Raw genomic sequence first — 57,406 nt, 5'->3', positions numbered from 1 at the left:
AAGGCAGCCGCTGACCATTTAGAATCTTTTCAAGTGATAGAAGTGGATCCAGAAGATCGAACTGTGGAACTAGGAGAACCTTTTACCATCAATGGCTGGACTGGTTTTACCTTTGACGGACGACAAAATACCTACAATGACTTCCACTGGCACTGGTACCACTTTACTGGAACTGACTATGATGCCAAGCGTCGTAAGTCTGGCATCTATTTGATTCAAGGTGATAATAAAGGCTGGGCTAACGAGGAATTAGTTGATAACGAAAATGGCAACTATGACTATCTCATGTATGCAGACCTAGATTTCAAGCATCCAGAAGTCATACAAAATATCTACGACTGGGCAGATTGGTTTATGGAAACGACTGGTGTAGCTGGTTTCCGTTTGGATGCAATCAAACACATAGACTCTTTCTTTATGCGCAACTTCATTCGCGATATCAAAGAAAAATATGGCCAAGATTTCTATGTCTTTGGAGAATTCTGGAATCCAGACAAGGAAGCAAATCTGGATTACCTTGAAAAGATTGAAGAACGCTTTGATCTTGTCGATGTTCGCCTTCACCAAAATCTCTTTGAAGCAAGCAAGGCTGGAGAAGACTATGATTTAACAACCATCTTTGAGGATAGTCTAGTTCAACTCAATCCAGACCGAGCTGTAACCTTTGTCGATAATCATGATACTCAACGTGGCCAGGCTCTTGAATCCACTGTTGAAGAATGGTTTAAACCAGCAGCCTACGCTCTTATTCTCCTACGTCAAGAAGGGCTTCCATGTGTATTTTACGGAGACTACTACGGTATTTCTGGTCAATATGCTCAGCAAGATTTCAAAGATGTTCTTGACCGTTTGCTAGCTATTCGAAAAGAGTTGGCTTATGGAGAGCAAACGGACTACTTTGATGACCCTAATTGTATCGGTTGGGTCCGTTCAGGAGCTGAAAATCAATCACCACTTGCCATCGTGATTTCTAATGCCCAAGCAAACTCTAAAACCATGTTCGTCGGTCAAGAATGGGCTGACCAAACCTTTGTTGATTTACTAGCAAATCATCCTGAGCAAGTAACGATTAATGCTGAAGGTTATGGAGATTTCCCAGTTACAGAACGCTCTCTTAGTGTATGGGGACTGGCTAACTAATCAATTAATACTCTTCGAAAATCTCTTCAAACCACGTCAGCTTCCATCTGCAACCTCAAAACATTGTTTTGAGCAACCTGCGGCTCGCTTCCTAGTTTGCTCTTTGATTTTCATTGAGTATAAAACACACAAAAAATGCCCACAAGCTAGATTTTTTCTTTCTAGCCTGTAGGCATTTTTTCTATTATCAATACTTAACATTAGTCTTTCCAAAGGTCCATGGCATTTTTAAAATCAGATGAAACTTGAACATTTTGAGGATTAGTCGCTTCTCTCTCCTGACGCTTCGCCTCTACCTGAACTACACTCTTAACGCCTTCATGACGCCAGTTTCGTAGGATAGCCTGGATGTACTTCCAGTTTGGTTTTCCATTCAAAACAGCCTCACGTAGGGCTTCTTTGATCAAATCAGCACTAGTCCCGTCTTCTTTCAAACTCTTTTCTAAATCTTCGATTTCAAAAGGACTTAAGAGACGACCTAGCTCTTGTTGGAAGGTTTCAACCAAGTCTTTCAAATCATTTTTAGCGGGTAGCGCTTGGCTAGGTTCTTGCTTTTCAAAAAGTTGGTCTAAGCGCTCTAAAGCTAAAGTCGCATCAAAAATCACTTCTATCTCACCATTGAGTTCAATGGTTCGGTATTGAAGTAAGCCTTTTTCTGTCAAGCGCGAAATAGCTTGATTGACTTCAAAGACTTGCTTGCCAATTTTCTCAGCAATCTGGCTTGGGGACAATTCCCCTAAAGCTGTTGTATTTTGTAGGTAAAAGAATTGCCAAACTAAGAAATCATCGCTTGATGAAAACAGTTGATTGTAGTTTAAGAGCAGAGCACTTGGTAATACCAAGTTCCCTGATTTAAAAGCATCTAAATATGTCATAATTCCTCTTATAAATATCCAAAATGAGACACATCTTCTTCTGCACTCTTCCACTCAAAAGGCGTTTCTTGGTAAACTGCATAATTTACCCAGTTACTGAAAAAGAGAGCTGCTGAGGAACTCCAACGCATACAAGGAAGTTCATGGATGTCATCATTTTTGAAATAATTTTCTGGTATATGGGGATCTAAACCAGCATCTAGATCTCTAAAATATTCTTTCGCTAGGGTATCACGATCATACTCTAAATGCCCAAAGCTATAAACTTCTCTTAAATCTCGGCTTGCAAGGATAGAGATTCCCACCTCTTTTCCAGATGCTAAAATCTCTAGATTGGTTTTATTTACAATGTCTTCTTTGAGAATTTCTGTGTGACGAGAATGAGGAGACACATACAAGTCATCAAAACCTCTCAGCAAAAGATGACCTTCTTTTAAAACATCCTGAGGATAAATTCCCGAAAGCTTTTGAGCCATCTGGTGTTTATCTACGCCGTAACGATAGTAGAGGCCAGCCTGTGCTCCCCAGCAAATATGCAGGGTTGAAAAAACATGAGTCTTTGACCAATCGATGACCTGAGTAAATTCTTCCCAATAGTCCACTTCTTCAAAAGGAAGATGCTCAACCGGCGCTCCTGTGATAATCAAGCCATCAAAATACTGGTCTTGAACTTCCGAGAAGGTCTTATAAAAAGTCTCCATATGCTCAGAACGAGTTGTTTTCGACTGATGACTTTCCATATATAAGAAATCAATATCTAACTGCAAAGGAGTATTAGCTAAATGTCGTAAAAGCTGAGTCTCTGTAACCATCTTCTGTGGCATCAAGTTTAAAATCAGAATTTTCAGTGGTCGAATATCCTGATGAGCCGCCCGCTGGTCATCCATGACGAAAATATTTTCCGTTCGTAAAATCTCAACTGCTGGTAATTTTTTATCAATTCGAATCGGCATGGAAATCTCCTTACTGTATCAATTCTAGGCTCAAACGAACATACAGTCGTCAAATGAAAAATCAGCTGACGAAAGTCCTTTCCTTTATTATACTGTAAGAAGATATAGTTTTCAATTATAGTTTTTCTCTAACTAGATATAGCCTTTTTTTATATCAGATGAAGAGAAAACAGCCCTAGGGACTGTTTTTCACTAATAATGCATAAGCACTTTATAATCGTAATCTCCGATAGCTTCGCGACCTTTAAGCTCATCAAGCTCAATCAAGAAGGCACAACCAGCTACGATACCACCAAGTTTTTCAATCATTTCGATGGTTGCTTTCACAGTACCACCTGTTGCCAAAAGGTCATCTACGATCAGAACACGTTGACCTGGTTTGATAGCATCTGCGTGCATAGTCAAAGTATCAACACCATATTCTTTTTCATAGTCAGCTGAAACAACTTCACGTGGTAGTTTTCCAGGTTTACGAACAGGCGCAAAACCGATTCCCAATTCAAAAGCGACTGGACATCCAACGATAAATCCACGCGCTTCTGGTCCAACAATCATATCGATTTTTTTGTCAGTAGCGTATTGGACGATTTCACGAACAGCATAGCTATAGGCATTACCATCAGCCATCAAGGGACTGATATCACGGAAGACAATTCCTTCCTTAGGGTAGTTTTCAATGGTTGCAATGTAATCTTTTAAGTTCATAGCATTTCTTTCTTTTAAAATTTTTACTCTCTATTATAACACATTTCTTAGAAAAGAGAAATAGAAAGAAGCCTTGACACTTGGTACAAGACTTCTCATTTTTTTCTTCAATTGTTGCTATCATTGACTGAATGAAGTTCTTACTTCTTTTTGCTTTTAGATTTGTGATTGAGTTGACGATTTTGTTCGATACGCCACTCTCGCTCAAAGTATGTCATCGTTTCAAATACTCTGCCTGGTAAACCGACATCCAGCAAGTAGATTGGGATTTTCAAAACGTTAGAATGTTTAGCAGTCGTAAATCCACTTCGTAGACGATTCCATAGAGATTTTGTTTTTACAAGGTCTTTGTCAAAAAAATAAACTTCAATCTGGTAAAAATCCCTCGAACTTCTACCACCCTTAATTCTCACAAGTGAAAATGTTTCTACTTGTCCCCAGGAATAAAACTACCAGTCTTTCTTCGGAAATGGTTTATAGGAAAATCCTTGAGCCGTACATTTCAAATACTCTTTATCTGAAAAAAGAAGTCTCAAACGTTCATACAAAATCCATCCAACAATGATGATTAAGAATAAGACAAAGAGTCTTAATGCCACTAATCCCACAGGTGCTTCCTTGGGATAGGTCATCATAAAAGATAGGATCCAAAGAAGAAAAGCTAACTCAACTAAGCAGAGAACGATAGTCCAAATGATTTTCTTACTGCTCCATTTGATAATTTTTTCTTCCATTAAGCTAACTCACTTAAATATTCATAGCGTTCATATTTTTCAAGCAAGGCTTCATTCTTTTCATCTAACTCTTTTTGAAGAGTAGCTAGCTTCCCAAAGTCCGAGCCATTGGCCAGCATTTCCTCTTCAATGACAGAGATACGATTTTCCAAGGCTTCGATGTCTCCTTCAATACTTGCCCACTCTTGCTTTTCTTGGTAAGTCATGCGTTTCTTTTCTTCACGGACTTTGACGACTTTTTCCTTCTCAGCCTTTTGAACTTGACTTGTCGCTTCTGCTTCGAAGGCTTTTTCATCTAGGTAGTCGGTGTAATGCCCAAAGAAAGGACGAATGCTACCATTCTCAAAAGCAAGAATCTTAGTCGCAACTTTATCAAGGAAATAGCGGTCGTGACTAACTGTTAAGACTGGACCTACAAAACCTTGTAAGAAATTTTCTAGAACAGTTAAGGTCGCAATGTCTAGGTCATTAGTTGGCTCATCCAAGAGGAGCACATTTGGTTTTTCGAGGAGCAATTTAAGAAGGTAAAGTCGTTTTTTCTCACCACCAGACAACTTCTCAATCAATGTTCCATGCGTCGAACGTGGGAAAAGGAACTGCTCCAGCAACTCTGCAATCGAAGTACTAGAACCACCGCTGATCTTGACCTCTTCTGCCACTTCCTGCAGATAATTGATAACCCGCTTACTCTCATCCAAGCCTTCGATTTGTTGAGAGAAATAAGCGATGCGAACAGTTTCACCGATAATAACCTCTCCTTCAGTCGGTTTCAAACTTCCTGCAATTAGGTTAAGAAGGGTTGACTTCCCAACACCATTGTCACCAACGATTCCGATACGGTCTTTGGCTTGAACCAAAAGGTTAAAATGTTGCAAAATCGGTTTGTCATCATAGGCAAAGGAAACATCCTTAAACTCGATCACCTTCTTACCGATACGGCTAGTTTCAAAATTCATGCTCAGGTCTGTTTCAACACTAGTATCAGAAACCTCCTTTTTCAAGTCATGGAATCGATTGATGCGTGCCTGTTGCTTGGTTGCACGAGCCTGCGGTTGGCGTCTCATCCATGCCAATTCTTGCTTATAGAGTTGTTCCTTTTTGTGAAGAAGAGCTGCATCGCGCTCATCCTGTTCAGCCTTGAGACGAATATAATCTTGGTAATTTCCTTGATATTCTGTCAAACCTGCTCGGTCCAACTCGAAAATACGTGTTGACAGCGCATCTAGGAAATAACGGTCGTGGGTGATAAAGAGGACGGTCTTCTTGGAATTTTTCAAAAAGAGGGTCAGCCACTCAATGGTAGCAATATCCAAGTGGTTGGTTGGTTCATCCAAAAGCAAAAGATCGTGATTTCCTAGCAGCACTTGGGCCAACTGAACCCGTCTTCGCAAACCACCTGACAAGGCTCCAACTGGAGTTGATAAATCCTGAATTCCCAGCTTGCTGAGAACGGTCTTGACCTGACTCTCAATTTCCCAAGCTTGGAGAGAGTCCATTTCTGCCATGACCCGTTCCAAACGCGCCTGCTTATCCTCACTGTAGTTGAGCATAAGAAGTTCATACTCACGAATGAGCTGGATTTCCTTGAGGTCGCTGGATAGGACTGTATCCAAGACCGTCTTGCTATCATCAAAATCAGGATCTTGGGTCAAGTAACCAATCTTGTAGTCGTTTTTTGCCGAAAAAGGGCTTACGTCACCATCAAAACCAGAGATTCCCGAAAGGACATCCAAAAGAGTTGTCTTCCCTGTCCCATTGACACCGATAAGACCGATGCGATCCAAGTCATGGATAATAAAGGAAATATCCTTAAAGACAGTCTTGTCTCCAACGGATTTACTTAGTTTTTCAACAATAAAATCACTCATTTTTTCTCCCTCAAGTAGGCATGAATAGCTTCCAAGTTATTTTCCAAATCTCCATCTACAATAGCATACTCAATCTCTGCTAAAATTTCTCCCATTTCTGGTCCTGGTTGATAGCCATATTCTTTGATCAAAATCCCACCATTGATTTGAATTTCTTTTTTATCATGGATGGTTAAGCTGTGGTAAGTCTCTTCGATGGCCTGTGGATCAAAGTCTTTTCCTTGCGCCTGACGAAGGTTTTCAGCCTGCAAGAGTAAATCTAAGTCAAAACGGTAACAATCGCGCTTGCTTAGTTCCCCTTCTTCACGAAGTTCTAAGATCGTAAGTAAATCTTGGACTTGCTTAGCGAATTGACGCGAAGTTTTCCAATGTTTCAAAAATTGTTGAGCATCTTCCACTTCTAAAACCCATAAAAGTGCAGCCCAGGCTTGTTCAGAAGATTCAAAGGTGAAATTATCTCCTAAATCAAATAAAGACTGAAGTTTTTCCTGACTACCTGCCATATCTGGAAGATAATCATAAGCTTTACTTGCAATCATAGAAGATAAGCCTACTCGCCAATGAGGAGCTAGTAGAAGTTTATCAAATTCTACAAAAGTACGTTCCACAGAAATTTTCTCTAAGAGTGGCGTTAAGGTCTTCATCGCTTCAAACGTTTCTTGTTCAAGTTCAAAACCAAGACTGGCTTGAAAACGAAAGCCACGCATGATGCGTAGCGCGTCTTCATTGAAACGTTCACTAGCTATACCAACTGCTCGCAGGACTTGGTTTTCTAAATCTTGTAAACCATTAAACAAATCGACAATTTTCCCTGTCTCATCTAAGGCAAAGGCATTAACTGTAAAATCACGACGCTTAAGGTCCTCTTCTAGCGAACGCACAAACGAAACTGAACTTGGTCTACGGTAGTCTACATAGACATCCTCAGTTCTAAAAGTGGTCACTTCGTACTCTTCATCTCCGTCTAAAACCAAAACTGTTCCGTGCTCAATGCCAATGTCAGCTGTACGAGGGAAAATCTGCTTGGTCTCTTCTGGATAAGATGACGTCGCAATATCCACATCATGGATGGGACGATTAAGTAGAGCATCCCTAACAGAGCCCCCAACAAAATAGGCTTCAAAGCCAGCTTCTTTAATTTTTTCTAATACTGGTAAAGCCTTCTGAAATTCAGAAGGCATTTGTGTTAATCTCATAATAAGTGTTCTAATCCATAGACAAGCTCATGACGCTTGACAACTTCCTTGATTCCCAAATTCACCCCTGTCATGAAGGAGCTACGATCATAGGAGTCATGACGCAGAGTCAAACCTTCTCCTTGATTTCCAAAAATGACTTCCTGATGGGCTACCAAACCAGGTAAACGGACCGAATGAATTCGCATGCCATCAAAATTAGCTCCACGTGCACCTGCAATGAGTTCTTCCTCATCGCTAGCACCTTGTTGAATAGGCTCACGAACTTCAGCCATCAATTCAGCTGTTTTAATAGCTGTTCCGCTAGGGGCATCTTTTTTCTTGTCATGGTGAAGCTCAATAATCTCTACATTTGGGAAGTATTTTGCAGCTTGTGCCGCAAATTGCATGAGTAAGACAGCACCCAAGGCAAAGTTAGGAGCAATTAATCCACCCAAGCCTTTGGAACGAGAAAAATCTTTTAGTTCTTCTATTTCTTGACTAGTGAAGCCTGTTGTTCCAACGACAGGTGCAAAGCCATTTTCAAGCGCAAAACGGGTATTCTCATAGGCAACAGCTGGTATTGTAAAGTCCACCCAAACATCTGCCTCAAAACCTGCCAAGTCATTCTTATCATTGAATACTGGAATCCCCTGCCATTCAGATGCAGACTCAAAAGGATCTAAAACCGCTACTAGTTCAAGTTCAGGATCAGACAAAACCATCTGACAAGCAGATTGGCCCATTCTCCCCTTAAAACCAGCAATAATTACTCGAATACTCATCTCAATCTCTACTCCTATTTAAGATACAAAGTCTGTAAGAACACAAAGTGAAAATAGGAGGTCTGAGCAAGGAGTATCTACTCCTTGGAAGAACTATCTTTTTCACACAGGGTTCTAGGCGTGTTCAATTTTAAGATACAAAGGACCTTAGCTGCCCATGAAAAATAGGGAATGGCGCTGACTATACACGAAAGGCTAGACAGGCATCTTTTTTCAAGAGGTAGGTAGTCCGTGTTCAATTTCTAAGATACAAAGGACCTTAACTGTCCATGAAAAATAGTCTAGATTATGGGTGTATAGCCCAGAGCAATACTTCCTTCTCCCAGGTGAGTCCCAATAACACTACCGAAGGTTGCAATTGAAACATCTGTAGCCACTCCGCCATCTATCAAAAGCTGGCGCAAATCTGCTGCTTTTTGAGGAGCATTCCCGTGAATGACAGTAATCTGGTAATTCCCAATAGCTGTTGCTTCTTTAACAATTTCAACCAAGCGTTTGGTAGCCTTTTTCTCTGTACGAACCTTTTCATATACTTCTATCACACCTTGGTCATTGAAGTATAAGATTGGCTTGATACTAAGGAGATTCCCTAAAATGGCCGCACCATTTGAAAGACGTCCCCCCTTAACCAGATGGTCAAGATCATCCACCATAATAAAGGCTGAGGTATTTTCAATCTGTTCTGTTAACTTATCTAGTATAGACTGGAAATCATCTCCCTGCTCAGACCATTGAAACACACTTTCCACCATGAAACCTAGTGGTGCACTTGTAATTCGAGTATCAGGAAAAGCAATGGTTAGACCTTCGAACTCATCCGTCATATACTGGATGTTTTGGTGAAATCCTGAAATTCCAGAAGATAGGAAAAGCCCCAAAGCATGTGTATAGCCTTTATCTTTTAATAATGATAAAATTTCATACAACTTGGCAATACTTGGTTGACTCGTTTTTGGCAATTCGCTTGCTGAAGCCATTTTTTCATAAAATTCTTGAGCGGTTAGATTTACACCTTCAACATACTCCTGTCCATCGATATTCACAGGAATGTCTAGCACAAATAAATCTTCTTTCCGCAAGGTTTCCGCTTGTAGAAAAGCAGATGAGTCTGTTATGACCGCTAATTTCATTTCTTAAAACTCCAAATTAATTCCCGGTATATCAAGGGCAATTTCTGTTACTTCATAAGTCAAACGATTAAGCATATCCAAACATGGACGAGCTAGTGTCTCAACCTCTTCTTGGCTGAAATCACTTGGTTGGTCGATAATACGACCTTCAACATGATTGACTTGAGAAATCGTTCCACTAATGACAAATCTATCAAAGACAATCATAAAGCTCAAAACAACTACTAAAGAGGTAACTTGATTTTCTTGATCATGCTGAAGCAACTGAAAGTTTACATCTACCTTAGTTTCGGGTGCTCCATTTTCATTTTCCCATTCAAAGTTACGCGCATCGAAGTGATACTGACTAACAAATTCTTGTTCACGTTTTAAATTCATTTTCATCTCCATTGGTACAATATAGTTGCCATTGTACCATATTTTTTTATTTTCTGCTAGATTTACTAAATACCAATCTCAGTTTTAACAACTTCAGCAATAGTGTCTACATAGTAGTCTACTTCCTCAGTGGTTGGGGCTTCAGCCATGACACGCAAGAGTGGCTCCGTTCCACTTGGGCGAACGAGGATGCGACCATTGCCTGCCATTTCTGCTTCCATCTTCTCGATAATGGCCTTGATAGCTGGCACTTCCATAGCTTTTTCTTTCATGGCATTTTCAACTCGGATATTGACTAATTTTTGTGGGTAAATGGTCACTTCTGAGGCCAATTGAGACAAGCTCTTACCTGTTTCTTGCATGATCTTCGCCAATTGAACCGCTGAAAGTTGACCATCACCAGTAGTATTATAGTCCATCAAGATAACGTGACCTGACTGCTCACCACCGAGATTGTAGCCAGATTTTCTCATTTCTTCAACGACATAACGGTCTCCAACAGCAGTGACTGCTTTATTGATCCCTTCACGATCCAAGGCCTTATGGAAACCAAGGTTAGACATAACTGTTGTTACAATGGTATTTTGAGCCAATTGACCTTTTTCAGAAAGGTATTTACCAATAATGTACATAATCTTGTCACCATCGACAATTTCGCCATTTTCATCAACAGCAATCAAACGGTCACTGTCCCCATCAAAGGCTAAACCAATGGCAGATTGACTTTCTTTTACAAGTTCTTGCAAGGCTTCTGGATGAGTTGAACCAACGTTCAAGTTGATGTTAAGACCATCTGGTGTTTCACCAATAACTGTTAATTGAGCACCTAGGTCTGCAAAAATTTGACGAGCACTTGTTGCAGCTGCTCCGTTAGCAGTGTCCAAGGCAACCTTCATCCCTTCAAGAGGAGTTCCAGTTGAAACAAGGTAGGCTTCATACTTACGCAAACCTTCTGGGTAGTCAACAACAGTACCCAAACCTTCTGCACTTGGACGTGGAAGACTATCTTCACTTGCATCAAGCAAGGCTTCGATTTCTGCTTCTTTGTCATCGTCTAGTTTAAAGCCGTCACCACCAAAGAATTTAATTCCGTTATCAAGGGCTGGGTTATGACTTGCTGAAATCATAACACCTGCGCTTGCACCTTCAGTTTTAACAAGATAAGCTACTGCTGGTGTTGCAAGAACGCCTAGTTTATAAACGTGAATTCCGACTGAAAGGAGACCAGCAATCAAAGCCGCTTCTAGCATTTGACCTGAGATACGAGTGTCACGTCCTACAAACACTTTCGGTGCTTCAGTCGTATGTTGACTGAGAACATAACCTCCAAAACGTCCCAACTTAAAAGCTAATTCTGGCGTAAGTTCTACGTTTGCTTCTCCACGGACTCCGTCCGTTCCAAAATATTTACCCATTTTTTTATCCTTTTCTATTGTTTTATTAATCTTTTTTTGAAGAGTCTGGCTTGGTTTCAGAACCAGTTGAAGACGAACTGCCCGAAGATGAGCTTGTCGTTGATGAGCTAGAACTACTTGCTGATCGAACTTGTTTCGTTGTTATCTTCATGGTTGTTTCATACGGTTTAATCACCGTTGGTAAAACTGTTCCATTCTTATCAATAGCTTGTAGAGGAACTGAACCCGTATAATTTCCTGTAATTTTTTCACTAGTTGGTAAAACAGCCACAATCTTATCAATCTTGGATAAGGTATCAGCATCACTAGTAACCGAAACGCGTTCATCTGAAACAGTCACACTATCGATGAGAATTCGTTCATCAACCTTACCAGAGTCAATCTGTGGAGTGACTGGTAAATTATCCCGTGTTGCTTTCTTCCCAATTTTAACGGTGATTTTCTGCGGTGTTGCTAGGGCTGTTAAACCGCTCGGAAGATTTTCAATGGTCAAGGGTACTTCAACCGTTCCTTCTGTCGCCTGTGTTAAATCTGCAGTAACCTTAAATTTACGAGTGCTTTCTTGCATCTCACTAGCCAAGGTCACTCGATTGGATCCAGTTAAAAATACCGTTACTTCTGAACTAAAACCACTAATAAAATACTGCTCACTATCGTACTGAATATCAATTGGTACATTTACGACCGTATTGGTATAAGTTTCTGTTCGAGCCGGTCTTGCATTATTATTATTTTGATAATTAATAGAGGTAGCGTAAATAAATAAAACGCAAGCAAAGAGGAGTGAGGAGATGATATATAAACTATTTTTTTTCATTCTTCCAGCCTCCTAATATACGCTCTGATAAACTTGGCTCTTGTGAATTTTCCGGAATCAGTATACGACGTAGTTCTTCCTCAAATTCTTCCATCGTTAAATCATGCTTAAAGACACCATTATAGGTAATGGAAATACCTCCAGTTTCCTCTGATACCACAAAAGTGAGAGCATCAGAAACCTCAGATAAACCAATGGCTGCACGGTGTCGCGTTCCAAACTCCTTAGAAATACCAGTGTCTTCAGTAAGTGGAAGATAAGCAGATGTTACAGCTATTCGATCACCTTTTATAATGACTGCACCATCATGTAAAGGTGTGTTTGGAATGAAGATATTGATTAAGAGTTCTGCAGAAATCTTAGCATCTAAAGGAATCCCAGTAGATATATATTCCTGCAAGGTTCTGACACGCTGAACTGATACCAGTGCTCCAATTTTTCGTGGGCTCATATATTCAACTGCTTTAACAAAGGCCTGAATCATCTGTTCTTCTGAACTCATTGGTGTACTTGAAAAGAAATCAGTCGCACGGCCCAAGCGCTCTAAACCTGTCCGAATTTCTGGAGAAAAAATAACAACCGCTGCGATAACACCGTAAGTAATCAATTGATTGATCAACCAGGAAATAGTTGTTAAGCCTAGGGTATTTGCTGCTATCTGAGCTAAGATAAACACTAAAACACCTCGAACCAGAATCATAATCTTGGTTCCTGCAATTGATTTTGTAAATTGGTATAAGATATAGGCAACGATAAGAATATCAATCACATTTATCAGAATACTCCAAGGACTGGAAAACAAACTAGACCAGTATTGAAGATTAGATAATTGCTGAAAATTCATTCTGGGCCTCCTCTCCATAAAAAAGCTACTCTTCATTATATCATTTTATATGAAAATTTTCTTCCCCCTACTTCATTTTAAATTGGTAGAAAATATGATAGAATAAAATGATAGAAATGAATTAAGGAGAAACCATGTCTGAACTATATGATATCACCATTGTAGGAGGTGGACCTGTCGGTCTTTTCGCAGCCTTTTATGCTCACCTTCGTCAAGCCAAAGTACAAATCATCGATTCTCTTCCTCAACTAGGTGGTCAACCTGCTATCCTATATCCTGAAAAACAAATTCTCGATGTTCCTGGTTTTCCAAACCTCACAGGGGAAGAATTGACTAACCGCCTTTTGGAACAACTTGAAGGGTTTGAGACGCCTGTACACCTCAATGAAACTGTTCTTGAGATTGAAAAAGAGGATGATGTTTTTAAGATTACAACTAATAAGGGAAACCATACTTCTAAAACCGTTATTATTGCTATGGGTGGTGGTGCCTTTAAACCACGTCCACTCGAATTAGAAGGTGTTGAAGGCTACGACAATATCCACTACCATGTTTCTAATATGCAACAATACGCTGGTCAGAAGGTAACCATTCTGGGTGGTGGTGACTCAGCCGTTGACTGGGCACTAGCTTTTGAAAAGATTGCTCCAACTACACTTGTGCATCGTCGCGATAACTTCCGTGCTCTTGAGCATAGCGTCCAAGCATTGCAAGAGTCTTCTGTGACTATCAAAACACCATTTGTGCCAAGTCAGCTTCTTGGAGATGGAAAAACTTTAGACAAGCTTGAAATATCAAAAGTTAAATCCGATGAGACCGAAAACCTTGAACTAGATCATCTCTTTGTCAACTATGGCTTTAAATCTTCTGTCGGTAATCTTAAAAAGTGGGGATTAGACCTTAACCGCCACAAGATTATCGTCAATAGCAAGCAGGAGTCAAGCCAAGCTGGAATTTATGCTATCGGTGACTGCTGCTACTATGAAGGTAAGATTGACTTGATTGCAACCGGTCTAGGTGAAGCACCAACTGCCGTTAATAATGCTATCAACTACATTGACCCCGAACAAAAAGTACAACCAAAACACTCTACAAGTCTATAATGTCAAAATTACAATTTTATTAAAAAATCAAGTGAAATTTCATGATAAAACGCATAATAACAAGTATCTAAAGAACTTGCTATTATGCGTTTTTATGATTTTAAAAACTTTTCCACTAACCACCTTTATTTGCTTTTTATATAAAGTTTAATACTTATTGATTAGTTTTTTAATATTTCCCCTCATTCCGACATATTCAGACTAACAAACTCTGTGTACCGTATGAGTAATACTAGATAATATTCTATCTTAGTGTAATTTGTAGTGAAAGTTCGAAGTTAACATTTACAAATTGACGTTAAATACAGTTATGAACATGTTATAAAGTTTGATGTTAGTGGCTGTTAGATTAATTATTACATAAGTTAAGTGTTAATCTGGCTCATTTATCATTCTGTATCGGTAATATAAATTTAACTTCAGCACCACGACAAGCTTCTCTATTTTTCAAGATTACTGATCCACCATGTAATTTAATTATTTGTTCAGTAATAAATAATCCAATACCATAATTGGTTGCAGAATGCCTGCTATAATCTCCACGATAGAACTGTTCTTTTGCGTGAATTAAATCGATATCAGAAAAACCTTTCCCGTTATCTAATACTGATATTTCTAAAAATTCATCTACAGTTTTTAAATTCAATTCCAATGTACCTATTCCATTATTATTTTCAATTGAATTCGCTAAGACATTTTGCAATGCTCTCTCTAAGAGTTTCAAGTCTACACTCATTATACCATCTTCAACTACTACATTAGTTTTTAGATTGTTAGAATTAATTGACATTAGTTCTTTAGAAACTGTTACCAATTGTTCTGATACAGTTTTTACTGCCAACGATTGTGGCTGGTATTCAGTGGCATTAGAATTCTTATTCATGATTAGAAGTGTTTTTATATATTCAGATATTCTATTGCTATTCCTCAGTATATAATCTATATAAATACTCTGGTCCTCTGTCACAGATGTCTTTTTAAGCAACTCAGCATTTCCTTGAACAATAGATACTGGGGTTTTCAAGTCATGTATCAAAGCAGAAATCTGTTTTTGCTTGTTTTCTTCCTGTATCCACTCTTTGATTAATGACTCTTGCAAAGCATTTCTCATTTTCTCTAAACTAAATAGAACTTCATTAAATTCTTTGACTCTTGAATAATGCAGGTCAAAATCTAAAGTTTGTTCTGATATTTTTTCGGAAGCAGCAAATATAGGTGAGAGTTGTTTCACAAGATATTTAGCCCATACTATTGTAACAACCAATGTATTTAGTAAACTAACTAAAATAAGAATACTGACATACACTACATTGACATTAGGAAAATATTTTGCCATGAATTTATTTGTAAAATAGGGTTTTACTGAATATTGAATAATACAATAACCGTCATTTCGTAAAATTTCTATATAGCTATAAGATGGGGTATTATATACTCTCTCATTATTATAGTATCGAATTGCTCTATCTTCTTCATCTTTACTCATTGAACTAGTAATGATATTCCCATCCTTTGAAATTAATAGATATGAAGCATTATCTGGTATAAGATTTTTATCAAAAGTCTCTGTATTGGCTATCGCATTCTTCCTCTCATAAATCTGATTTTCTGTGTAATCGGCAGGTAAAATAAATCCTAATGAATACATGGTGGTGAACATCAGAATTACTAAACCAACTGAAAGAAACAGTACAATTCCTACACTTATTAGATATTCTAAAAATATTATTCTTAGCGATTGCCCTTTTAATTTTATTCCCATTTATATCCAATCCCCCATACAGTTACAACTGGAGATACACCTTCCTTCTGTAGTTTTGCGCGAATATTCTTAATATGTTCTGAAATAGCTGAAGAATTACCTATCCCATCATATCCAAATATCATCTCATAAATCTGTTCTCTTGAAAATACTTGCCCGCGCCTACGTGCCAGAAGTTCACAAATTCGATACTCAGATTTTGTAAAAGGAATTTTCTTATCATTTACATAAATTATATTCGCTGATAAATCAAATCTAATTTCTCCAAGATTTAAACTTAAATGTCTCTCTCGGTTTTCTCGACGTAAATGGGCATCAACTCTCGCAATTAATTCATTTACTCCAAAAGGTTTTAGAATGTAATCATCAGCTCCTGTTGATAAACCCGAAACAATGTCACTTTCCAAAGATTTTGCAGTTAAAAATAAGATGGGACAGTCTACTCTATCTCTAATAGATTTACAATAAGATATACCATCGATTTTTGGCATCATTATATCTAACAAGATTAAATCATACTCTGTTAATTTAGAAATAGGTACTTCTGTTGGATTTTGAAAAATATCTACATGGTATAATTTTTGCGTTAAAATATTTTTGATTAAGATCAAAAGATCCATTTCATCATCTATAGCCAATATTTTCACCATCTTATTACCACCTTCATTTCTATTCCATATTAGTTCTGCCGTTCCATTTATTAAACCAAATCAAACTTACAAATAAAATTACAACTATCATTGGTGTTGCAACTAAAGACCATTTAAAAAATTCATAATAAAATAAGTTTTCACCAGATATTTTATCTACAAAGTAAAGACCACAAAGTCTTGAAGACCAAGAACTTGGTATGTAATACCAAATCTTATCCCCCATACTTGTAACAGCAAGCAGAGCTATCAATGTTTCAAAGAAACCAAGACCAATAGAGGCACCACTCCCAAATCTGAGGCTAATAACCAGATGTATTAAATATAACGGAACAACTCCGATAATCATTAAGACTAATTCCAATATCAAATCATAAAATTCTTGATAATTAAAAAACATCAAAAAACTACTTTGGAGTAAAACAAGTGATAGAGATGCACACAACAATAAGGATAATAACTTACCAATATACATACTAGTTCTTGATTGCGAACCAGTTAACATTATCTGAAAACAACCTGCTTCTGCTTCCATTTCTATTACCTTTGCAGTAATAAAACCAATAATAATCGGGAACAATGCACCTAACGTAATCAAATAATTTAATGTGACATCCTCAATTGAATACCTACTTAGGCTCGTAAATTTAAAACCAGCATATATCATAATCACAAATAGTATTGGGAGAAACAGATATAACCAGGGTAACCAAGTATGTTTTATCTTATATAGTTCAGACTTTAAAATATTTATCACTATCCCACCTCCTGTTTTGCAAACCAAATAGATGATAAGTAAGATAATAGAAGAAATAACAGAATTGAGAAGATACATGGAGGCAAAATGGATGTGTTTAACATCATATTTCCTGCATCTGCTGGTAGTCCATTTGGCATAATTTTCAGCATTGGAACCATAGCTCTTATACTCCAACTATATGGGGAAAACAACCAATAATCTCCAGCAGAAAACATAATTCCAAGTACAACACCTAGTAAACCATTTATCATAAGACTAATAGAAAAACCAAACTTTTTAGCTAATAGTAGGCAAAATGGAATTTGCCATATGCTTGATACCACTAATGCTATACTCGAAACTAATAAAGTACTAAAGCTATAGCTTAAAAATATTTGTTCTCCAAAAATAAATTGCACAATTAAAACTGCTATCAAATGAACCAAACTTGTCATCAGAATCAAACAGCTTGCTACAATAATTTTTGATATCCAAATCTTTCTTAAATCAATACTTAGAGGATAAACTGCCCTATATTTTATTTTTTTATCTTCGTATCGATTCATTAAAGCAAGAATCAGTGCATAAGTAATTGGCATAATTATAGTATACCACCAATTATATGAATCTACTGTAAAATATGGTGGTGCCAGTATATAAGAAAGAATTATCAAAGATATAGGTATTATATAGATTATTTTTTTTAAAAAAGTTCTTTTATATTTTAAATAATCACTAAGGATATAATTTATCATTTTTAATTCCCCTTCTTTACTACTTCCAAAAATAAATTTTCTAAACTTTCTTGAGAGTTTTTTATATCTTGGTATTTTAATTCACCTTCACATATTATTCCGATATAATCTGCAACTTGCTCAACTTCGGAAATATTATGGCTGGATAGAATTACTGTAATGCCTTGTTTTGGAAAACCAAGAATCATCTCCCTTAATTCTTGAATTCCCAATGGATCTAAGCCGTTGGTTGGCTCATCTAAAATTAATAATTTAGGATTATTTAACAGTGCTATTGCAATTCCTAATCGTTGTTTCATTCCCAAAGAAAATTTTCCACTTCTTTTTTTACCTGTATTTGATAGACCAACGATTTTTAGAACTTCATCAATTCTTGATTCGGGTAATCCAAGTAACATTGTTCTTACTTTTAAATTTTCTCTTGCACTTAAGTTCTCATACAACGGAGGTAACTCTATCAAGGCACCAATTTGTTCGAGATCCTTTCTACTCCATATATGATTATCAAATATAATATCTCCGGACGATTTATGGAGCATTCCTGTTATCATCTTTAGTGTAGTTGATTTCCCAGCACCATTTGGACCAAGTAATCCGTAGATACTATTCTCTTTCACTTGTAATGAAATATTATTCACTACAAGTTGATTCCCAAATTTCTTTGACAAATTCCGTGTCTCTAAAATATTTTTTTCCATTTTGATCCTCCTTAAATTTACACTTCAATAATAAAATATAAATTTAAAGATTTTATAAAGAAAATACATAACTTTTATTGATCTAAAAAATAAACTATAAATACGCAATTTAATGAAGATTAAAAATAAAAATTTGAAATTTTTAGTATTCTATCTAGAACCTTAATCTATTAAAACAACGAATCCTCTGAAAATGAAAATTCTACTGAATGAAACTTCAGTAGAATTTTTTAAATTTATGTGACTATTAGTCCGTCTCGCTCCGTGAGGTGCGAGACAAATAAACCACCCGCTATGCGGGTGCGCGTCGAAGGTTATACCAAAAAAACTCCAAACGCGATACAATAAAGGTGTTCAAGCCAATTGTAAAGCGAAAGGAGAAAACCATGGTACAAAAGTCTCATAGTTTATCACACACAAAGTGGCACTGTAAGTATCACATTGTGTTCACCCCTAAGTATAGACGAAAAGTCATCTATAATCAATATCGGAGTAGTTTAGGTAAAATATTTCATCGTTTGTGTAGCTATAAAGGAGTTGAAATTATCGAGGGTCACTTAATGCCAGACCATGTACATATGTTAGTAAGTATTCCACCAAGGATAAGTGTTTCGAGTTTTATGGGTTATTTAAAAGGTAAAAGTGCACTCATGATGTTTGACAAACACGCCAACCTCAAGTACAAGTTTGGGAATCGGCATTTCTGGGCAGAAGGTTATTATGTGAGTACAGTAGGGCTTAATGAAGCCACGATAAGGAAATACATACAAGATCAGGAAAAGCATGATATAGCACTTGATAAATTAAGTGTGAAAGAATATGAGAATCCCTTTAGGGATAGTGGTAAGTAATACTCACGCCTCTTTAAGAGGCAAGTGACGAGTCAAGAGCAATGAGGCTTGAACAACGTGAAAGCCAGCGTCTTTAGGCGCTGGCTGGTAATTTGGGCTTATAGCCCTGGTGCAAACCACCCGTTAGACGGGTGGTTATGATTTTGTGGCGAGGGGCAAAACTTTTTTTCCTATTTGATGATATTGAATCTAAAAGATCTAAAACTGCATTCTCCATGTTTTTAGTGATGTGAGTGGAGCTTTCATTGGTCACTTTAGTATCTTAATGGCTAATCTTAGCAAGGATTGTTTTTAAAGAAAAGTTGTTACAATAAAAAGCCTATAAGCATATAACTGAGTGAAGTTATAGATGTTTATTGTCGGAAGGAAAAGACAAAAGATGCGACCTAGTAGGACTCAGCAAAATAAAAAAAACTCTCTGGAAAACCAGAAAGCCTGAGAGGCATCTCCATGTGAGAAACCGGTTCACACAATTTCTCAAGGTCCGCTCCTGCGTTATGACCTCCTTTGCTCAATAGTAGCTCTCGCTACATATCGACTCATCGCAAGTTTTATTTTACTATAAGGACAATAAAATGTCAATAAAAAAAGTTCCTATACCAAGGAACTGATGAACAATGCTAATTGCCGGGATCGAACCGGCGACCTCATCCTTACCATGGATGCGCTCTGCCTACTGAGCTAAATCAGCTTACTTAAAAAGTATACTATAGAATCAAATCTTTGTCAATAAAATGTTTTATTTAAAAGTAATCGGCTGTCAGTCAAATTAAAATAGCTTTAGGGAATGTCCTAAAGCCATTTTCTTCTAACCTAATTGATTTTGTTTTTTTCAGGATTCCAGATAAAACTTGCAATAAAGCTAAAGATGATGGTAACAATCGCAACTAAGACAGCAAGAATCAGTGCTGGTATGCGAATAAACCACCACAAAGGATTTGGTTTTTTGTTATTGTGCCATTGTTTTGTTTCCTCATCCAGACGTTGGAATTCTGATTGGATACGTTCAGCAACCATCTCAATTCCTTCATCATTCATCTTCTTAATGTCCGAGATATCGATAGGATTTCCGAAGTTCATATCGACACGTTCACAACTGATGAGTCCTTTTAAGGTCATTGGGCCAGTGTAAGTAACTGGCATGATGCGAACCTTGGCCATTTTAGCAATCAGAGCAACACCACCTTTAACATCGTTGGAATGACGACTGCCACTTGGGAACATGATGAGAGAGCGGTCGCTCTTTTTAAGAACATTGATAGGGTATTTGATAGCCGAAGCGCTAGGATTTTCACGATCGATTGGAAAGGCACCGCACATGCGAATCCACCAGCCAAAGATACGGTTGGTAAAGAGTTCCTTTTTAGCCATAAATACAAATTGCTTCGGTTTGGTCGCAAAGGCCATATAAACTGGATCCCACCAGGTACGATGGGGCGCAACTAGAATATAGTTTTCATCTTGACTCGGAATTTTATCCGTATTATGATAATGAGCATTACCGTTGATAGACCAAAGAATCAACATAACCAGCCCACGAAGATAAGTATAAAACATGGTATCTCCTTCAATTTTCTTTCTTTTATTATACCTTATCATACTAGGACAAGCAAATGTTTTTTTGTTTAGGCGGAATTGCTCTTCATATGAAATTAGAATTATTTTTAAAAAAATGATATGATAGAACTTATGGATAAAAATAAAATTATAGGCTTAAGCCAATCAGAAGTTAAAGAACGTCAGAAACAGGGACAGGTCAATGATTTCAAAGCATCAGCTAGTACCAGTACTTGGCAGATTGTAAAACGAAATGTCTTTACTCTCTTCAATGCTTTAAACTTTGCTATTGCATTAGCGCTCGCTTTTGTTCAAGCCTGGAGCAACCTGGTTTTCTTTGCGGTTATCTGTTTTAATGCTTTTTCAGGAATTGTAACCGAGCTACGTGCCAAGCATATGGTTGATAAACTCAATCTCCTGAATAAAGAAAAGATTACCACTATCCGTGATGGACAAGAAATTGCTTTAGACCCTGAAGAGCTTGTTTTGGATGATGTGATTCGCTTGTCTGCAGGGGATCAAATTCCAAGTGATGCGATTGTATTAGAAGGTTTTGCAGAAGTCAATGAAGCCATGTTAACGGGCGAGAGCGACTTGGTGCAAAAAGAAGTAGAAGACTTAATGCTGTCCGGTAGTTTTCTTGCCAGTGGTTCTGTCCTCGCTCAGGTTCATCATGTAGGAGCAGATAACTATGCAGCTAAACTCATGCTTGAAGCTAAGACCGTTAAACCAATCAATTCTCGTATCATGAAATCGCTAGACCAGCTAGCAGGCTTTACTGGAAAAATCATCATTCCATTTGGAATTGCCCTCTTGCTTGAAGCCTTGGTCTTGAAAGGTTTACCACTGAAGTCTTCTGTAGTGAATTCCTCTACAGCTCTTTTGGGAATGTTGCCTAAGGGGATTGCCCTCTTGACCATTACCTCTCTTTTAACCGCTGTTATCAAGCTTGGTTTGAAAAAGGTCTTGGTGCAGGAGATGTACTCTGTTGAAACCCTAGCGCGCGTGGATATGCTCTGCTTGGATAAGACAGGTACCATCACCCAAGGTAAGATGCAGGTTGAGACTGTTCTTCCTCTGACCCAGGCTTATGACAAGGATGCTATTGCCGACATACTAACCAGCTATATGGCAAACAGCGAGGATAAAAATCCTACAGCTCAAGCTATCCGTCAACGTTTTCAAGGTCAAGTAGCTTATCCGATGATTTCTAGTCTTCCATTTTCAAGCGATCGTAAATGGGGAGCAATGGAGTTGGAAGGTCTCGGAACTGTTTTCCTAGGTGCACCTGAGATGTTGTTGAATGCTGAAGTTCCTGAGGCTAGAGAAGCTCTTGAACGAGGATCTCGTGTCTTAGTTCTGGCCCTCAGTCAAGAAAAACTTGATCATCACAAGCCACAGAAACCATCGGATATGCAAGCCTTGGCTTTGCTTGAAATTCTAGATCCAATCCGAGAAGGGGCAGCTGAAACTCTAGACTATCTTCGTTCTCAGGAAGTGGGGCTGAAAATTATCTCTGGTGATAATCCAGTTACGGTTTCAAGTATTGCTCAAAAAGCTGGTTTTGCAGATTACCACAGCTACGTAGATTGCTCGAAAATTACTGATGAAGAGTTGGTTGCCATGGCTGAGGAGACAGCGATTTTCGGACGTGTCTCTCCTCATCAAAAGAAACTGATCATCCAAACGTTGAAAAAAGCAGGTCATACGACTGCAATGACAGGAGATGGTGTCAATGATATCCTTGCCCTCCGTGAGGCAGATTGTTCCATCGTGATGGCTGAAGGAGATCCAGCGACTCGTCAGATTGCAAATCTGGTCCTCTTGAACTCAGACTTTAATGATGTTCCTGAGATTCTCTTTGAAGGTCGTCGTGTGGTTAATAATATTGCTCACATTGCTCCAATTTTCTTGATTAAGACAATCTATTCATTTTTATTGGCAATCATCTGTATTGCGAGTGCATTGTTGGGACGTAGTGAATGGATTCTGATTTTCCCATTTATTCCGATTCAGATTACCATGATTGACCAGTTTGTGGAAGGATTCCCGCCGTTCGTATTGACCTTTGAACGAAATATCAAACCAGTCGAACAAAACTTCCTCAGAAAATCCATGCTCCGTGCACTACCAAGTGCCTTGATGGTAGTTTTTAGTGTTCTCTTTGTTAAAATTTTTGGGACAAGTCAAGGCTGGACAGCTATTGAAATTTCAACACTTCTGTATTATCTATTGGCATCAATTGGTTTCATGTCTGTAGTTAGAGCTTGCTTGCCATTTAGTCTGTGGCGTGTTCTCTTGATTATTTGGTCAGTTGGTGGCTTCCTTGGAACAGCTCTATTTCCAAGAATTCAAAAATTGCTTGAAATTTCAACACTTACAGGACAAACATTACCTGTCTATGGCATTATGATGGTCATATTTGCTGTCATTTTCATCCTGACAAGTCGTTATCAAGCAAAAAAATAAAGAAAGGCTGCAATCCTTGATTGCGGTCTTTTTTAGGTACAGAATTGCTAGACAAAATATGGTATAATAAAGGGAAATAGACTTTTGGAAAGTGAGAGAAAATGATTTCGAAGAGATTAGAAACGGTAGCTTCTTTTGTACCTCAAGGAGCCGTTTTACTGGACGTCGGGAGTGATCATGCTTATCTGCCGATTGAATTAGTTGAAAAAGGGCATATTGAGCGTGCCATTGCAGGAGAGGTAGTAGTTGGTCCCTACCAATCTGCAGTTACAAATGTTGAGAGGCATGGTTTGACTGAGAAAATTCAGGTCCGTTTAGCCAATGGTTTGGCTGCTTTTGAAGAGGCTGACCAAGTTTCTGTTATCACTATTGCCGGAATGGGTGGTCGTTTGATTGCTACGATATTAGAAGAAGGATTAGACAAACTTGCCAATGTTGAGCGTTTGATTCTTCAACCCAATAATCGTGAAGATGAGTTGCGTTCTTGGTTACAAGAGCATGGTTTTCAAATCACAGCAGAAAGTATTCTAGAAGAAGCTGGGAAATTCTACGAGATCATAGTTGCAGAAGTTGGTAAAATGAATCTATCAGCAACTGATGTCCGCTTTGGCCCATTCTTGTCCAAAGAAGTTAGTCCAATCTTCATCCAAAAATGGCAAAAAGAAGTCAGCAAGCTTGAGTTTGCCCTTAGTCAAATTCCAGAAAAAAATCAAGAAGAACGTCAAGTTCTAGCAGATAAAATTCAAGCCATCAAGGAGGTGCTCCATGAAAGCAAGTGAAGTGATTAAGCGTTATGAAGCCTATTGCCCACAAGAATTTTCTATGGAAGGTGATAGTCGTGGTCTGCAAATTGGCACCCTAGACAAGGAAATTCAAAAGGTCATGGTTGCTCTTGATATCCGTGAAGAGACAGTCGCTGAAGCTATTGACAAGGGTGTTGATCTGATTATCGTTAAGCACGCGCCTATCTTTCGTCCGATTAAGGACTTGGTAGCTAGTCGTCCTCAAAATCAGATTTACATCGACCTAATCAAGCATGACATCGCAGTTTATGTTAGCCATACCAATATTGATATCGTTGAAAATGGTCTCAATGACTGGTTCTGCCAGATGCTAGGTATCGAGGAGACGATTTATCTGCAGGAGACAGGCCCTGAACGTGGGATTGGACGTATTGGAAATATTCAGCCTCAGACATTTGGGAAATTGGCCCAATGTGTCAAGCAAGTCTTTGGTCTAGATAGTCTTCGAATGGTACATTATCATGAGAGTGATTTGCAAAAGACCATTTCAAGAGTGGCCATTTGTGGCGGCAGTGGGCAGTCTTTCTACTCTGATGCTTTAGCAAAAGGAGCAGATCTTTACATTACTGGTGACATCTATTACCACACTGCCCAAGATATGTTGTCAGACGGCTTGTTGGCTCTGGACCCAGGCCACTATATTGAGGTTCTCTTTGTTGAAAGAATTGCAACGTTTCTGAATGAATGGAAGGAAGAGAATGCTTGGTCGCTAGAAGTTGTCGCAAGTCAGGCTTCTACCAATCCATTCCATCATATCTAGTTAGAAGGTAAAGACAATGAAAAAAGTTGCCATTGTAGGAGCAGGAATTGTAGGGGCAACAGCTGCCTACTATCTCTCTAAAGAAGCAGATATCGAAGTAACTGTCTTTGATCATGGATACGGACAAGCGACCAAGGCAGCTGCAGGAATCATCAGTCCTTGGTTCTCTAAACGACGTAACAAAGCTTGGTACAAGATGGCTCGCCTAGGAGCAGACTTTTATGTAGATTTATTAGCTGATTTAGAAAAAACTGGTCAAAAGGTTGATTTCTACCAGCGCTCAGGAGTCTTCCTTCTCAAAAAAGATGATTCCAAGCTCGAGGAACTTTATGATTTAGCCTTGCAACGTAGAGATGAATCTCCCTTAATTGGCGAATTAGCCATTTTGGACCAAGCTGCTGCAAGCAGCCTATTCCCTGGTCTAAAGGGATTTGAGAGATTGCTCTATGCTTCTGGAGGAGCTCGAGTAGATGGGCAACTCCTAGTGGGTCGTTTACTGGAGGCCAGTCAGGTTAAGGTCGTAAAGAAAGAGGTTAGTCTAACTCCTTTATTATCAGGCTATCAGATAGACAATCAAATGTTTGATCAAGTAATTTTATCTACGGGAGCTTGGCTTGGACACATTTTGGAGCCTTTAGGCTATGAGGTGGATGTTCGTCCTCAAAAAGGTCAACTTAGAGATTATCAGGTTGATTTAGACATGGCAAGCTATTCTGTTGTCATGCCGGAAGGTGAGTGGGATTTGATACCATTTCCTGGAGGTAAGTTATCTCTAGGAGCTACCCATGAGAATGACATGGGATTTGACTTGACAGTGGATGAAACCTTGCTCGATCAAATGGTTGTGGCGGCGAGTCCATTTTATCCAGCCCTGGCTGAGGCAATTTCATCTGGTGAACGTGTGGGGATTCGTGCTTATACAAGTGATTTCTCTCCATTTTTCGGACAGGTTCCAAACTTATCAGGAGTCTATACAGCAAGTGGTCTAGGATCTTCAGGGTTAACGACTGGTCCTATTATCGGTTATCACCTAGCTCAAATGCTTCAAGGAAGAAGTGGAGTATTGGATCCAGCAGATTATCCAACTGAAAGATACATTAAAAAGAAACAATAGTAAATCTTTTACTTAGATTTTACGATAGTGTTAGGAAAGTAAATGACTTTCCCTATCAAAAATGGTAAAATGAAAAAAATAATCCAAGAATTGAGGAAATAAAATGCAAGAAAAAATTCTGGTAACGGGTGGAGCTGGTTTTATCGGAACTCACACCGTCATCGAACTGGTCCAAGCAGGACACCAAGTTGTTGTTGTCGATAATTTGGTAAACAGTAGTCGTAAAAGTCTTGAAGTAGTCGAAAGAATCACTGGGGTAGAAATTCCTTTCTACGAAGCAGATATTCGTGACACAGATACACTTCGTGATATTTTCAAACATGAAGAACCAACAGGTGTGATTCATTTTGCTGGTTTGAAAGCTGTAGGGGAATCTACACGTATCCCACTTGCCTACTATGATAACAATATTGCTGGAACTGTCAGTCTCTTGAAAGTTATGGAAGAGACAAACTGTAAGAATATCATCTTCAGCTCTTCAGCAACAGTTTATGGAGATCCGCATACTGTTCCAATCCTCGAAGATTTCCCTCTTTCTGCTACTAACCCTTATGGTCGTACTAAGTTGATGCTTGAAGAAATCTTGACGGATATCTATAAAGCCGATTCAGAATGGAACGTTGTTTTACTTCGCTACTTCAACCCAATCGGAGCGCATAAGAGCGGTGATTTGGGTGAAAATCCAAACGGTATTCCAAATAACCTTCTTCCATATGTTACACAAGTCGCAGTTGGTAAGTTGGAACAAGTTCAGGTCTTTGGAGATGACTACGATACAGAAGATGGAACAGGTGTTCGTGACTATATCCACGTCGTTGACTTAGCAAAAGGGCACGTTGCGGCCCTTAAGAAGCTTCAAAAAGGTTCAGGACTAAACATTTACAACCTTGGTACAGGGAAAGGCTATTCTGTCCTTGAAATTATCCAAAATATGGAAAAAGCAGTCGGACGCCCGATTCCTTATCGTATTGTGGAGCGCCGTCCTGGTGATATTGCAGAATGTTACTCAGACCCAGCCAAAGCTAAGGAAGAACTTGGATGGGAAGCAGGACTTGGTATTACAGAAATGTGTGAAGATGCGTGGCGTTGGCAGAGCAAACATCCAAATGGATTTGAAGACTAAAATGATGATTTCAATCATAGTCCCATGTTTAAACGAAGAGGAAGTACTTCCTCTTTTTTATCAAACTCTTGAAGCTCTGATTCCAGATTTGGGAACAGAAATCGAATATATTTTTGTAGATGATGGGTCAACTGATAGGACTTTGGAAGTTTTAAAGGCATATAGGGAGCAAAATTCTGCAGTACATTATATCTCTTTCTCGCGAAACTTTGGGAAGGAAGCGGCCTTATATGCAGGATTACAGCAAGCAAGTGGAGATTTGGTTGTGGTTATGGATGCAGACCTTCAGGATCCGCCAAACCTCCTGCTTGAGATGAAAGAACTACTAGATCAGAATCCGGATTTGGACTGTGTGGGAACTCGTAGAACTAGTCGAGAGGGAGAGCCATTTCTACGTAGTTTCTGTGCCAATCTTTTTTATCGTTTCATGCAAAAAATTAGCCCAGTAGCTCTTCCCCTAGGGGTTCGTGATTTTCGGATGATGAGAAAATCAGTAGTAGATGCAGTGTTAGAATTGACAGAATACAATCGCTTTTCTAAAGGCCTCTTTGCCTGGGTTGGTTTTCATACTCACTATCTAGAATACCCTAATGTTGAAAGGCAGGCAGGTAAGACTAGTTGGAGCTTTAGGCAACTCTTTTTCTACTCTATCGAAGGGATTGTAAATTTTTCAGATTTTCCTTTGATATTAGCCTTTGTTGCTGGTCTTACGTCTTGTTTTATGGCTTTGGTGATGACCCTTTTTGTAGTTATTCGTACTCTTATGCTTGGGAATCCAACCTCTGGCTGGACATCTCTGATGGCTGTCATTCTATTTCTTGGTGGTGTCCAATTATTGACCATTGGTATTCTGGGAAAATATGTCAGTAAAATTTATCTAGAAACAAAAAAAAGGCCCCTCTATCTGATAAAAGAACAGAGTGAGCCGAGATAGGCTTTGATAAAAATTAGTCCTTCAAAAGACTATAATTTTCTGGAAAAATATGCTAAACTAGAAGAAGTGGGATTTGGAAATCGAATCACCACTGCTGACAAATTAATCTTTGATAAGCGCGCGAGTGGGGCACTGTTTCACAGCTTCCACTAGCTCTTCACTAGCTGGGACGTCTCTCTCTAGTAGATTAGGATCATCATAGAAACGCACAATACCATTATCATGGTAATCAAATAAATCAGAATAGGTTTGGCATAGCCCACAGGCAATGCATCGTTCAGGTATAAGTGTGATTTTCATATTTATATTGTAATAAGAAATTAGAAAAAAAACAAGGAGTAAGGTATGGAAAAGGAACCATGGCAAGAAGATATTTACGACATCGAGGAAAGTCGTTCGGAACGAAGAAGTAGAGGAAATAAGGGAACAGGAGTGGTAGCCAACCGTATTCTAACCATTTTGGCCTGTATTTTCTTTGTTATCGTTGTCGGTATGATTGCTATTCTAATCTACCTGTCATCTGGTGGAAGTGATCGTACAGCAGCCTTGAAAGATTTTCATGATTCTTCTGCGCCTAAGGTAGAGGAAGTTTCTTCAACGTCATCAAGTAGTTCAGTTGAAGCATCAAGTTCTGAAGCAGGATCAACTTCTTCAAGTAGTTCAGAGGAACATACAAATGCTGAGGGAACCATTACTGTCCTTGCAGGTGAAGGTGAAGCAGCTATTGCAGCTAGAGCAGGTATTTCTATTGCCCAGCTTGAAGCCTTGAACCCTGGTCATATGTCTTCAGGAACTTGGTTTGCAAATCCTGGTGATGTCCTTAAGACAAGATAGGAGTTAGAATGAAAACAATTCAGATCGCTATTGATGGACCAGCATCCAGTGGTAAAAGTACAGTAGCTAAGATTATCGCTAAGGACTTTGGCTATACTTATCTGGATACAGGTGCCATGTATCGTGCTGCGACTTACATCGCTTTGAACAATCAAGTAAGTCCAGAAGAGTCTTCTCGACTTCTTGAATTATTGGAACAATATCCGATTCGCTTTGGTCGTGCTGAAACAGGGGAACAGCTTGTTTTTGTTGGAGACGTTGATGTTACCAATCCAATCCGTGAAAATGAAGTAACCAATGCTGTATCTGCTTTTGCAGCCATTCCAGCTATTCGTGAAAAATTGGTAGCCCTTCAACAAGAAATTGCTCAACAAGGCGGAATCGTCATGGATGGTCGAGATATTGGTACAGTTGTATTACCTCAAGCTGAATTGAAGATTTTTCTTGTTGCTTCAGTGGATGAACGTGCGGAAAGACGTTATAAGGAAAATCTTTCAAAAGGGATCGAAACAGATTTGGAAACTTTGAAAGAAGAGATTGCTGCGCGTGATTATAAGGATAGTCATCGTGAAACTTCTCCTCTTAAACAGGCTGATGATGCAATCTATTTGGACACAACAGGGCTAAGTATTTTAGAAGTTGTTGAAAAAATTAAATCAGAAGCAGTCAAACATTTTTAATTGAAATTTTAACCGATTGACCACGATAGTGGTGAGTCGGTTTTTTAGCAATTTGTCAAATTTTTAATTTTAAGGTATAATAGTCTTTGTTAACGAAAATTTGACAATCAAACCATCATGAAAATAGAAGGAGATAAGATGAACAATCTACCAAATTGCCCAAAATGTAATTCAGAATATGTCTATGAAGACGGAGCCTTGCTAGTCTGCCCAGAGTGTGCTTATGAATGGAATCCTGCTGAGCAAGCAGAGGTTGAAGACGGCCTTGTTGCCATCGATGCTAATGGAAATAAATTGGCTGACGGTGATACAGTAACCTTGATCAAAGACCTTAAGGTAAAAGGCGCTCCAAAAGACCTTAAGCAAGGGACACGTGTTAAAAACATCCGTATTGTTGAAGGTGACCACAACATCGATTGTAAGATTGATGGTTTTGGTGCTATGAAATTGAAATCAGAATTTGTTAAAAAGATCTAATCATGACTGCTTGGAATAAAATAATTTTTTTCAGTCGGGCTTTTATGTTTTTGGCAGCATTTACAGGTATTTATCTGGAAATTACCAAGCACGGTGGTTTCGGAATGTTGCTCTACTATACAGTACTTTCCAACCTCTTGGTGATGATTTTTACAGGTTATCTTTTATGGAAGATGCGACGTGAGGGTGATTATTGGCAAAGTTCAAGTCTTTTGCGACTCAAGGGTGGTATCACCATGAGTATCATGATTACCTGTGTCATCTATCATTTCATGTTGGCTCCCTTGACAAAAGATTTTTACCGTTTGGAAAACTTCCTTTGCCATTATATCGTACCCCTCTGGTTTCTAGTTGATACCATCATTTTTGATAAGAGTCGTCAATATAAGTGGTTTGATCCTATTGTATGGACAGTTTTACCACTGCTCTATATGGGATTTGCAATCTTAAACGGCTTTGTTCTAAAGATGGACGTTCCTAACGCTAAGGATAGTCCCTTCCCTTATTTCTTTTTAAATGCCAATAAACATGGTTGGGGATTTGTCTTTAGATGGGCAGCCATTATCTTTGTTGCCTACATGGTTTCAGGATATCTGTTTTATCTTGTTAAAAACATTAAAAAATCTAAGAAATAAGGAGGTTGGGACAAAAGATCCCGACCTCACTTTTTATTAGCAATTAAACTTTGACGCGGTAGCTGATTGAACTTTTTGTTCGTCTTTTAGACTCCCAAAAGCTCCTAATCATCCTCGCGGGGCTGGGACTACGAAATCGAGACTTTGTCTATCGATTTCTGTCCCACCGCCTTTTTTGATGATTGATATAATTGTACCCGGACAAATCGATTTATTTTATCTTGTTATGCAGTCTTTTATACCTTACAATAAAACTGTAGCTACCAATACAACTATTGAGGATGAAAAAAATGACTGAAAATCGTTATGAATTAAATAAAAATTTGGCACAGATGCTTAAAGGTGGCGTCATTATGGATGTTCAAAATCCTGAACAAGCAAGAATTGCTGAGGCTGCAGGTGCGGCAGCTGTTATGGCCTTGGAGAGAATCCCAGCTGATATTCGTGCAGCTGGTGGTGTCTCTCGCATGAGCGATCCAAAGATGATCAAGGAAATCCAAGAAGCAGTCAGTATTCCAGTTATGGCCAAGGTTCGAATTGGGCATTTTGTTGAAGCACAGATTTTGGAAGCCATCGAGATTGACTATATCGATGAGAGTGAGGTGTTATCTCCAGCTGACGATCGTTTCCATGTGGATAAGAAAGAATTCCAAGTTCCTTTTGTTTGCGGTGCAAAAGATCTAGGAGAAGCCTTGCGTCGTATCGCTGAAGGAGCTTCAATGATTCGAACAAAAGGGGAACCTGGAACAGGAGATATCGTTCAGGCAGTCCGCCATATGCGCATGATGAATCAAGAAATTCGTCGCATTCAAAATCTCCGTGAGGACGAGTTATATGTTGCTGCAAAAGAACTCCAAGTACCTGTAGAATTAGTTCAATACGTTCACGAACATGGAAAACTACCAGTTGTTAACTTTGCGGCTGGAGGGGTTGCAACACCTGCAGATGCTGCTCTTATGATGCAGCTAGGTGCAGAAGGTGTCTTTGTTGGCTCAGGAATTTTCAAGTCAGGTGATCCTGTTAAACGTGCGGCAGCAATTGTCAAGGCTGTTACCAATTATCAGAATCCTCAAATTTTAGCTCAAATCTCTGAAGACTTGGGAGAAGCTATGGTTGGTATCAATGAGAATGAAATCCAAATTCTCATGGCGGAGCGAGGAAAATAGATGAAAATTGGAATATCGGCCTTGCAAGGCGCCTTTGTAGAGCATGAGAAAGTCCTTGCAAAACTAGGAGTTGAAAGTGTTGAACTGCGAAATCTAGAAGACTTTCAGCAACATCGAAGTGAGCTATCAGGTTTGATTTTGCCAGGAGGTGAGTCTACAACTATGGGAAAACTATTGCGAGATCAGCAAATGTTGATTCCTATAAGAGAGGCTATTCTCAATGGTTTACCAGTCTTTGGAACTTGTGCAGGCTTGATTTTGCTAGCGAGACAAATCACTTCTCAAGAGGAAAGCCATCTAGCGACTATGGACATAGTAGTGGAGCGTAATGCCTATGGACGTCAGCTAGGAAGCTTTTATACAGAAGCAGACTGCAAGGGTGTTGGCAAGATTCCCATGACCTTTATCCGTGGACCTATTATTAGTGAAGTTGGTAAGGGTGTCGATGTTCTGTCAGTAGTGAACAATCAAATCGTTGCCGCTCAAGAAAAGAATATGCTAGTGACCTCCTTTCATCCGGAATTGACAAATGATCTTCGCTTGCATCAATACTTTATCAACATGTGCAAATAAAAATAGGTCGGGATTTTCCCGGCCTATTTTTACATGTAATAAACAATGGCAATGTATTGGAGAGCTGAAGCTGCTAGGATGAAGAGATGCCAGATCATGTGGAAGTAAGGTTTCTTCTTAGCGTAAAATCCAGCACCAACTGTATAGCAAAGACCACCTGATACCATAAGAGTCCAAAAGATTGGATTTGTTTGACTGATGATTGCTGGTAGGATAGCCACAACTAACCAACCCATGATTAAGTAGAGAATTAGACTAAATTTTTCATTGACTTTTTTGGCAAAAATTTTATAAAGAATACCAAAAATAGTTGTTCCCCATTGGATAGCAATAATCAGGTAACCAAACCAGTTATTCATCAAGGTCAAAACGACAGGAGTATAAGAGCCAGCAATCGCAACATAAATCATGGAATGGTCGATAATGCGCAAGACATACTTATGAGTTGAACCATAAGCCATAGAATGATAAATAGTAGATGAAAGGAACATGAGAAAGAGGCTAATGACAAAAATGGAGACACCTACAGAAGATAAAAGACCATGAGCCTCATAGCTGTAAGTGGATGAGATAGGAAGTAAGATGAGCATGATGACAGCACCTACAGCATGGGTGACACTGTTTGCTATTTCTTCTCCAAAACTAAGGCGTTTACTGAGTTTAAAACTAGTATTCATTTGTTTCCTCCTCTTCATTTTCTGTATAGACTAGTACTAGTGTTTGATGATAGAGTTTGACCGTTTGGCAACTTGCTTGGATAATAGGATTGGCTGGGTCTAGGTCCTCATTCATATAGTCTACAAAAGCATTGTAAAGCTCTTCTGAGTTAGTCTCTGTGTGTAGGGTATTAAGGGTTTGAGCAATTTCCTGGATTGAAAAAACAGACTTGAGCGTTGTGATAGCAATCAATCGGGCGATTTGTTTGCGTTGGTATTTTTTCTTTTCAGGTTTGCTGATATAGCCGTGTTTGACATAGTTGTTCACCATTGATGCAGTTAAACCTTTTTCTTTAGCAAGAGAAATAGGGGAACAAACTTTATTCACATAAAGTAGGACCTGGTCCAAATAGAGATCAATGTTTGGAATTTCGTCCCATTCTGGGTAGGAAAAAGTAAATTTCATTTCCAACTCCTGTTTATCTAGTTTTGATAACTAGATTATAAAATAATAGAAATCAAAAGTCAAGTTTTAACTGCTTGTAGAAAGCCTTAAATTATGCTATGATGAGAGAAACTAGTCAGAAAAGAGGAGATAAGATGGAAATTCGTTTAGCCTTTCCAAACGAAGTAGATGCAATTATGCAAGTGATTGAGGAAGCTAAAAAATGCTTGGCGGAAGCTGGTAGCACTCAGTGGCAAAATGGTTATCCAAATACTGATACGATTATCGAAGATATTATCTCAGGTCAGGCTTATGTAGCCCTGGAAGAAGGAGAGCTCTTAGCTTATGCAGCAGTAACCAAGAGTCCAGAAAAAGCCTATGAAGCCATTTATGATGGAAGCTGGGAAGGAAGAGAGTCAGAGTATCTAGTTTTTCACCGTATTGCTGTCGCTAGTGATGTGCAAGGACAAGGTGTTGCCCAGACCTTCTTGGAAGGCTTGATTGAAGGCTTTGATTACCTAGATTTTCGTTCAGATACACACGCTAAAAACAAGGCCATGCAACATATCTTTGAAAAGCTTGGTTTTAAGCAGGTCGGTAAAGTTCCAGTAGATGGGGAACGTTTGGCCTATCAAAAATTAAAATCAAATGCCTAAGAAGTATGCAAAGATGCTGTACAAGTCTCCGATTGGAATCTTATCTTTGATAGCAGATGATCACTATCTGTTTGGGATATGGGTTGAAGCACAGAGCCATTTTGAGCGAGGTTTGTCGGTGTGTAATCTAGTTGAGGTGAAAAGTCATCCCATCTTAAATCAGATTGCTAGCTATTTAGATGCTTATTTTAAAGGACAAAATCAAGATTTGTCTCAGTTACCTTTGGCTCCTGTTGGTAGTGACTTTGAAAAAAGAGTCTGGAACTACTTGCGTGGAATTCCTTTTGGTCAGACTGTTACTTATGGACAAATAGCTAAGGACTTGCAAGTAGCTTCTGCACAAGCAATCGGAGGAGCAGTAGGGCGCAATCCCTGGTCTATTCTTGTCCCCTGTCACCGCGTATTAGGTGCTGGTAATCGTCTAACAGGCTATGCTTCAGGAATTGACAAGAAGGCTTGGCTCTTAAAGCATGAAGGTGCAGCATTTCAAGAAAATAAGAAATAGAAAGGAAAGAAAATGTTAGAATTTATCGAATATCCAAAATGTACAACTTGTAAGAAAGCCAAAAAAGAGTTAGATCAACTCGGGCTAGAGTATAAAGATGTTCATATTGTAGAAGAAACTCCGAGTGAAAAGGTCATTTTAAACTGGATCGAAACTTCAGGATTTGAGTTGAAGCAATTTTTCAATACCAGTGGAATTAAATACCGTGAACTGGGCTTAAAAGATAAAGTTGGGACTTTATCCAATAAAGAAGCAGCCAAACTCTTGGCCGGTGATGGTATGTTATTAAAACGTCCAATATTAGTGGAGAATGGTGTTGTTAAACAAATTGGCTATCGTAAAACCTACGACAACTTGGATTTGAAATAGTTTTTTTCTATCTCCTTGATAGGTAAAATATATAACCTCACACTTTTAAAGTATGATAAACTAGTAGGTAGACAAAGTCTCTTCTGCACGTAGCAAATATTTTAAATCTAGGCAGAAGTATGATAGAATGATTCATTATCAGGAGAGGATGTTTCTATGAATGTTACAACACTTTTAGCATCAGATTGGTACCAAAACTTGATGCAGTATATTCCAGACGGTAAACTGTTCAGTTTTCGTTCTGTCTTTGATGGGATTCCAAGAATTGTACAACAATTGCCAACAACATTGATGTTGACAGTATTTGGTGCTTTTTTTGGTATCATCTTGGCTTTGGTTTTTGCTATTGTAAAAATTAATCGCGTTAGAATTCTTTATCCATTACAAGCATTCTTTGTTAGTTTCTTAAAAGGGACACCAATCCTAGTGCAGCTGATGTTGACTTACTATGGAATTCCTCTAGCATTAAAAGCGTTGAATCAACAATGGGGAACTGCTTTTAATATCAATGCGATTCCGGCTGCAGCTTTTGCAATTGTAGCTTTTGCTTTTAACGAAGCAGCTTACGCTAGTGAAACTATCCGTGCCGCTATTCTTTCTGTTAATCCTGGAGAGATTGAAGCCGCTCGTAGTCTTGGAATGACACGTGCACAAGTTTATCGTCGAGTCATTATTCCAAATGCAGCGGTAGTAGCGACTCCAACCTTGATTAACTCCCTAATCGGTTTGACTAAGGGTACTTCCCTAGCCTTTAGTGCGGGTGTTGTAGAAGTCTTTGCCCAAGCTCAGATTTTGGGTGGTGCAGACTACCGTTACTTCGAACGTTTCATCTCAGTTGCCCTTGTATACTGGGTGGTAAATATCGCTATTGAAAATCTTGGTCGCTTTATTGAGAGAAAAATGGCAATCGAAGCACCAGATAATGTGAAAACAGATGTGAAAGGAGACCTTCGCTAATGATTAAGATTTCAAATTTAAGCAAATCCTTTTCAGGTCAAACCGTCTTGGATCATCTGAATTTAGATATTCAAAAAGGGGAAGTAGTTGCTTTGATTGGTTCATCTGGAGCAGGAAAATCTACCTTTCTTCGTAGCCTAAATTATCTGGAAACACCTGATAGTGGAAGCATTCAGATTGATGACTTTAAAGTTGACTTTTCTCAAATTACTCAAGATGAGATCTTGACTCTTCGTCGCAAGTTGTCCATGGTGTTCCAACAGTTCAACTTATTTGAACGTAGAACAGCCCTAGACAATGTCAAGGAAGGTTTGGTAGTTGTTAAAAAACTTTCCGACGAAGAAGCAACTAAGATTGCCAAAGAAGAGCTGGCTAAGGTTGGTCTTTCAGATCGTCAACAGCACTATCCTCGCCACTTATCAGGTGGACAAAAACAACGGGTAGCTTTGGCGCGTGCTTTAGCCATGAAGCCAGCAATCTTGCTCTTGGATGAACCTACTTCAGCCCTTGATCCAGAATTGGTTGGTGAGGTAGAACGATCTATTGCTAATGCTGCCAAATCAGGTCAAACTATGATTTTGGTCAGTCACGATATGTCCTTTGTTTCTCAAGTAGCTGATAAGGTTTTGTTCTTGGATAAAGGAAAGATTATTGAGTCTGGAACACCAGATGAGATTATCAATCATCCTAAAGAAGAACGAACAAAAGAATTCTTTGCTAGTTACAAACGGACCTATATTTGATATAATAGAAGATAAGAAAGACTCAGTTGGCTAGGCTAACTGGGTTTGCTCTTTAAAATTAATAGAAATGAGAGAGAGCATGCTAGTTCAGCTATTTGCTTTGTATTTAGAGAGTTTAGTGTTGACAATTCTACTGGTCTTGATTATTTTGGGACTCTGGATTGGACTTAGAGCTCTGTCGGGGGTTGATAAAACTGCTAAAGCACGTCAAGCCCATCTCTACGATATGATTATGATTGGAGTTTTGACCATTCCAGTATTGTCTTTTGCAACCATGAGCATCTTGTTGGTTCTCAAGGCTTAATAGTTGTAAAATGGGATTTAATCCGTTAGAATAAAAATAGTTACAACAAGAAAGAAGGAAAGAGAATGTACGATACGATTATTATCGGTGCAGGTCCTGCTGGGATGACTGCAGCCTTGTATGCAGCACGCAGTAATCTGAAAGTGGCTTTGATTGAAGGGGGCCTTCCAGGAGGTCAGATGAATAATACTTCTGACATTGAAAACTATCCAGGCTATGCCAATATCAGTGGCCCAGAATTAGCAGAAAAGATGTTTGAACCTCTTGAAAATCTGGGTGTTGAGCATCTCTATGGCTTTGTTGAAAATGTTGAGGACCATGGCGAATTCAAAAAAGTCGTAACTGACGACCAAGTTTATGAAACGCGCACAGTTATCGTAGCGACTGGTTCTAAACATCGTCTCTTGGGTGTTCCAGGTGAAGAGGAACTTAATAGCCGTGGTGTTTCTTACTGTGCGGTTTGTGATGGAGCCTTTTTCCGTGACCAAGATTTGTTGGTCGTAGGTGGAGGTGACTCAGCAGTTGAAGAGGCTATCTTTTTAACACGGTTTGCAAAATCTGTAACCATTGTTCACCGTCGGGATGAGCTTCGTGCTCAAAAAGTCTTGCAAGATAGAGCTTTTGCCAATGAAAAAATCAACTTCATTTGGGATTCGGTTGTCAAAGAAATCAAGGGTGAAAACCGTGTTGAGTCGGTTGCCATTGAAAATGTTAAAACAGGACAAGTGACAGAACAAGCCTTTGGCGGTGTCTTCATCTATGTTGGATTGGACCCTGTTAGTGATTTCGTCCAAGAGTTGCAGATTCGAGACCAAGCGGGTTGGATTGTGACAGATGATCACATGAAGACAAGTGTTGCAGGTATTTTTGCTGTTGGTGATGTTCGTCAAAAAGACCTTCGACAAGTTACAACAGCTGTTGGAGATGGCGCTATTGCAGGTCAAGAAGCTTATAAATATATTACTGAACATAGTTAAAAAGGCGGTGGGACAGAAATCGATAGACAAAGTCTCGATTTCGTAGTCCCAGCCCCGCGAGGATGATTAGGAGCTTATTGGAGTCTAAAAGACGAACAAAAAGTTCAATCAGCTGCCGTGTCAAAGTTTGATTGCTAATAAAAAGTGAGGTTGGAATCTTTTGTCCCAACCTCACTTTTTATTAGAGTCGATTTCTAAAGACTTCGTACATGAGAATGGCAGCAGCAACGCTGGCATTGAGGCTCTGTACGTGACCATTCATAGGAATGGTGATCATCTCGTCTACTTGTTTCTTGATGTTGCTTGAAATACCTTTGCCTTCATTTCCGATGATGAGAGCAATCTTTCCTTTGGTATTCCATTTGTTGCAAGGAGTTCCATTCATATCAGTACCGAATGTCCAGAAGCCTTCATCCTTGAGTTTGTCCAAGGTTTGGCTGAGATTGGTCACGCGAGCTATAGGAACGTGCTCAATTGCACCTGTTGCTGTTTTTGCTACGACGGGAGTAACACCGACAGCTCGATGTTTGGGAATGATGACACCTGAAACATTGGTTGCATCCGCTGTTCTCAAGATAGAACCGAGATTATGTGGGTCCGTTAAACCATCAAGGATTAGTAGTAGTGGGTTTTCTTCCTGGCGTGTCTTAGCAAGAATTTGCTCAAGTTCAGTATAGGCAAATTCAGAAACGCGCAAGATAAAACCTTGGTGAACAGCTCCTTCAGTCATCTCAGAAAGTGATTTTTTAGAAGTCCAAGAAATGGATACTTTCTTTTCAGTAGCCAATTCCTTAACTTTGTCCACATTCTTTCCTCGTAAATCTTCCTGAAGGTAGAGTTTGTTTCCAGTATTTGCTAAAAGAGCTTCTGTGACGGCATGAACGCCATAGACAATATCGTTTGTTTTCATATCTTCATTATAACACAAAATCCCGTCTTGCAACGGGATTTTCTTTATTCAAGAATGAGCAAACCATCTTTAACTTCAAATGGGTCTTTTTCATTGATACGATCGTAGAACATAATGCCATTTAAGTGGTCAATTTCGTGTTGAACTACAATAGAATTATAGCCTTTTAGTTTGATGCGGTGCTTTTCTCCATCTTTATCAAAATAGTCAACAGTTACTCGAGCATGGCGGATAACATAACCTGGAACAGCACGGTCAACAGACAAGCAACCTTCTCCTTCACCTAGAGCAGCATCTTGGACTGAATGTGAGACGATTTTAGGATTGTACATAACAGCCTGTAAGTCATAGGCTTCTTGAGGTGTTTCACCTTCCTCGGTGATATTAGGAACTAAAACAGCGATGATGCGTTTTGAGATATCGAGTTGTGGTGCAGCAAGACCAACTCCTCCACGTAGCCCTAATTTTTCAGCCATAACAGGGTCTTGTGAGTGTTTTAAAAATTGCATCATTTTTTCTCCGAGAATGATATCTTGATCACTCAAGGGGAAGCTGACTTCTTCAGCAACGGCACGAAGAGTTGGGTTTCCTTCGCGGATAATATCTTTCATATCAATTAAATGAGCAGCTTTGGTAATTCTTTCTATAGCAGACATGTTCTCTCTCCTTTTCTTACTTTACATGATAACACAAAATAGCCTAAAATGAAAGCACATTAGTTCTATCAGGATGCATTCTCCAGATGAAATACTATCTTGTCTATGGTATAATAAATTAAGGAGACTTGCATCAAAAAACAGGGAGAAAAAATTTGGAACAACGTAGTAGAAAAAGAAAAAAAGGTCCTGTTCTACATGCTATTAGACATTCTGTTCGATTTTTCAGGAACTATAAGCAGTGGAGCAATAGAACTTTTATTGTAGTTTTGTTGGCTTTCGTAGCTCTCTCCATGGTCACGACTTTGTTAGTAGAAGGAGCTCGAGGGGTTTCTTTAAGCAGTAGTGATCCAAGTGCTATACAGAAAAAGTTAAATTCTCAGGAAAAGAATGCAGATACGGAGCAAGAAACCAGTGCTCGTATAATGGCTCATGGAGATTTGCTTTATCATATTCCTATTTATCGTACAGCTCTAAAAGAGGATGGGAGCTATGATTTTCATGAAAATTTTGACTATGTCAAACCTTGGTTTAAGAAGGCTGATCTAGTCATAGGAGACTTTGAAGGGACTATTAGTAAGGACCATTACCTAGCAGGCTATCCTTTATTTAATGCTCCAGGAGAAGTTATGGATGCGATAAAGGATGCTGGTTATCAGGTGCTGGACTTGGCCCACAATCACATCTTGGATTCCCAGTTGGAAGGAGTTATCTCTACAGCGGATGTGATCGAAAAGGCAGGCATAACTCCAATTGGAGTATATGCCCATGAAGCGCGTGATAAGGCGCCTTTAGTGATTAAGGAAGTAAATGGTATTAAGGTTGCTTTCCTAGCCTATTCTTATGGCTTTAATGGTATCGAGGAATATATCTCTAAAGAGGATTACAATAATTACCTGTCCGACTTAAATGAAGATAAGATGAAGGCTGAAATTGAGCGAGCTGAAAAAGAGGCAGACATAACCGTTGTCATGCCGCAAATGGGAATTGAGTATCAATTAGAACCAACTGAAGAACAAAAGATTCTCTACCACAAGATGATTGACTGGGGAGCTGACCTTATCTTTGGAGGGCATCCTCACGTTGTTTAACCAGCTGAAACAGTTGAAAAAGATGGAGATAAAAAACTCATTATCTACTCTATGGGCAATTTCCTATCTAATCAACGGATTGAAACCATGCAGGATGAGGAAAATGCCAAATGGACGGAGCGTGGGGTCCTCATGGACGTAACCATAAAGAAGAAAGCAGGCAAGACCACTATTGAGACTGCAGAGGCTCATCCAACTTGGGTTAACCGTACTCCAAAAGGCACCTATTCACCTGACGGCTATCCACTTTTTCTTTATCAGACCTATATCTTGGAAGATTTTATAGAAGGTGGAGCTCATCGTGAAAAATTGGATGAGGAAACCAAGGAGAGAGTTGACATAGCCTACAAAGAAATGAATGAACATGTTGGCTTGAAGTGGTAGTGGTATTTCTTAGAGGAGACGAGATGACGATAAAATTAATTGCGACAGACCTGGATGGAACCTTATTGGATCCCAAAGGTCAAGTAGATTTACCTCGTTTGGAGAAGATTCTTGATCATCTAGAAGAAAGGGGAATTCGATTTGTCATTGCGACTGGAAATGAGATTCATCGTGTGAAACAATTACTAGGGCATTTGACAGAGCGAGTAGTTTTGATTGTAGCTAATGGGGCGAGAATTTTTGAAGGAAATCAACTTTTACAGGCTCAAACTTGGGATGATGACATGGTTAATCGGGCTTTAGAATTTTTCAAGGGACGAGAATGCCAAGATCAGTTTGTAGTGACCAGTATGAATGGTGGTTTTGTAAAAGAAGGCACCGTCTTTACTCAACTTGAAAATTTTATGACTCCAGAGATGATTGAACTTTTTTATCAGCGTATGAATTTTGTGGAAGAGTTAGAATCTCATCTTTTTGGTGGAGTGTTAAAAATGAGCTTGGTGGTCGGTGAGGAGCGCTCTGACTCAGTTTTAGAGGAAATCAATCAGCTCTTTAATGGTCATGTTCAGGCTGTCTCAAGTGGTTATGGCTGTATCGATATTCTTCAGGCTGGTATTCATAAAGCCTGGGGCTTGCAAGAGCTACTCAAGCGTTGGGACATCAAAGCTGAGGAAATCATGGCTTTTGGTGATAGTGAAAATGATGTAGAAATGCTTCAATTAGCTGGAATTTCCTATGCCATGGAAAATGCCGACGACAAGGCCAAAGCAGTAGCAACTGACTTTGCTCCATCCAATAGTCAGGCAGGAGTTTATCAGGTTTTGGAAGACTGGCTAGAAAAAGGAGAATGAAATGGCAGTGCAGTTGTTAGAAACGTGGCTCCTAAAAGAGCAAGAAAAAATCCAAAACAAGTATCGTGAACTTAATCAAATCTCGATAATTGAACCAGATATCATTTTTATTGGAGATTCTATTATTGAGTATTATCCCTTGCAAGAATTATTGGGAACGTCAAAAACCATTGTGAATCGAGGGATTCGAGGCTACCAGACGGGACTTTTACGAGAAAATCTTGATGCTCATCTCTATGGCGATGCAGTGGATCAAATTGTACTTTTGATTGGGACCAATGACATTGGGAAAGATATTCCAATGAGTCAAGCATTAACAAATCTTGAAAGTGTGATTCAAAGTATTTCTCGTGACTATCCGCTGTCACAGATTAAGCTAGTTTCCATTTTGCCGGTCAATGAGAGTACGGACTTCAAGCAGACTATTTATATTCGTACCAATGAGAAAATCAAGGCTTGGAACCAAGCCTATCAAGACCTTGCCTCTGCCTATATGCAGGTTGAATTTGTGCCTGTTTTTGAGAACTTACTCGATCAAGAGGGGCAACTCAAGGCAGACTATACAACGGATGGTCTTCATCTCAGTGTCGCTGGTTATCAAGCTTTATCAAATACTTTAAAAAAATATATTTTATAGATTCAGTATAGATGAACAAGATTTTTTATGATTAATATTTTTTGTAAAATAAATATGTTGCTAATATTATTAAAAAAATTCTTTCAATGCTAGCAATCTCATGTTAGTTGATGATACCATTCACTTGTCGGAGGATATACTAAATAATAGACCTTGAAAGTATAGTGAAGTGAAATAAAATCTGGATAAATTGATTAAGGAAGTCAAATCAATTTCTCGCAATGTTTTAGAAGTCACAGTGCACTATTCTGTATGCAATCTACTATCTGCTCTTCATTTGACAATTCGATACAATAAAAAGCTCCATAATATCTATAGGAATTTGCCTATTACAAATATTATCGAGCTTTTTTGGCTCTTTCCTACTATTTGTCAAGTCTATCAAGGTTTTAAGAATCAAATGAGACAAGACAGTAGCTGTTTTGAGGCTACTGTCATATTTTCAACAAAAATAAATCGTTTTCACTTGACAAAAATTGGTCTATACCATATAATAAAATAAAGAATATGGAGGACAAAATTATGAAAGTTATTCAAGTGGAAAATCCAATTGAAGGTGGAAAAGTTGCTTTTGATATCTTAAAAGAAAAATTGGAAAACGGTGCACAAACATTGGGACTTGCAACAGGAAGTAGCCCTCTGGAATTTTACCAACGAATCGTTGAGAGCGATCTTGATTTTTCAAATCTTACAAGTGTGAACTTGGATGAGTACGTAGGTCTTGATGGGGACAATCCTCAATCATACCGTTACTTTATGCAAGAAAATCTATTCAACAAGAAGCCATTTAAAGAAAGTTTCTTGCCACGTGGTGTCAAGGATAATGCAGAAGCAGAAGTAGAACGCTACAACCAAATTCTTGCTGACCATCCCGTTGACCTACAAATCTTAGGGATTGGCCGCAATGGTCATATTGGCTTTAATGAACCAGGCACACCATTTGATAGCCAAACTCACCTTGTAGAGCTAGATCAGTCTACAATCGAAGCTAACGCGCGCTTCTTTGAGAAGATTGAAGATGTTCCAACCCAAGCTATTTCAATGGGGATTAAGAACATTTTGGATGCTAAGTCCATCCTTCTATTTGCTTATGGTGAATCAAAAGCAGAAGCTATCGCTGGAACTGTTGAAGGCCCTGTGACAGAAAGTCTACCGGCAAGTAGCCTACAAAACCATCCAGATGTGACCATTATCGCAGATGCAGCAGCACTCAGCTTGTTAAAAAAATAAGATTTTAATCATTAAAAACCATTCGATCCTATGGATTGGGTGGTTTTTTGCTCTGAATATATTTCAAATATGATAAGGGTTGAAAATCAAAATTTTTTGTATTTTTTACATGAAGAAGACAAATTTGATTGTTCTTCACTTTCTGCTTTATGTCAGTATTTAGCAAAGCTGGAAGCTATTAGTTTAGGTCAAGTAAAGGATTTATATTTTATTCGAGAGCAAATACTGAAACATCTTGTTGATCACGTTGACAGCAAGGACTTATATACCATTTTTGATCTACCGTCAGATTATTGGGAGTACCTAGACCACATGGGGTTAGAAATTAAAAAATTAAGTGTTTGTTTAGAACAAACCTTAGAAGTGGAGAACTAGGCTAGACATAATGGTAAAATCTTGTAAATTTTAAATTGAATGATTTGGGAGAATTTCATTTTTTTCTTGACAATTTTCTTTATTCCGTGTAAAATAGAATAGATCTTGAACTTGAAGGGAGTGAAAAAAATGTCTAAAACAGTAGTACGTAAGAATGAATCTCTTGACGATGCACTTCGTCGTTTCAAACGTGCAGTTACTAAAGCTGGTACTCTTCAAGAAACACGCAAACGTGAATTCTATGAAAAACCTTCTGTAAAACGTAAACGTAAGTCAGAAGCAGCTCGTAAACGTAAAAAATTCTAATTAATAAGAAAGGCTAGAGTAATCTAGTCTTTTTTGCTTTAAATAAATCCTATAAATTCTGCAAAATTCTGAAACTTCCTCCTACAATTTGATATAATAGAGGGAAGAACTTGATTGAAGGAGAAAATTATGTCGGTTTTAGTCAAAGAAGTGATTGATAAGCTCAGACTAGACATTGTCTATGGTGAGACTGAATTACTTGAAAAGAAAATCAATACTGCGGATATTACGCGACCAGGGCTTGAAATGACGGGGTATTTTGACTACTATACTCCAGAGCGGATTCAACTTTTGGGAATGAAAGAGTGGTCTTATCTGATTAGTATGTCTTCTCATAACCGCTACCAGGTTTTGAAAAAGATGTTTCAACCAGAAACACCTGCAGTTATTGTTGCGCGTGGTTTAGTAGTTCCAGAGGAAATGCTAAAGGCTGCTAGAGAATGTAAAATCGCTATTTTAACGAGTCGTACAGCAACAAGTCGTCTGTCTGGGGAATTGTCAAGTTACCTAGATTCTCGTTTGGCTGAGCGTGAAAGTGTACATGGTGTCTTGATGGACATCTATGGTATGGGTGTGTTAATCCAGGGCGACAGTGGTATTGGTAAGAGTGAGACAGGTCTAGAACTCGTGAAACGAGGACACCGTTTGGTAGCGGATGACCGTGTAGATATCTTTGCTAAGGATGAAATGACTCTCTGGGGTGAACCAGCTGAAATCTTGAAGCATTTACTTGAGATTCGTGGTGTTGGTATTATAGATGTGATGAGTCTTTATGGTGCCAGTGCAGTTAAGGATTCTTCACAAGTTCAGTTGGCTGTCTATCTAGAAAATTATGACACACAAAAGACTTTTGATCGCCTAGGCAATAATGCTGAAGAATTGGAGATTTCTGGAGTAGCCATTCCGCGTATCCGCATTCCTGTAAAAACAGGACGTAATATTTCTGTCGTTATCGAAGCAGCAGCGATGAATTATCGTGCTAAGGAAATGGGCTTTGATGCTACTCGATTGTTTGAAGAAAGATTGACAAATCTGATTGCAAAGAACGAGGTGAAAGATGATTGATCCAATTGCTTTTCAAATTGGCCCTTTAGCTGTTAGATGGTATGCACTCTGCATTGTTTCAGGTCTTGTTTTAGCGGTATACCTTGCCAGTAAAGAAGCGCCTAAAAAGAAGATTTTATCTGATGATATTTTGGACTTTATCTTAATTGCCTTTCCTTTATCCATCATTGGTGCTAGACTCTACTATGTTATTTTTAGATTTGATTACTATAGCCAACATCTGGGAGAGATTTTTGCTATTTGGAATGGTGGTCTTGCGATTTATGGCGGTTTAATTACTGGAGCGATTGTTCTCTATATCTTTGCTGATCGCAAATTAATCAATACTTGGGATTTCTTAGATATTGCAGCTCCGAGCGTCATGATTGCTCAGAGTTTAGGGCGTTGGGGAAACTTCTTTAACCAAGAAGCTTATGGAGCAGTCGTTGAAAATCTTGATTACTTACCTGATTTTATTAAGAATCAAATGTATATTGATGGCTCATACCGCCAACCAACCTTCTTATACGAATCTATCTGGAATCTGATCGGTTTTGCCTTGATTGTCATTTTTAGACGCCGATTAAAGAATATCCGTCGTGGTCAGATCACTGCCTTTTATCTAATTTGGTACGGATTTGGACGTATGATTATCGAGGGAATGCGTACGGATAGTCTCATGTTCTTTGGGCTCCGAGTATCCCAGTGGTTGTCTGCCCTATTGATTGGCCTTGGTATTTATATCATCTTTTATCAAAATCGGGAAAAAGCACCATTTTATAATGTAAAAAAGGAGAATTAAAATGTTAGAAGTGGCTTATATTATTGTGGCAATTGCCTTGGTTGTATTTTTAGTTTATCTGATTATTACCCTTCAAAAAGTTGGTCGTGTAATTGATGAAACTGAAAAAACTGTTAAAACTTTAACATCAGATGTAGATGTAACTCTTCATCAAACAAATGAATTGCTTACAAAGGTCAATGTTCTGGTTGATGATATCAACGTTAAAGTGGCAACGATTGACCCCCTCTTTACAGCAGTGGCTGATTTGTCTGTTTCTGTATCAGACCTTAATGATCAAGCGCGTGTTTTGAGTAAAAAGGCATCATCTGCTGGTTCAAAAACATTGAAGACTGGCGCAGGCTTGTCAGCTATTCGAGTTGCAAGTAAATTTTTCAAAAAATAAAAAAGGAGTAAGCTAATGGGTAAACTATCATCTATCTTTCTAGGAACTGTTTCAGGTGTTGCTGCAGCCTTGTTTTTAACAAGTGATAAAGGTAAGCAAGTGAGAAGCCATGCACAAGAATTTTTAGAAGATCTAAAAGAAGATCCTGAGTATGCTAAAGAGCAGGTTTGTGAAAAATTAACGGATGTCAAAGAACAAACCAAAGAATTTGTTCTTAAAACAAAAGAGCAGATTGAATCTGGGGAAATTACTCTTGACACTGTTCTTGATAAAGCAAAATATCATGCTCAACAAGCGACTGAAGCTTCAAAAGAAACCTTGAATCATTTTAAATCACAACTGGAAGAGAAAGTAGTTGTGGAAGAAAAAGAAAATGGTCAAGAAATTGTCATCGAGCTTCAAGAAAATTAACATAGAATCACCATTTCTTGGTTTTCTAGAGAATCAAGAATGGTGATTTTTTTCCTTTAATGAACTCTTTGTGATATAATGGCAGTATAGAAAGTGTAATATTTAGATTTCTTTCTTAATTTACTGAAATTTTAACAGCAAGTTATTGATCTTCATATGGATGGGGAAATGTACCTAGATGATAAAAGAGAAAAAGATAACCTTGTTATTTTTTACAGAGTTGTTTGGAAGTCTAAAATTAGCGGTTCTGTCCGTAACCTAAATAACCCGCCTGATTAACAGGGGGACTGGGTTTAGCTATTACAACAAATAGTTATTTAAAGATTGAAAGGATTTAAAATGTGATGTATTAAAGTAGAGTAAAGTTCCTAAATTTTAGGAAAATAAAAAAGTATGATTTTGTTAACAGAAAATGTTGACACCTTCTATATTATATATAGAAATGATAGTTAAAAAGGAATTGGGTAACATGAAAGATATCTTTAATAAACGCCAACGTTTTTCGATTCGAAAGTTTTCTGTTGGAGTGGCATCTGTACTAATAGGGGTTTCCTTATTTGCTCCAACTCAAGGAGTCTTAGCTTCTACGGAAAATAATAATGATAATAATACAGGGATAGAAGTTAATTCTGAAACTGACAATTCTCTGCCGACTGTGGAGATCAAAGAAGAAGCTCAAAGTATCTCAGAACATCGAAACAATGCTTCTTCTGAGATAGATGCTAAAGAGATTTCAACAGTAGCTACAAAAGAGACAGTTCTAGATACTTCCGGTGGTAAGGAAAATATCAATTCGACGGCAACTACTTTGGTGGCTGGTGAAGACAGATCAAGTGCTCCAGAGGTTAGAGCAGCATCAAATCCTACTGAGATTAAAAAATATGAATTGACTGAGGAAGATGCTAAAAAAATCAAAGCAGGAATAATCGGTTCAGAAGGGGATAAGTATGATAGCCTATTACTAGATGGAGAACAGTTAAAACCGAATGGTTATACAGATAACGATTATTTGAGTGATAAAGAAGAACTCTATATTTATGAAAAAAATGGTAAAAAGTATGTAGGTTATAATAGTCATCCGTTACTAGAGGATACTGATGGTGATGGGATTATTGATAGTGACGAAAAGCCAGATGAAAAATTAAAATGGAATGTAAGTGAACGTGATATGATTATGTTCATGGAATTGGCTTACCGTGACGATAAGTACATTGACAGAGTACTGGATCATAAGAGACCTTTAACAGAAGCAGAGTTATACAAAAAGAAAGGTGAAAGTAAACCACGCTATGAATATATGATGATGAATAGGGAATTGGGACCTTATTGGGAAAGAAAGAAAAGTTATCATACATCCAGTGGACTTGATGCTGTATTATTTGAGACTAAGAGCGATTTCTTATATTTACCAAATGGAACTGCCCAGGTACTAGCATTTCGTGGGACTAGTGATTCTAAAGATATAGGTGCTGATATAACACTTGGAACAGGGAGTAATCCTAAACAGGCGATAGAAGCAGAAGAAATTATGCGTGAATTAGCCAAGGATAAGAGTGTCACCAACCTTTATCTAACAGGACATTCTCTGGGAGGATATTTAGTACAACGGGCAATGGTTGAAGCCTATCAGTTGGCATATTCTGACAGCAGAGTCATGTCTACTAAAGAACAGCTGGCTTATAGAAACTTTTATAATAATGTATTAAAAAAAGGAACAACATTTAATGCTCCAAAAGTGAGGACAGGTCTTCTCTCATCATCTGCGTTTTGGCAAAAAGGTTTAGATAGTAAAAAAATAGCTAAGTCAGGTAAACTGACCCATTATATAGTTAATAACGATTCTACTATAGGAAAAAGTGTCAGTAATGATAGTGATGTTGTTATAAATGTTGGGGATACAAAAGGAGGGCATAGTTCCCGTTCTTATTTTGAAGCCGATATGATTAATAGACGACCAGAGTTTATTTCTGGGAAACGAATTTCCTTAGATGGGATAGGTTTTCAAAATCCTAAGATTACTACAGCCAAGTCTCTAGAAAAAGTTGGAGAAACTGTTGTATATAGCAAACTCGGAAATGACATCATTAAGTCAACAACTGTTAGTATCAAGGATCCTGATACAGAAAACATTACTAAGAATACAACTGATGAAATCTTCAAGAAAGATGGAGCTAAGGACAAAGTAGAAACAACAGCAATCCCATCACCTAAGAAATACGTAAAAGATGATACACGCGAAAAAGGACAAGTTAATGTTGAAGAGCCTGGTAAAACTGGAGAACAGACGGTAACAACAACTTATAGTGTCAATCCTAACACTGGAGATCTTATTGAACATGTAGGACAACCAGTAGTTAAGCAACCGGCAACAGAAACAGTTGTCAAAGTCGCAGCCAAGGACGAAGTAGAATACATTAAAAAAGGAGACGATGTTGTTAAGAAGACAACGAGCTACACAGTAAACTCAAAAACTGGCAGTCTTACTTCGACTGAGAAGGAAGAAGTAGTCAATAGAGGTGGCGCGAGGGATATAGTTGAGTATAATTCAGTTGAACCCAAACCAGTTTATTTAAAAGATGAGAACAGTCCAAAAGGTACTGTTACCGTTCAATTTCTAGGGAAAGCAGGACAAACTAAAGTCACCACAACATATAGCGTAAACCCAGTAAATGGAACCCTAACTCCATCAAAAGGCAAACCAGAAGTCGTAACTATACCAATAGCTAGAGTTGTAAAAGTGGGAGCAAAGGACAAAGTAGAAACAACAGAAATCCCATCACCTAAGAAATATGTGAAAGATGATACACGCGAAAAAGGCCAAGACAATGTAGAAGAAGCAGGACAAGCAGGTTCAAGAACAGTAACAACTACTTACGAAGTAAATCCAGCAGATGGAACCATTACAGAAAGAGTAGGAGAACCAGTAGTAGTAAATCCAACAGTAACAATTGTCAAAGTTGCAGCGAAGGACAAAGTAGTAGAAACACCGATTGAACCTGAAGTTGAGTATGTTAGAGATGGTGAACGAGATGTTGACACACCTAATGAACGCGTTGAAGGAGCTAAAGGTAAAATAGTTACTACAACCACTTACGATGTAGATTCACACGACGGTCATATCACAGAACACGTTGGTACCCCAGTCGTCACCCCAGCAGGTAAGACAATTGTTAAAGTTGGTGCAAAAACTCAGGTTGAACACTCTAAAGATTCTGAAGGTCGCGATGTGATTGATACCACTACCTATGAAGTTGATCCAAAAACAGGTAGGGTAACTCCAACAACAGTTCGAACTTATGGGAAAACGAAAGAACCAACAGTTGAGAAGAGAGTAGTACCATCACCTGTTGTCTATGAAAAAGATGATACGAAAGAAAAAGGTGCAGCCTCAACTACTGTTAAAGGTGAAGATGGTGAAGACACTATCACAACCATTTACACTGTGGATCCTAATACTGGAAAGATTACAGCAAGTGAAGGTAAACCAGTTCGTACGAAAGAACCAACAGAAACAATTGTTAAAGTTCCAGCTAAGGACAAAGTAGAAACAACAGCAATCAAATCACCTAAGAAATATGTGAAAGATGATACACGCGACAAAGATCAACCAAATGTGGAAGAAGCAGGACAAGCAGGTTCAAGCACTATCACAACAACATATAGTGTTGATCCTACTACAGGTGCTATTACAGAAAGAGTAGGAGAACCAGTAGTAGTGAATCCAACAGCAACTATTGTCAAAGTCGCAGCGAAGGACAAAGTAGTAGAAACACCGATTGAACCAGAAGTTGAGTATGTTAGAGATGGTGAACGAGAAGTTGGCACATCTGATGACCGCGTTGAAGGAGCTAAAGGTAAAATAGTTACTACCACCACTTATGATGTAGATCCAAACGACGGTCATATCACAGAACACGTTGGCAACCCAGTCGTCAGCCCAGCAGGTAAGACAATCGTTAAAGTAGGAGCTAAAACTAAGGTTGAACAATCTAAAGATTCTGAAGGTCGTGATGTGATTGATACCACTACCTATGAAGTTGATTCAAAAACAGGTAAGGTAACTCCAACAACCGTTCGAACTTATGGGAAAACGAAAGCACCAACGGTTGAGAAGAGAGTAGTACCATCACCTGTTGTCTATGAAAAAGATGATACGAAAGAAAAAGGTGCAGCCCCAACTACTGTTAAAGGTGAAGATGGTGAAGACACTATTACAACAACTTACACTGTGGATCCTAATACTGGAAAGATTACAGCAAGTGAAGGTAAACCAGTTTGTACGAAAGAACCAACGAATACAGTCGTTAAAGTCGCAGCGAAGGATAAAGTAGAAACAACCGAAATCCCATCACCTAAAAAATACGTAAAAGATGATACGCGGGAAAAAGGCCAAGACAATGTAGAAGAAGCAGGCCAAGCAGGTTCACGCACAGTAACAACTACTTACGAAGTAAATCCAGCAGATGGAACCATTACAGAAACAGTAGCAGAACCAGTAGTAGTAAATCCAACAGCAACAATTGTCAAAGTCGCAGCGAAGGACAAAGTAGTAGAAACCCCAATTGAACCTGAAGTTGAATATGTTAGAGATGGTGAACGAGAAGTTGACACACCTAATGAACGTATTGAAGGAGCTAAAGGTAAAACAGTTACTACAACCACTTACGATGTAGATTCAAACGACGGTCATATCACAGAACACGTTGGTATCCCAGTTGTCACCCCAGCAGGTAAGACAGTCGTTAAAGTAGGTGCTAAAACTAAGGTTGAACAATCTAAAGATTCTGAAGGTCGTGATGTGATTGATACCACTACCTATGCAGTTGATCCAAAAACAGGTAAGGTAACTCCAACAACAGTTCGAACTTATGGGAAAACGAAAGCACCAACGGTTGAGAAGAGAGTAGTACCATCACCTATTGTCTATGAAAAAGATGATACGAAAGAAAAAGGTGCAGCCTCAACTACTGTTAAAGGTGAAGATGGTGAAGACACTATCACAACCATTTACACTGTGGATCCTAATACTGGAAAGATTACAGCAAGTGAAGGTCAACCAGTTCGTACGAAAGAACCAACGAATACAGTCGTTAAAGTCGCAGCGAAGGACAAAGTAGTAGAAATCCCGATTGAACCAGAAGTTGAGTATGTTAGAGATGGTGAACGAGAAGTTGACACACCTAACGAACGCGTTGAAGGAGCTAAAGGTAAAACAGTTACAACAACCACTTACGATGTAGATTCAAATGACGGTCATATCACAGAACACGTTGGCACCCCAGTAGTCAGCCCAGCAGGTAAGACAATCGTTAAAGTTGGTGCGAAAACTAAGGTTGAACAATCTAAAGATTCTGAAGGTCGCGATGTGATTGATATCACTACCTATGAAGTTGATCCAAAAACAGGTAAGGTAACTCCAACAACCGTTCGAACTTATGGGAAAACGAAAGAACCAAAAGTAGAGTTAGAACAGGATCCTAAGACAGGTGATGTTACAGTGACACCGAAGAAGCCAGATGGGTCAACATATCCACCAGGAACTAAGGTAGAAATCTCAGGTAAAGATGGTAATCCAATCGTCGTTACAATCGATGAAGATGGTAAAGGTAAAGTACCAAACAGTGATCTACCAAACGTAGAAAAAACAGGTACAGGTAAGATTACTGAACCAGGTAAATCATCTGTGGAAGTTCCTAAGGTAACAACTTTTGAAAACGATGCATTATCGGGTTCAATTGCATTGCCAGAGCTAATGATTGAGGTTAGATGGAATGATGAGGATGGGAATGTCTTGAAATCATCAGTTAAGACAGGAGATGCAGGAGCAGCTGGTCATGGAGTAATTCCGAGATATGAATTTTTAAGAACTGAAGTCGATGATAAAGAACCTATAATCACACATATTTTCAGAAAAGTAAGTTCAAATACAATTCAAGTTCTTCCAGTAACACCTGATACTAATGGTGATTCTAGTCAATCCACAGATCCACTAGCTACTCCAATTCAAGATGCTGTTAGTCCGAATGCAAATCACAGATCTACTACAGCTACTATTGATAAGGAATCTAAGTCAAATGATTCTCAAAATGTATTGCCAATACTAGGAACAGAATCTGATATGATTCTTGCATCTTTAGGACTCCTTGGTATGCTAAGTAGCTTTGGACTTGCGTTTGGAAAGAAAAAAGAAGACTAAAATAAGCATTTCGTTAAAGTTTGAACTACTCACTGTTAAGTGAACGATGAAATAAAAGATTAAGAAACGACCTTGTTCCTCATTTGAAGAAGTACAAGGTCGTTGTTTTATTTTTGAAAAAGGGAGACATCAGTATTCGTACCAATCCGCTCTCAAAATACTGTATGTCTTTAATCCTAGTGCTCAGTTTTGAAATGTTCCCAAAAGTTCTCAATCGGTGAGCGATTAGTACACTTGCCAATCTGATATATAGAGAATGTCATCAGAAAGGAGAATCTTTCTGTTTTATTTAAACAAAATGTATATTAATGTATTATAGACATTCGAATATGTTTGCGCTTTATTCGAGAGATTGAATGGCTTTATGCTTGTTTAAATCAATGTAAAATGGTATAATTTGCCTGAAATAGCTATGATGTGTTAAGAGATGGTCATCATAGTAATTTTTATTGTATTATTCCCCAGAGGGAATATTGCTTCTCAATTTGATTTTGTCTTTAATATAAGGAGGAACGATGGAAAAAAAATCAAATTCACTAAGTAGAGTAAAGCGTCGACAACAGGAAAAAGTCTTACGCTTCTCTATTCGTAAGTATAGCTTCGGTGCGGCTTCAGTTGCTGTTGCAGCGCTGATGTTTTTGGGTGCGCGTGTCGTTAGTGCGGATAGCGTAACACCTGTCGACAAACCTCATGTAGAGGCTTTAACTCAAGATACTAGTCCGCTAGCATCGCAAGATAAGGAAGAGCCTGTTAGTTCTGTAAAAGTGGATACAGCTGTTGCAAGTCAGCTTGTGGCACAGATCAAAGACCAGCTCCACGTCAAGGAAGCTGCGAATACAGATCTTTTGGTTACTGCTAAGGAAGAACTTGTTAAGGCTGAACTGACTCTCGCTGATTCAAAAGTGAGTCAAGAAGAAGTGGACGCTTTAGTAGCTCGCTTGACCAATGTTTTGGACCAGCTACGAGCAGTGGAAACTCCTCAAGTCAAAGAAGATAAAAATGACGAAAGCACACAGGAAGCAACTCCGGAAATCAAGCCAGAAGTAGCGAAGCCAACTTCAGAAATTTCAGCTAAGTCTGAGGAAACTTCAGAAAATACTAATGCTGAGCAACTGGAAAAAGCTAAAGCTAGTCTCAAATTATCTATTGAACGTTTGGAGCAGACTATCGCCCAAACACCTGAGAATGACTTGACACGTGAAATCTTGGAGAAAGCTATCGCCCAAGTTGCCGTAGCCAAGTCTGCATTTGGTGGTGTAGAAGTTAGCCTTCGTGATGTTGAGGATATGAATCGTGTCATCAAACGTAACGAAAGCTCTGTTATGATTGCACGTAATCGTTTGACTTCTGGGCGTAATGACGTCCGTAATGGCGCAGCTATCCCAGTTGGGACAACGCTTCGCGCTGATGCGGGGGCAACCTATGACAATGCTGTTGGGCTCTACTTCACAAAGGAAGGAGATGGCTCAGGTTATCCAGCTGGTACCATGCTCTTTAGAGACCGTAACCAAAATACTGCGGATAAACAAAGAGTTAAGGATGTCAAGGATGTCGTTAAGGTTGATGTCACTAAAAACGGAGATACATACGATTGGGTCATTGAGTTTGAAGGTAATCCTGAAAACCACCAAAATGCCCATGCTTGGTTTACCATTCCAACTGGTCATACCTTGGTAGACGACGGTTCGGCATCATTTGGTAGTTACTGGGGTGGTTCTGGTGGAAAACGACGTATTGAAACTCAAGGAAGATTACCACGAAACTTATACGACATCTTTAAAGATCAGGTTAGCTCTACGTCTAAGGATGTTAACATTGGTACCCCTGGTGGAGCTATCGAGCAGGCTTGGGGCAAAGCTGCCACTACCGATGCTTTCTGGAAAGGTGCTGATGGAGAGATTAAAACATTTGAAGAAATCATTTCAAAACCTGATACACTCTATTTTAATCGTACAGGTGGTGCCCGTACGACAACGGAGAAGGATGTTCTGGTATCAGATTATTTGAAGGATTGGTTGATCCAGCATACGCAAAGAGTTTATCATTTTGATATTGATTATCGTGGTAGAACTAAGGATAGTGCATCAAACTATATCTTTCGTTTCAAAACCAAGGCTGCTGAGGGGACTCCACTCATGTATGCAGCAGGGATGCGCTCCTATGAGTTCAGCACCCACCGAAATGATATGCAATGGTATGGTTTGCCATCTCCTAAGGTGACGGGGGCTGATCAAACTATCGAAAAAGGTAAGGAAATTCGACTTGAATTTACAACTAAAGATAATCTAGCAGGATTTTCACTTGGTGATCCAAAACTAGGTTATAATCCAGCTGATTCTATCAAGTTAGTGGATAGTAAGCTGGAACTTAAAGATCAAAAAGTTGAAGTTCAAAAAGTGAGTGATTATGAGCACAAGCTTATTATCACAGGTCGTGTTGCTTCAGATCCTGGCGACTATAAGGTCAAGGTCAAGTCTGTCAATAACGTTGGACAAAGTGCGGAGTTTACATCAACTGTCAAGGTTACACAATCTATTACACCAACATTAGAGTTGAATCAAGATCCTAAGACAGGTGACGTTACAGTAACACCGAAGAAACCAGATGGCTCAACATACCCACCAGAAACTAAGGTAGAAATCCCAGGTAAAGGTGACAAGCCAATCCCAGTCACAATCGGTAAAGACGGTAAAGGTAAAGTACCTAATAGTGATTTACCTGAAGGTAATGTCCCAGGTATAGGTAAGATTACAGAACCAGGTCAACCAACTGTTGAAGTTCCTGATGTAACAACTCCAGCTAAGATAACACCACGTGATACAACTCCACCAAAGATTTACTGGCTTAAAGACGATGGCAGTCGACAAGAGTTAGGCTACACTCATGCGGCCGGTCAAAATGTTGTTATTCCACTCTATCGTGGTGATGCAGTGAACACACGTCTCATCACAATTGATGATAGTGGTAAAGTGACGGACTTCAGATTGGAAAACCTCCAAAGTGGCTTTAGCTTTACACCTGTCAATGGAACAGCAACAGAAGAATCGCCATTAGGACAAAATGTAACAGGAAAAGTTGGTCTAGAAGTTAAGAAAGGGAAGTATACTGCCCGTGCAATTTCAACAGACGGAACTAACAGCACAACAGGATACTTTGTTTTTGAAATACATGAACAAGCAGAAAAGTACCCACTAGAAGGTAAAACAGAGACTGTTACAGTTGGAGATTCACTAAAGACATGGAATGGACGTGTAGATTCTAACCAATACACAGAAGCACCAAAAGGACGTGGAGTTGGAGTAGAATGGGGATGGAAAGGAGAAGCGCCAAAAGTTGTCCAAGATACAGCAGGTGTCTTCAAATACACAGCCACAGCAACCCATCCAGATAAATCAGTAGCTGAATCTAATCCGCAAGTAACTATTATTGTTAAACCAAAAGCTCCGACGATTGAAACAGATTTGACTGGTAAAGCAGAAGTTCCTAACACGGAAGTTGTAGTAAATGTTCATGAGGGGGTAAAAGATGGCTCTACTGTAACGCTTTATTCTCCGGAAGGACGTGCCATTGGTACAGGTACTGTGACAAATGGAAAAGCGAAAATCACAGGAACAATTCCAGTAGGGAATATTACAGCTAAAACAACTGTTCAAACGCCAGGACAGCCTAATGTTGAGTCAGAACTAAGCCCAATTAAGGTAGCAACCAAAATCGCTGAAACTGAAAAACCAGGTAAGATTGAAATCACACGTAAACCAAATGGTGATGCAGTTGTAACGCCTAAGAAACCAGATGGAAAACCATACCTACCAGGAACTAAGGTAGAAATTCCAAGTAAAGATAAAGATGGAAACCCAACTACAATCACAGTAACAGTTGGCGACAACGGTTCAGGTGAAGTGCCAAATGACAACCTTCCTAAGAAAGATGTCCCAGGTACAGGAACAGTAACAGAACCTAATAAGAAACCATCACAACCAGTAGATGTAACAACACCAGCTCGTAAGACACCAA

At 38.8% G+C, this 57,406-nt stretch carries 58 protein-coding genes, 1 tRNA gene and 1 pseudogene (1 of these 60 cut by a window edge); 34 read left to right on the top strand and 26 right to left on the bottom strand.

The features are described from left to right. Nucleotides 1-1,140, top strand: partial view of an alpha-amylase gene (locus tag GEZ89_RS03205; protein ID WP_153224941.1) — the 3' portion only. The gene continues 312 nt to the left of window position 1, outside the view; 1,140 of the gene's 1,452 nt are visible here — the last part of the coding sequence; the start codon falls outside the window, past its left edge; the stop codon is at nt 1,138-1,140. A gap of 36 nt (nt 1,141-1,176) precedes the next feature. Here GEZ89_RS03205 and GEZ89_RS03200 read toward each other — a convergent pair whose 3' ends face one another. The 14 genes from GEZ89_RS03200 to cdaA form a co-directional block, all read right to left on the bottom strand. After that, the gene (locus GEZ89_RS03200; protein ID WP_153224940.1) at nt 1,177-1,341 is read right to left on the bottom strand and encodes a hypothetical protein; all 165 of its coding nucleotides are present in this window, start codon (nt 1,339-1,341) and stop codon (nt 1,177-1,179) included. After that, nucleotides 1,341-2,015: a DnaD domain-containing protein gene (locus GEZ89_RS03195; RefSeq protein ID WP_153224939.1), complete on the bottom strand. Its 675-nt coding sequence runs from the start codon at nt 2,013-2,015 to the stop codon at nt 1,341-1,343. Before GEZ89_RS03195 ends, GEZ89_RS03200 begins: the two co-directional genes overlap by 1 nt. A gap of 8 nt (nt 2,016-2,023) precedes the next feature. After that, the gene (metA, locus tag GEZ89_RS03190) at nt 2,024-2,968 is read right to left on the bottom strand and encodes a homoserine O-acetyltransferase MetA (protein WP_001122704.1); all 945 of its coding nucleotides are present in this window, start codon (nt 2,966-2,968) and stop codon (nt 2,024-2,026) included. Between the two features lie 192 nt (nt 2,969-3,160). After that, nucleotides 3,161-3,673 carry an adenine phosphoribosyltransferase gene (locus GEZ89_RS03185; protein ID WP_075229870.1) on the bottom strand — a complete coding sequence of 171 codons (513 nt, stop codon included), beginning with the start codon at nt 3,671-3,673 and terminating at the stop codon, nt 3,161-3,163. 140 nt (nt 3,674-3,813) lie between these two features. Then, nucleotides 3,814-4,086 (bottom strand): hypothetical protein, encoded by a 273-nt coding sequence (locus tag GEZ89_RS09830; protein ID WP_416222456.1) that lies wholly within the window; start codon nt 4,084-4,086, stop codon nt 3,814-3,816. A 36-nt stretch (nt 4,087-4,122) separates the two neighbouring features. After that, nucleotides 4,123-4,407, bottom strand: coding sequence for a hypothetical protein (locus GEZ89_RS09825; protein WP_416222455.1), 285 nt, complete (start codon nt 4,405-4,407; stop codon nt 4,123-4,125). Next, nucleotides 4,407-6,275: an ABC-F family ATP-binding cassette domain-containing protein gene (locus GEZ89_RS03175; RefSeq protein WP_153224938.1), complete on the bottom strand. Its 1,869-nt coding sequence runs from the start codon at nt 6,273-6,275 to the stop codon at nt 4,407-4,409. The genes GEZ89_RS09825 and GEZ89_RS03175 overlap by 1 nt, the downstream gene beginning before the upstream one ends. Next, nucleotides 6,272-7,471, bottom strand: coding sequence for a CCA tRNA nucleotidyltransferase (locus GEZ89_RS03170; RefSeq protein ID WP_153224937.1), 1,200 nt, complete (start codon nt 7,469-7,471; stop codon nt 6,272-6,274). The genes GEZ89_RS03175 and GEZ89_RS03170 overlap by 4 nt, the downstream gene beginning before the upstream one ends. Then, nucleotides 7,468-8,235 carry a 4-hydroxy-tetrahydrodipicolinate reductase gene (dapB, locus tag GEZ89_RS03165; RefSeq protein WP_153224936.1) on the bottom strand — a complete coding sequence of 256 codons (768 nt, stop codon included), beginning with the start codon at nt 8,233-8,235 and terminating at the stop codon, nt 7,468-7,470. Before dapB ends, GEZ89_RS03170 begins: the two co-directional genes overlap by 4 nt. Nucleotides 8,236-8,516: 281 nt before the next feature. Then, entirely contained in the window at nt 8,517-9,365 is an 849-nt protein-coding gene (locus tag GEZ89_RS03160; RefSeq protein WP_153224935.1) for a DegV family protein, read from the bottom strand. A gap of 3 nt (nt 9,366-9,368) precedes the next feature. Further along, entirely contained in the window at nt 9,369-9,743 is a 375-nt protein-coding gene (locus GEZ89_RS03155; protein WP_153224934.1) for a DUF1149 family protein, read from the bottom strand. A gap of 65 nt (nt 9,744-9,808) precedes the next feature. Then, entirely contained in the window at nt 9,809-11,158 is a 1,350-nt protein-coding gene (gene glmM / locus GEZ89_RS03150; protein WP_153224933.1) for a phosphoglucosamine mutase, read from the bottom strand. Nucleotides 11,159-11,183: 25 nt separating this feature from the next. Beyond that, nucleotides 11,184-11,975 (bottom strand): YbbR-like domain-containing protein, encoded by a 792-nt coding sequence (locus GEZ89_RS03145; RefSeq protein WP_153224932.1) that lies wholly within the window; start codon nt 11,973-11,975, stop codon nt 11,184-11,186. Beyond that, a complete protein-coding gene (gene cdaA / locus GEZ89_RS03140) occupies nt 11,962-12,819 on the bottom strand; it encodes a diadenylate cyclase CdaA (RefSeq protein WP_153224931.1) in 858 nt (285 codons plus the stop codon). The genes GEZ89_RS03145 and cdaA overlap by 14 nt, the downstream gene beginning before the upstream one ends. Nucleotides 12,820-12,953: 134 nt before the next feature. Between cdaA and GEZ89_RS03135 the strand changes: the two genes are divergently transcribed. Continuing rightward, entirely contained in the window at nt 12,954-13,922 is a 969-nt protein-coding gene (locus tag GEZ89_RS03135) for an NAD(P)/FAD-dependent oxidoreductase (RefSeq protein WP_153224930.1), read from the top strand. Nucleotides 13,923-14,304: 382 nt separating this feature from the next. Here GEZ89_RS03135 and GEZ89_RS03130 read toward each other — a convergent pair whose 3' ends face one another. Genes GEZ89_RS03130 through GEZ89_RS03110 form a run of 5 tightly spaced genes read right to left on the bottom strand, consistent with a single transcriptional unit; the run spans nt 14,305 to nt 18,526 of the window. Next, nucleotides 14,305-15,684 carry a sensor histidine kinase gene (locus GEZ89_RS03130; protein WP_153224929.1) on the bottom strand — a complete coding sequence of 460 codons (1,380 nt, stop codon included), beginning with the start codon at nt 15,682-15,684 and terminating at the stop codon, nt 14,305-14,307. Continuing rightward, entirely contained in the window at nt 15,675-16,334 is a 660-nt protein-coding gene (locus GEZ89_RS03125; protein ID WP_075229881.1) for a response regulator transcription factor, read from the bottom strand. Before GEZ89_RS03125 ends, GEZ89_RS03130 begins: the two co-directional genes overlap by 10 nt. Nucleotides 16,335-16,353: 19 nt before the next feature. Further along, complete coding sequence (locus GEZ89_RS03120; RefSeq protein ID WP_194251825.1) at nt 16,354-17,091, bottom strand: lantibiotic immunity ABC transporter MutG family permease subunit; 738 nt, start codon at nt 17,089-17,091, stop codon at nt 16,354-16,356. Next, complete coding sequence (locus tag GEZ89_RS03115) at nt 17,091-17,828, bottom strand: lantibiotic immunity ABC transporter MutE/EpiE family permease subunit (protein ID WP_153224927.1); 738 nt, start codon at nt 17,826-17,828, stop codon at nt 17,091-17,093. The genes GEZ89_RS03120 and GEZ89_RS03115 overlap by 1 nt, the downstream gene beginning before the upstream one ends. A 2-nt stretch (nt 17,829-17,830) precedes the next feature. After that, entirely contained in the window at nt 17,831-18,526 is a 696-nt protein-coding gene (locus GEZ89_RS03110; protein ID WP_153224926.1) for a lantibiotic protection ABC transporter ATP-binding protein, read from the bottom strand. Nucleotides 18,527-18,912: 386 nt separating this feature from the next. On the opposite strand from GEZ89_RS03110, the gene tnpA reads away from it, so the two are divergent. Next, nucleotides 18,913-19,377, top strand: a complete 465-nt coding sequence (gene tnpA / locus GEZ89_RS03105; RefSeq protein WP_153224925.1) for an IS200/IS605 family transposase — start codon at nt 18,913-18,915, stop codon at nt 19,375-19,377. A gap of 618 nt (nt 19,378-19,995) precedes the next feature. Here the strand turns inward: tnpA and GEZ89_RS03100 are convergent. Together GEZ89_RS03100 and GEZ89_RS03095 are read right to left on the bottom strand one after the other, a co-directional pair. Beyond that, nucleotides 19,996-20,068: transfer RNA gene (locus tag GEZ89_RS03100), tRNA-Thr, on the bottom strand. A gap of 122 nt (nt 20,069-20,190) precedes the next feature. Then, nucleotides 20,191-20,934, bottom strand: a complete 744-nt coding sequence (locus GEZ89_RS03095; protein ID WP_194251824.1) for a lysophospholipid acyltransferase family protein — start codon at nt 20,932-20,934, stop codon at nt 20,191-20,193. Between the two features lie 132 nt (nt 20,935-21,066). On the opposite strand from GEZ89_RS03095, the gene GEZ89_RS03090 reads away from it, so the two are divergent. The 6 genes from GEZ89_RS03090 to GEZ89_RS03065 all read left to right on the top strand — a co-directional run bounded on the left by GEZ89_RS03090 (nt 21,067) and on the right by GEZ89_RS03065 (nt 28,137). Continuing rightward, on the top strand, nt 21,067-23,403 hold the full coding sequence (locus GEZ89_RS03090; RefSeq protein ID WP_153224923.1) for a cation-translocating P-type ATPase: 2,337 nt from the start codon (nt 21,067-21,069) through the stop codon (nt 23,401-23,403). Between the two features lie 101 nt (nt 23,404-23,504). Beyond that, on the top strand, nt 23,505-24,182 hold the full coding sequence (locus tag GEZ89_RS03085; RefSeq protein WP_153224922.1) for a tRNA (adenine(22)-N(1))-methyltransferase: 678 nt from the start codon (nt 23,505-23,507) through the stop codon (nt 24,180-24,182). Continuing rightward, nucleotides 24,169-24,966 carry a Nif3-like dinuclear metal center hexameric protein gene (locus GEZ89_RS03080; protein ID WP_153224921.1) on the top strand — a complete coding sequence of 266 codons (798 nt, stop codon included), beginning with the start codon at nt 24,169-24,171 and terminating at the stop codon, nt 24,964-24,966. The genes GEZ89_RS03085 and GEZ89_RS03080 overlap by 14 nt, the downstream gene beginning before the upstream one ends. A 16-nt stretch (nt 24,967-24,982) precedes the next feature. After that, a complete protein-coding gene (locus GEZ89_RS03075) occupies nt 24,983-26,080 on the top strand; it encodes an NAD(P)/FAD-dependent oxidoreductase (protein ID WP_153224920.1) in 1,098 nt (365 codons plus the stop codon). 103 nt (nt 26,081-26,183) lie between these two features. Further along, nucleotides 26,184-27,203, top strand: coding sequence for a UDP-glucose 4-epimerase GalE (gene galE, locus GEZ89_RS03070; RefSeq protein WP_153224919.1), 1,020 nt, complete (start codon nt 26,184-26,186; stop codon nt 27,201-27,203). Then, nucleotides 27,187-28,137, top strand: a complete 951-nt coding sequence (locus GEZ89_RS03065) for a glycosyltransferase family 2 protein (protein WP_075230403.1) — start codon at nt 27,187-27,189, stop codon at nt 28,135-28,137. Before galE ends, GEZ89_RS03065 begins: the two co-directional genes overlap by 17 nt. 102 nt (nt 28,138-28,239) lie before the next feature. Here the strand turns inward: GEZ89_RS03065 and GEZ89_RS03060 are convergent, their stop codons facing one another. Then, complete coding sequence (locus GEZ89_RS03060; protein ID WP_194251823.1) at nt 28,240-28,437, bottom strand: ferredoxin; 198 nt, start codon at nt 28,435-28,437, stop codon at nt 28,240-28,242. 45 nt (nt 28,438-28,482) lie between these two features. Here GEZ89_RS03060 and GEZ89_RS03055 point away from each other — a divergent pair, with 45 nt between their 5' ends. From GEZ89_RS03055 to pdxT, 6 genes are all read left to right on the top strand, one after another. Further along, complete coding sequence (locus GEZ89_RS03055) at nt 28,483-28,971, top strand: SAG1386/EF1546 family surface-associated protein (protein WP_153224917.1); 489 nt, start codon at nt 28,483-28,485, stop codon at nt 28,969-28,971. An 8-nt stretch (nt 28,972-28,979) separates the two neighbouring features. Next, on the top strand, nt 28,980-29,651 hold the full coding sequence (gene cmk, locus GEZ89_RS03050; protein ID WP_153224916.1) for a (d)CMP kinase: 672 nt from the start codon (nt 28,980-28,982) through the stop codon (nt 29,649-29,651). A gap of 138 nt (nt 29,652-29,789) precedes the next feature. Beyond that, nucleotides 29,790-30,128, top strand: a complete 339-nt coding sequence (locus GEZ89_RS03045; protein WP_001061595.1) for a zinc ribbon domain-containing protein YjdM — start codon at nt 29,790-29,792, stop codon at nt 30,126-30,128. Nucleotides 30,129-30,130: 2 nt separating this feature from the next. Next, on the top strand, nt 30,131-30,763 hold the full coding sequence (locus tag GEZ89_RS03040) for a Pr6Pr family membrane protein (protein ID WP_153224915.1): 633 nt from the start codon (nt 30,131-30,133) through the stop codon (nt 30,761-30,763). A 290-nt stretch (nt 30,764-31,053) separates the two neighbouring features. Next, the gene (gene pdxS, locus GEZ89_RS03035) at nt 31,054-31,929 is read left to right on the top strand and encodes a pyridoxal 5'-phosphate synthase lyase subunit PdxS (protein WP_006153788.1); all 876 of its coding nucleotides are present in this window, start codon (nt 31,054-31,056) and stop codon (nt 31,927-31,929) included. Then, nucleotides 31,930-32,502 (top strand): pyridoxal 5'-phosphate synthase glutaminase subunit PdxT, encoded by a 573-nt coding sequence (pdxT, locus tag GEZ89_RS03030; protein ID WP_153224914.1) that lies wholly within the window; start codon nt 31,930-31,932, stop codon nt 32,500-32,502. Nucleotides 32,503-32,531: 29 nt separating this feature from the next. Here the strand turns inward: pdxT and trhA are convergent, their stop codons facing one another. Together trhA and GEZ89_RS03020 are read right to left on the bottom strand one after the other, a co-directional pair. Next, nucleotides 32,532-33,179, bottom strand: a complete 648-nt coding sequence (trhA, locus tag GEZ89_RS03025) for a PAQR family membrane homeostasis protein TrhA (RefSeq protein WP_075227442.1) — start codon at nt 33,177-33,179, stop codon at nt 32,532-32,534. Then, nucleotides 33,169-33,624 carry a DUF1836 domain-containing protein gene (locus tag GEZ89_RS03020; RefSeq protein WP_075227441.1) on the bottom strand — a complete coding sequence of 152 codons (456 nt, stop codon included), beginning with the start codon at nt 33,622-33,624 and terminating at the stop codon, nt 33,169-33,171. Before GEZ89_RS03020 ends, trhA begins: the two co-directional genes overlap by 11 nt. Before the next feature lie 134 nt (nt 33,625-33,758). Here GEZ89_RS03020 and GEZ89_RS03015 point away from each other — a divergent pair, with 134 nt between their 5' ends. From GEZ89_RS03015 to trxB, 7 genes are all read left to right on the top strand, one after another. Then, complete coding sequence (locus GEZ89_RS03015) at nt 33,759-34,259, top strand: GNAT family N-acetyltransferase (protein ID WP_075227440.1); 501 nt, start codon at nt 33,759-33,761, stop codon at nt 34,257-34,259. 13 nt (nt 34,260-34,272) lie between these two features. After that, complete coding sequence (locus GEZ89_RS03010) at nt 34,273-34,764, top strand: methylated-DNA--[protein]-cysteine S-methyltransferase (RefSeq protein WP_075227439.1); 492 nt, start codon at nt 34,273-34,275, stop codon at nt 34,762-34,764. Nucleotides 34,765-34,776: 12 nt separating this feature from the next. Next, nucleotides 34,777-35,133, top strand: coding sequence for a Spx/MgsR family RNA polymerase-binding regulatory protein (locus GEZ89_RS03005; protein WP_075227438.1), 357 nt, complete (start codon nt 34,777-34,779; stop codon nt 35,131-35,133). Nucleotides 35,134-35,289: 156 nt separating this feature from the next. After that, nucleotides 35,290-36,090, top strand: a complete 801-nt coding sequence (locus GEZ89_RS03000) for an amino acid ABC transporter permease (RefSeq protein WP_045762916.1) — start codon at nt 35,290-35,292, stop codon at nt 36,088-36,090. After that, a complete protein-coding gene (locus GEZ89_RS02995; RefSeq protein WP_045762917.1) occupies nt 36,090-36,833 on the top strand; it encodes an amino acid ABC transporter ATP-binding protein in 744 nt (247 codons plus the stop codon). Before GEZ89_RS03000 ends, GEZ89_RS02995 begins: the two co-directional genes overlap by 1 nt. Nucleotides 36,834-36,912: 79 nt before the next feature. Beyond that, on the top strand, nt 36,913-37,137 hold the full coding sequence (locus GEZ89_RS02990; protein ID WP_000960970.1) for a DUF4059 family protein: 225 nt from the start codon (nt 36,913-36,915) through the stop codon (nt 37,135-37,137). Nucleotides 37,138-37,202: 65 nt separating this feature from the next. Continuing rightward, on the top strand, nt 37,203-38,114 hold the full coding sequence (gene trxB / locus GEZ89_RS02985; RefSeq protein ID WP_045762918.1) for a thioredoxin-disulfide reductase: 912 nt from the start codon (nt 37,203-37,205) through the stop codon (nt 38,112-38,114). A 181-nt stretch (nt 38,115-38,295) separates the two neighbouring features. On the opposite strand, the gene rlmB is transcribed toward trxB, so the two are convergent. Together rlmB and def are read right to left on the bottom strand one after the other, a co-directional pair. Continuing rightward, entirely contained in the window at nt 38,296-39,024 is a 729-nt protein-coding gene (rlmB, locus tag GEZ89_RS02980; RefSeq protein ID WP_153224913.1) for a 23S rRNA (guanosine(2251)-2'-O)-methyltransferase RlmB, read from the bottom strand. Nucleotides 39,025-39,068: 44 nt separating this feature from the next. Further along, the gene (def, locus tag GEZ89_RS02975) at nt 39,069-39,680 is read right to left on the bottom strand and encodes a peptide deformylase (RefSeq protein WP_001272935.1); all 612 of its coding nucleotides are present in this window, start codon (nt 39,678-39,680) and stop codon (nt 39,069-39,071) included. Nucleotides 39,681-39,835: 155 nt separating this feature from the next. Between def and GEZ89_RS02970 the strand changes: the two are divergent. The 12 genes and pseudogenes from GEZ89_RS02970 to GEZ89_RS02915 form a co-directional block, all read left to right on the top strand. Beyond that, nucleotides 39,836-41,155 (top strand): annotated as a pseudogene (locus GEZ89_RS02970) (CapA family protein). Between the two features lie 23 nt (nt 41,156-41,178). Continuing rightward, nucleotides 41,179-42,006, top strand: coding sequence for an HAD family hydrolase (locus GEZ89_RS02965; RefSeq protein ID WP_153224912.1), 828 nt, complete (start codon nt 41,179-41,181; stop codon nt 42,004-42,006). Between the two features lies 1 nt (nt 42,007). Further along, nucleotides 42,008-42,643 carry an SGNH/GDSL hydrolase family protein gene (locus GEZ89_RS02960; RefSeq protein WP_153224911.1) on the top strand — a complete coding sequence of 212 codons (636 nt, stop codon included), beginning with the start codon at nt 42,008-42,010 and terminating at the stop codon, nt 42,641-42,643. A gap of 522 nt (nt 42,644-43,165) precedes the next feature. Next, nucleotides 43,166-43,873, top strand: a complete 708-nt coding sequence (locus GEZ89_RS02955; RefSeq protein WP_049508421.1) for a glucosamine-6-phosphate deaminase — start codon at nt 43,166-43,168, stop codon at nt 43,871-43,873. A 69-nt stretch (nt 43,874-43,942) separates the two neighbouring features. After that, nucleotides 43,943-44,248, top strand: coding sequence for a hypothetical protein (locus GEZ89_RS02950; RefSeq protein ID WP_153224910.1), 306 nt, complete (start codon nt 43,943-43,945; stop codon nt 44,246-44,248). Between the two features lie 129 nt (nt 44,249-44,377). Further along, the gene (gene rpsU, locus GEZ89_RS02945) at nt 44,378-44,554 is read left to right on the top strand and encodes a 30S ribosomal protein S21 (RefSeq protein WP_000048054.1); all 177 of its coding nucleotides are present in this window, start codon (nt 44,378-44,380) and stop codon (nt 44,552-44,554) included. Between the two features lie 129 nt (nt 44,555-44,683). Further along, nucleotides 44,684-45,619: an HPr(Ser) kinase/phosphatase gene (hprK, locus tag GEZ89_RS02940; RefSeq protein WP_194251822.1), complete on the top strand. Its 936-nt coding sequence runs from the start codon at nt 44,684-44,686 to the stop codon at nt 45,617-45,619. Further along, nucleotides 45,612-46,400 carry a prolipoprotein diacylglyceryl transferase gene (gene lgt / locus GEZ89_RS02935; RefSeq protein WP_153224908.1) on the top strand — a complete coding sequence of 263 codons (789 nt, stop codon included), beginning with the start codon at nt 45,612-45,614 and terminating at the stop codon, nt 46,398-46,400. The genes hprK and lgt overlap by 8 nt, the downstream gene beginning before the upstream one ends. A gap of 1 nt (nt 46,401) precedes the next feature. Then, nucleotides 46,402-46,785: a DUF948 domain-containing protein gene (locus tag GEZ89_RS02930; protein ID WP_153224907.1), complete on the top strand. Its 384-nt coding sequence runs from the start codon at nt 46,402-46,404 to the stop codon at nt 46,783-46,785. 15 nt (nt 46,786-46,800) lie between these two features. Then, on the top strand, nt 46,801-47,196 hold the full coding sequence (locus tag GEZ89_RS02925; RefSeq protein WP_153224906.1) for a YtxH domain-containing protein: 396 nt from the start codon (nt 46,801-46,803) through the stop codon (nt 47,194-47,196). Between the two features lie 469 nt (nt 47,197-47,665). Then, complete coding sequence (locus GEZ89_RS02920) at nt 47,666-53,392, top strand: G5 domain-containing protein (RefSeq protein ID WP_153224905.1); 5,727 nt, start codon at nt 47,666-47,668, stop codon at nt 53,390-53,392. Nucleotides 53,393-53,907: 515 nt separating this feature from the next. Then, on the top strand, nt 53,908-57,406 hold a 3,499-nt coding region (locus GEZ89_RS02915), incomplete at its 3' end, for a YSIRK-type signal peptide-containing protein (protein WP_153224904.1).

The sequence above is a fragment of the Streptococcus mitis genome (assembly GCF_009496285.1).
GTDB classification, from domain to species: domain Bacteria; phylum Bacillota; class Bacilli; order Lactobacillales; family Streptococcaceae; genus Streptococcus; species Streptococcus mitis_BP.
This window is presented reverse-complemented; position numbering and strand designations above follow the sequence as displayed.

What these genes read in the sequence shown, in the direction of transcription:
- GEZ89_RS03200 (WP_153224940.1), bottom strand. Translation starts at nt 1,341, where the DNA reads ATGTTAAGTATTGATAATAGAAAAAATGCCTACAGGCTAGAAAGAAAA.
- GEZ89_RS03195 (WP_153224939.1), bottom strand. Translation starts at nt 2,015, where the DNA reads ATGACATATTTAGATGCTTTTAAATCAGGGAACTTGGTATTACCAAGT.
- metA (WP_001122704.1), bottom strand. Translation starts at nt 2,968, where the DNA reads ATGCCGATTCGAATTGATAAAAAATTACCAGCAGTTGAGATTTTACGA.
- GEZ89_RS03185 (WP_075229870.1), bottom strand. Translation starts at nt 3,673, where the DNA reads ATGAACTTAAAAGATTACATTGCAACCATTGAAAACTACCCTAAGGAA.
- GEZ89_RS09825 (WP_416222455.1), bottom strand. Translation starts at nt 4,407, where the DNA reads ATGGAAGAAAAAATTATCAAATGGAGCAGTAAGAAAATCATTTGGACT.
- GEZ89_RS03175 (WP_153224938.1), bottom strand. Translation starts at nt 6,275, where the DNA reads ATGAGTGATTTTATTGTTGAAAAACTAAGTAAATCCGTTGGAGACAAG.
- GEZ89_RS03170 (WP_153224937.1), bottom strand. Translation starts at nt 7,471, where the DNA reads ATGAGATTAACACAAATGCCTTCTGAATTTCAGAAGGCTTTACCAGTA.
- dapB (WP_153224936.1), bottom strand. Translation starts at nt 8,235, where the DNA reads ATGAGTATTCGAGTAATTATTGCTGGTTTTAAGGGGAGAATGGGCCAA.
- GEZ89_RS03160 (WP_153224935.1), bottom strand. Translation starts at nt 9,365, where the DNA reads ATGAAATTAGCGGTCATAACAGACTCATCTGCTTTTCTACAAGCGGAA.
- GEZ89_RS03155 (WP_153224934.1), bottom strand. Translation starts at nt 9,743, where the DNA reads ATGAATTTAAAACGTGAACAAGAATTTGTTAGTCAGTATCACTTCGAT.
- glmM (WP_153224933.1), bottom strand. Translation starts at nt 11,158, where the DNA reads ATGGGTAAATATTTTGGAACGGACGGAGTCCGTGGAGAAGCAAACGTA.
- GEZ89_RS03145 (WP_153224932.1), bottom strand. Translation starts at nt 11,975, where the DNA reads ATGAAAAAAAATAGTTTATATATCATCTCCTCACTCCTCTTTGCTTGC.
- cdaA (WP_153224931.1), bottom strand. Translation starts at nt 12,819, where the DNA reads ATGAATTTTCAGCAATTATCTAATCTTCAATACTGGTCTAGTTTGTTT.
- GEZ89_RS03135 (WP_153224930.1), top strand. Translation starts at nt 12,954, where the DNA reads ATGTCTGAACTATATGATATCACCATTGTAGGAGGTGGACCTGTCGGT.
- GEZ89_RS03130 (WP_153224929.1), bottom strand. Translation starts at nt 15,684, where the DNA reads ATGGGAATAAAATTAAAAGGGCAATCGCTAAGAATAATATTTTTAGAA.
- GEZ89_RS03125 (WP_075229881.1), bottom strand. Translation starts at nt 16,334, where the DNA reads ATGGTGAAAATATTGGCTATAGATGATGAAATGGATCTTTTGATCTTA.
- GEZ89_RS03115 (WP_153224927.1), bottom strand. Translation starts at nt 17,828, where the DNA reads ATGATAAATTATATCCTTAGTGATTATTTAAAATATAAAAGAACTTTT.
- GEZ89_RS03110 (WP_153224926.1), bottom strand. Translation starts at nt 18,526, where the DNA reads ATGGAAAAAAATATTTTAGAGACACGGAATTTGTCAAAGAAATTTGGG.
- tnpA (WP_153224925.1), top strand. Translation starts at nt 18,913, where the DNA reads ATGGTACAAAAGTCTCATAGTTTATCACACACAAAGTGGCACTGTAAG.
- GEZ89_RS03095 (WP_194251824.1), bottom strand. Translation starts at nt 20,934, where the DNA reads ATGTTTTATACTTATCTTCGTGGGCTGGTTATGTTGATTCTTTGGTCT.
- GEZ89_RS03090 (WP_153224923.1), top strand. Translation starts at nt 21,067, where the DNA reads ATGGATAAAAATAAAATTATAGGCTTAAGCCAATCAGAAGTTAAAGAA.
- GEZ89_RS03085 (WP_153224922.1), top strand. Translation starts at nt 23,505, where the DNA reads ATGATTTCGAAGAGATTAGAAACGGTAGCTTCTTTTGTACCTCAAGGA.
- GEZ89_RS03080 (WP_153224921.1), top strand. Translation starts at nt 24,169, where the DNA reads ATGAAAGCAAGTGAAGTGATTAAGCGTTATGAAGCCTATTGCCCACAA.
- GEZ89_RS03075 (WP_153224920.1), top strand. Translation starts at nt 24,983, where the DNA reads ATGAAAAAAGTTGCCATTGTAGGAGCAGGAATTGTAGGGGCAACAGCT.
- galE (WP_153224919.1), top strand. Translation starts at nt 26,184, where the DNA reads ATGCAAGAAAAAATTCTGGTAACGGGTGGAGCTGGTTTTATCGGAACT.
- GEZ89_RS03065 (WP_075230403.1), top strand. Translation starts at nt 27,187, where the DNA reads ATGGATTTGAAGACTAAAATGATGATTTCAATCATAGTCCCATGTTTA.
- GEZ89_RS03060 (WP_194251823.1), bottom strand. Translation starts at nt 28,437, where the DNA reads ATGAAAATCACACTTATACCTGAACGATGCATTGCCTGTGGGCTATGC.
- GEZ89_RS03055 (WP_153224917.1), top strand. Translation starts at nt 28,483, where the DNA reads ATGGAAAAGGAACCATGGCAAGAAGATATTTACGACATCGAGGAAAGT.
- cmk (WP_153224916.1), top strand. Translation starts at nt 28,980, where the DNA reads ATGAAAACAATTCAGATCGCTATTGATGGACCAGCATCCAGTGGTAAA.
- GEZ89_RS03045 (WP_001061595.1), top strand. Translation starts at nt 29,790, where the DNA reads ATGAACAATCTACCAAATTGCCCAAAATGTAATTCAGAATATGTCTAT.
- GEZ89_RS03040 (WP_153224915.1), top strand. Translation starts at nt 30,131, where the DNA reads ATGACTGCTTGGAATAAAATAATTTTTTTCAGTCGGGCTTTTATGTTT.
- pdxS (WP_006153788.1), top strand. Translation starts at nt 31,054, where the DNA reads ATGACTGAAAATCGTTATGAATTAAATAAAAATTTGGCACAGATGCTT.
- pdxT (WP_153224914.1), top strand. Translation starts at nt 31,930, where the DNA reads ATGAAAATTGGAATATCGGCCTTGCAAGGCGCCTTTGTAGAGCATGAG.
- trhA (WP_075227442.1), bottom strand. Translation starts at nt 33,179, where the DNA reads ATGAATACTAGTTTTAAACTCAGTAAACGCCTTAGTTTTGGAGAAGAA.
- GEZ89_RS03020 (WP_075227441.1), bottom strand. Translation starts at nt 33,624, where the DNA reads ATGAAATTTACTTTTTCCTACCCAGAATGGGACGAAATTCCAAACATT.
- GEZ89_RS03015 (WP_075227440.1), top strand. Translation starts at nt 33,759, where the DNA reads ATGGAAATTCGTTTAGCCTTTCCAAACGAAGTAGATGCAATTATGCAA.
- GEZ89_RS03010 (WP_075227439.1), top strand. Translation starts at nt 34,273, where the DNA reads ATGCTGTACAAGTCTCCGATTGGAATCTTATCTTTGATAGCAGATGAT.
- GEZ89_RS03005 (WP_075227438.1), top strand. Translation starts at nt 34,777, where the DNA reads ATGTTAGAATTTATCGAATATCCAAAATGTACAACTTGTAAGAAAGCC.
- GEZ89_RS03000 (WP_045762916.1), top strand. Translation starts at nt 35,290, where the DNA reads ATGAATGTTACAACACTTTTAGCATCAGATTGGTACCAAAACTTGATG.
- GEZ89_RS02995 (WP_045762917.1), top strand. Translation starts at nt 36,090, where the DNA reads ATGATTAAGATTTCAAATTTAAGCAAATCCTTTTCAGGTCAAACCGTC.
- GEZ89_RS02990 (WP_000960970.1), top strand. Translation starts at nt 36,913, where the DNA reads ATGCTAGTTCAGCTATTTGCTTTGTATTTAGAGAGTTTAGTGTTGACA.
- trxB (WP_045762918.1), top strand. Translation starts at nt 37,203, where the DNA reads ATGTACGATACGATTATTATCGGTGCAGGTCCTGCTGGGATGACTGCA.
- rlmB (WP_153224913.1), bottom strand. Translation starts at nt 39,024, where the DNA reads ATGAAAACAAACGATATTGTCTATGGCGTTCATGCCGTCACAGAAGCT.
- def (WP_001272935.1), bottom strand. Translation starts at nt 39,680, where the DNA reads ATGTCTGCTATAGAAAGAATTACCAAAGCTGCTCATTTAATTGATATG.
- GEZ89_RS02965 (WP_153224912.1), top strand. Translation starts at nt 41,179, where the DNA reads ATGACGATAAAATTAATTGCGACAGACCTGGATGGAACCTTATTGGAT.
- GEZ89_RS02960 (WP_153224911.1), top strand. Translation starts at nt 42,008, where the DNA reads ATGGCAGTGCAGTTGTTAGAAACGTGGCTCCTAAAAGAGCAAGAAAAA.
- GEZ89_RS02955 (WP_049508421.1), top strand. Translation starts at nt 43,166, where the DNA reads ATGAAAGTTATTCAAGTGGAAAATCCAATTGAAGGTGGAAAAGTTGCT.
- GEZ89_RS02950 (WP_153224910.1), top strand. Translation starts at nt 43,943, where the DNA reads ATGATAAGGGTTGAAAATCAAAATTTTTTGTATTTTTTACATGAAGAA.
- rpsU (WP_000048054.1), top strand. Translation starts at nt 44,378, where the DNA reads ATGTCTAAAACAGTAGTACGTAAGAATGAATCTCTTGACGATGCACTT.
- hprK (WP_194251822.1), top strand. Translation starts at nt 44,684, where the DNA reads ATGTCGGTTTTAGTCAAAGAAGTGATTGATAAGCTCAGACTAGACATT.
- lgt (WP_153224908.1), top strand. Translation starts at nt 45,612, where the DNA reads ATGATTGATCCAATTGCTTTTCAAATTGGCCCTTTAGCTGTTAGATGG.
- GEZ89_RS02930 (WP_153224907.1), top strand. Translation starts at nt 46,402, where the DNA reads ATGTTAGAAGTGGCTTATATTATTGTGGCAATTGCCTTGGTTGTATTT.
- GEZ89_RS02925 (WP_153224906.1), top strand. Translation starts at nt 46,801, where the DNA reads ATGGGTAAACTATCATCTATCTTTCTAGGAACTGTTTCAGGTGTTGCT.
- GEZ89_RS02920 (WP_153224905.1), top strand. Translation starts at nt 47,666, where the DNA reads ATGAAAGATATCTTTAATAAACGCCAACGTTTTTCGATTCGAAAGTTT.